The organism is Sinorhizobium americanum, from assembly GCF_001651855.1.
GTDB classification, from domain to species: domain Bacteria; phylum Pseudomonadota; class Alphaproteobacteria; order Rhizobiales; family Rhizobiaceae; genus Sinorhizobium; species Sinorhizobium americanum.
In genome coordinates this window covers 1-55,803 of sequence record NZ_LNQC01000047.1, presented here as the reverse complement: position 1 = coordinate 55,803, position 55,803 = coordinate 1, and the positions used below count along the sequence as shown (strand labels likewise).

Here is a 55,803-nt window from a genome sequence, read left to right as displayed (position 1 = left end):
TGGTCGTCATGGGCTCCGGCGCGATCGGCATCGAATTTGCGAGCTTCTACCTTTCCATGGGCGTCGATGTCACGGTCGTCGAACTCCTGCCGCAGGTGATGCCCGTCGAGGACGCCGAGATTTCCGCGCTCGCGCGCAAGCAGCTCGAGAAGCGCGGCATGAAGATCTTCACCGACGCCAAGGTGTCGAAGGTCGAAAAGGGCGCCAACGACGTCACGGCCCATGTCGAGACCAAGGACGGCAAGGTCACGCCGATCAAGGCGGACCGGCTGATCTCGGCCGTCGGCGTCCAGGGCAATATCGAGAATCTCGGGCTCGAGACGCTCGGCATCAAGACCGACCGCGGCTGCATCGTCACCGACGGCTACGGCAAGACCAATGTCGCCGGCATCTATGCGATCGGCGACGTTGCCGGGCCGCCGATGCTGGCGCACAAGGCCGAGCATGAGGGCGTCATCTGCGTCGAGAAGATTGCCGGCGTGCCGGGCGTCCATGCGCTCGACAAAAGCAAGGTCCCGGGCTGCACCTATTGCGACCCGCAGGTCGCCTCCGTTGGCCTCACCGAGGCGAAGGCGAAGGAACTCGGCCGCGACATTCGCGTCGGCCGCTACAGCTTCGGCGCCAACGGCAAGGCGATTGCGCTCGGCGAGGACCAGGGCATGATCAAGACGATTTTCGACAAGAAGACCGGCGAGCTGCTCGGAGCGCACATGGTCGGTGCGGAAGTCACCGAGCTCATCCAGGGCTTCGTCGTTGCGATGAATCTGGAGACGACCGAGGAAGAGCTGATGCACACGATCTTCCCGCATCCGACGCTCTCCGAAATGATGAAAGAAAGCGTTCTCGATGCTTACGGAAAAGTGCTGAACGCCTGATGACGTGCGACTGTCCGGAACTTGCAGTATGCTCACGCATTGATTGCGTAGCATCTTCAGTGCGCGGAGGTCGTCATGAGCGTCAATGGCGTGGGCATTTTGGCAGCGATCATCATCGGTGGGCTGGCCGGCTGGCTGGCGGAGAAATTCATGAACAGCCAGATGGGCCTGTTCATGAACATCATTCTCGGCATCATCGGCGCGGTCGTCTTGAACTTCATCCTTGCGGCATTCGGCATGGCCTATACCGGCTGGATCGCCTATCTGGTCGTCGGCTTCATCGGCGCCTGCCTGCTGATCGCCGCGGGCCGTGCCGTCCGAGGATAGAAGTCCATACGCCATCCAATCGCGGTCGGGCTGCCATGCAAATGGCGGCCTGACTTTTCATGTCCGCTTGTTTATATAGATCGAAATTGCCAACGGCTTCTTGCCGCATGCTCGATACGACGAAGGAAGAAACATGGTAACGGTTTTCGACGCGGTCTCGGATCGGGCTCAGCGCATCCGCCATCCGGAAAAGGCGCACCGGCCGGATACGGAAGTGCTGCGCAAGCCGGACTGGATCCGCGTGAAGGCGCCGACCTCGAAGGGTTACCAGGAGACCCGCTCGATCGTGAAGAGCAACAAGCTCGTCACCGTCTGCGAGGAAGCCGGCTGCCCGAACATCGGCGAATGTTGGGACAAGAAGCACGCCACCTTCATGATCATGGGCGAGATCTGCACGCGCGCCTGCGCCTTCTGCAACGTGGCGACCGGCAAGCCCAACGCCCTCGATTTCGAAGAGCCCGCCAATGTCGCCAAGGCCGTCAAGCAGATGGGCCTCAGCCACGTCGTCATCACCTCGGTCGACCGTGACGACCTCGAGGACGGCGGCGCCGAGCATTTCGAGAAGGTGATCTTCGCGATCCGCGACGCGTCTCCGACGACGACGATCGAAATCCTGACCCCGGACTTCCTCAAGAAGCCAGGCGCGCTCGAGCGGGTGGTCGCCGCCAAGCCCGACGTCTTCAACCACAACCTCGAGACCGTGCCGGGCAACTATCTCACGGTGCGCCCGGGCGCCCGCTACTTCCATTCGATCCGTCTCCTGCAGCGGGTGAAGGAACTCGATCCGACGATGTTCACCAAGTCCGGCATCATGGTCGGCCTCGGCGAAGAGCGGAACGAGGTGCTGCAACTGATGGACGACCTGCGTACCGCCGACGTCGACTTCCTGACGATCGGCCAGTACCTGCAGCCGACCCGCAAGCACCACAAGGTCGAGAAATTTGTCACCCCCGAGGAATTCAAGTCCTACGAGACGGTCGCCTATACCAAGGGCTTCCTGATGGTCGCGTCGAGCCCGCTGACCCGCTCGTCGCACCATGCCGGCGACGACTTTGCACGGCTGAAGGCGGCGCGGGAGAAGAAGCTGACCGCGGCGGAGTAGCTCTTCGCCGGTCGCCGATACAGGATCAATAGCCGCGGCGTTCCGACGTCGCGGCTTTCCTTGTGTGGAGACGGCATGGCACGCGATCTGACCGATATTGCCGAGGCAGCCGCCCATCTCGCGCAGGCGAGGCGAATTCTGGTGATTGGCTGCTCCGGCGGCGGCAAGACCACTCTGGCGCGGTGGCTTTCCACCCGCTTCGACCTACCCTTCATCTCCATGGACCGCGAATTCTTCTGGCTGCCTGGTTGGCACTCGCGACCACGCGCGGAACAGCGGGCGATGATCGCCGCCAAAGTCGATCAGCCGCGATGGATCATGGACGGGACAAACCCGTCGAGCTTCGATCTGAGGATGCCGCGCACGGACGTCGTCGTTTGGGTGCGTATGTCGCGCCTGCTTTGTCTCTGGGGGGCGGTGCGCCGCTGGCTGAAATGGCGAGGGCAGGCGCGCCCGGAAATGGCCGACGGCTGCCCCGAACGGTTGAGTTCGGAATTCATTCGCTACATCTGGACCTTCGAACGCAAGTTCGCCCCGATGGTCGACGCTGGGCTCCGGGAGCACGCCGTGCCCGTTCTCCAGATAAGAAACCGGGCACAAATGCGCCAACTCCTTGATCTTCTCGCGGCTCGGCCTTAACTCCAAACCATGCCGCACTTTGAAACCAACCATGTCGTCAAGCACTCGGCCGAGCAGATGTACAACCTCGTCGCCGACGTCGAACGCTATCCGGCGTTTCTGCCGCTCTGCGAGGCGCTGAGCGTGCGATCGCGCAAGGAACGCGACGGCAAGGTGTTGCTGCTTGCCGACATGACGGTGGGCTACAAGGCCATCCGCGAGACGTTTACGACGCAGGTTCTGCTGAAGCCGGCCGAGCGGCTGATCGACGTCAACTACATCGAGGGGCCGTTCAAGTATCTCGATAATATCTGGCGCTTCGAACCGGTGAACGAGAACCAGTCGATCGTCCACTTCTACATCGACTATGAGTTCAAGAGCCGCATTCTAGGCGCCCTGATGGGCTCGATGTTCGATCGCGCCTTCCGCATGTTCTCTGAGGCCTTCGAGAAACGCGCCGACGCGATCTACGGCTCCTGAGCGATCTCCCTGAGGAGATCGAGCGCCGTCTTGACCGTTGCCAGCCGCACCGCGTCACGGCCAATATCGCCGTAGCGCATCTCGCGGTGAAGAAGATTGCCCGAGCGTCCCGCCGCAGCGAGGTGGACGAGCCCGACAGGCTTCTCGGCTGAGCCGCCGCTTGGTCCTGCAATGCCCGTGACCGCGACAGCGACGTGGGCGCCGGAGCGGGCGATGGCGCCCCGTACCATTGCCGCAGCCGTTTCGTAAGAGACCGCGCCGTGAACCGCGAGCGTCGCTGCGTCGACGCCGAGCATGTCGATTTTCGCCTCGTTGGAATAGGTGACGAAGCCGCGGTCGACCACGGCGGACGAGCCGGCAATCTCGGTCAGCGCCGCGGCGATCAGGCCGCCGGTGCAGGATTCGGCGGTAGCGATCTTCAGCCCGCGCGCGGTGACGTCAGTGATGATAGCGCGCGCCGCCCGTTCGATGTCGGCCGGCCACATCAGGCCTTGCTCCCCGCCACATAGACGACCGTTGCGGTGGCGATTGCGGCGATGCCCTCCCGGCGCCCGACGAAGCCGAGCTTCTCGTTGGTCGTCGCCTTCACCGAGCAGCGGTCGAGGGCGATGCCGAGCATGGCGGCAAGATTTTCGCGCATCTGCTGGCGGTGCGGACCGACCTTCGGCGCCTCCGCGATCAGCGAAACATCCGCATTTGTGATCACTCCGCCGCGCTCGCGCACGATCCGTGCGGCGTGCTCCAGGAAGATGCGCGAGGCGGCACCCTTCCACTGCGGATCCGAAGGCGGGAAGTGGTCGCCGATGTCGCCGGCGCCGCAGGTGGCGAGCAGCGCGTCGGTTAAGGCGTGCAAGGCGACATCCGCGTCGGAATGACCGGAGAGCTTGCGGTTATGCGGAATGAACACGCCGCAAAGCGTGACGCCGTCGCCCTCGACGAGCTGGTGCACGTCATAGCCATTGCCGGTCCGGACGTCGGGAAGTGCGTGGCGGGTCAGCCGTTCATCGGCCATCGATATATCCCTCTGGAGCGTGAGCTTGATATTGTCCGACGATCCCTCGACGAGGACCACCGGGATGCCCGCCCATTCGGCGATCGATGCGTCGTCGGTAAAGTCGCTGCGGCCGCTGGCGCTTGCGGCGCGGTGGGCGGCGAGGATCGCCTCGAGACGGAAGCATTGCGGCGTCTGGGCCGCGTAGAGGCCGCCCCGCGGTACTGTCTCCTCGACGATACGGCCGTCCGTAGCCCGTTTCAGGGTGTCGGCAACAGCGATCGCCGGCAGCACTGCCTCTGCGCCGCCGTCGAGCGCCGCACGGCAACGGTCGAGCAGGGCATGGTCGATGAACGGGCGCACGGCGTCCTGGATCATTGCGTGTTTGACGCCGGTCCTGGCGAGCGCTTCGAGCCCGGCAAGCACCGAGAGCTGTCGCGTCGCACCCCCGTGAACCACCGACACGGCCAGCGAGTCGCCCATGCGCTCGAGCGCCGCGGCGAGAAGCGCCTCATCGTCGGGGTGCATAACGACGACCACCGGCCCGGTGCCCGGCCATGTCGCGAAAACGTCAAGTGTATGGGCGATAACGGGGCGATTGCCGATCCTGCGGTACTGCTTCGGTCCCTCCGCCGATTGACCGGCGCGCTCGCCGCGGCCGGCGGCGACGAGGACAACACCACAGGAGAACTGTTCTTCCGGCTGCATCTTCTGTATGGGGTCCCGCAATTCGCCAATCTTCGCCGTCATGTACCGCGAAGGTCCTGTGATTGCCAGCCATCTGTGCCTGTCGTCCGAACTGTGCGGCGGTTTTCAGGTGATCGGCATGCCTGAAAACGAGAATTTGAGAGCGTCGACGCACTTCGAGGAATTTTGTCGGGCGCGTGGAAATCGCTTGGCAAGTCGAACAACACTGTCTAAAAATAGTGCAAGATATTCATGTGCCCGAAAGATATGCATTTGCCACTGCCGGCCCTGTCATCGTCACTCCGGATCGGGAAAGTTGAAATCCGCAATCGGGTGGCGCTCGCTCCGATGTCAGGGGTGACGGATCTGCCCTTCCGCATGCTGGCCTGGCGCTTCGGCGCCGGCTTCGTCGTGACGGAAATGGTGGCAAGCCGCGAGCTGGTTGGCAATGCCGCCGAATCCTGGGCGCGACTAAAGAATTCCGGGATTGATCCCCACATCGTGCAGCTTGCCGGGCGCGAGGCCCACTGGATGGCCGAGGCCGCCAAGATCGTCGAAGCCAATGGCGCCGACATCGTCGACATCAATATGGGCTGCCCGGCCAAGAAGGTCACCGGCGGCTATTCCGGCTCGGCACTGATGCGCGATCCGGACCATGCCTTGTCGCTGATCGAGGCGACCGTCAAGGCAGTCCGCGTCCCGGTAACGCTGAAGATGCGGCTCGGCTGGGACGAGAATTCGATCAATGCGCCACTGATCGCCCGCCGCGCCGAGGAGGCGGGCGTGCAGGCGATCACCATCCATGGCCGCACGCGGATGCAATTCTATACCGGCAAGGCGGATTGGGACGCGATCCGTGCGGTTCGCGAGGTGATTTCCGTTCCGCTGATCGCCAATGGCGATGTCGACACGATCGCCGATGCCACGGAGATCCTGAGCCGCTCCGGTGCCGATGCCGTCATGGTCGGCCGCTCGTGCCAGGGCCGGCCGTGGCATGCGGGCGTGCTGGCCGGTGCCGCAGGCGAACCCACTGCAGCGCGAATAGCGGAAACGTTTGTCGAGCACTACGCGATGATGCTCGACTTCTACGGGCCGGAGATCGGTCTTCGTCATGCCCGCAAGCATGTCGGCTGGTATATCGAGCGTTTCGCGCCGGACCTTCCGGCTGCACAAAAGGCAGAAATCCTGACGGCGAAGGACGTGAAACTTGTGAGCGATCGGGTCGCGGCCGCGATTGCTTGCTCCGGCTTGGAGCCGGCGAGGGGAGAGATCGCGGCATGACCGAAAAGGCAATGGAGCCGGCAGAAGCCGCGAACGACCTCTCGATGGCGGTGCTGAACGCCATACAGAACCCGGTCATCCTCGTCGACGAGAACGGCCATGTCGCCTTCGCGAACTGGGAGGCGGAGTCCTTCTTCGGGGCGAGCGCCAACCATCTTGCCCGTCACGATATCAGCGCCTTCATTCCCTTCGGCAGCCCGCTCCTGACGCTGATCGACCAGGTGCGCGAAAGGCGCGCTCCGGTCAACGAATACCGGGTCGATCTGAGCTCGCCGCGGCTTGGCGCCGACAAGCTCGTCGATCTTTACGTGGCGCCGGTGCTGTCGCAGCCGGGATCTGTGGTCATCGTCTTCCAGGAGCGCTCGATGGCCGACAAGATCGATCGGCAGCTCACCCATCGGGCAGCCGCGCGCTCGGTGACAGGACTTGCGTCGATGCTCGCCCACGAGATCAAGAACCCGCTGTCCGGCATAAGGGGGGCAGCACAGCTCCTCGAATCATCGGTCACTGATGAAGACCGGGCACTGACGCGGCTGATCTGCGACGAAACCGACCGCATCGTCTCGCTCGTCGATCGCATGGAAGTGTTTTCGGACGAGCGGCCGGTCGACCGCGTGCCGCTCAATATCCATTCGGTCCTCGACCACGTGAAGGCGATCGCCAAGGCGGGCTTTGCCCGGGGGATCAAGATCTCCGAAAACTATGACCCGTCACTGCCGCCGGTCTATGCCAACCGCGACCAGCTCGTCCAGGTGTTCCTCAACCTGGTCAAGAACGCCGCGGAGGCGATCGGCGACCGCCCCGAGGGCGAAATCATGCTGACGACCGCCTATCGGCCAGGCATCCGGCTCTCGGTGGCGGGAACGCGGGAAAAGATCTCGCTGCCGCTGGAGTTCTGTGTCCACGACAACGGACCGGGCGTGCCCTCGGACCTGCTGCCGCATCTCTTCGATCCGTTCATCACGACGAAGACGAACGGCTCCGGTCTAGGGTTGGCGCTGGTGGCCAAGATCATCGGCGGCCATGGCGGCATCGTCGAATGCGACAGCCAGCACAGCCGCACGACCTTTCGCGTCCTGATGCCGGCCTCCAAAGGACGGGCGGCGGATGACGTAACTCCGATGACAAAAGGAAGCATTGCATGACCGGCGCCACGATCCTCGTCGCGGATGACGACGCAGCCATTCGCACCGTGCTCAACCAGGCGCTCAGCCGTGCCGGATACGACGTGCGCATCACCTCCAACGCCGCGACGCTCTGGCGCTGGATCGCCGCCGGCGACGGCGACCTGGTCGTCACCGACGTGGTGATGCCGGACGAGAATGCCTTCGATCTCCTGCCGCGTATCAAGAAGGCGCGGCCCGATCTGCCGGTTCTGGTGATGAGTGCGCAGAACACCTTCATGACCGCCATCAAGGCGTCGGAGAAGGGCGCCTATGATTACCTGCCAAAACCCTTCGACCTGACCGAGCTGATCGGTATCATCGGACGGGCGCTCGCCGAGCCGAAACGCCGGCCCTCCAAGCTGGACGACGATTCGCAGGACGGGATGCCGCTCGTCGGCCGCTCCGCCGCCATGCAGGAAATCTACCGCGTCCTCGCCCGGCTGATGCAGACCGACCTGACACTGATGATCACCGGGGAATCGGGAACCGGCAAGGAATTGGTCGCGCGCGCCCTGCACGACTACGGCAAGCGCCGGAACGGGCCGTTCGTCGCCATCAACATGGCGGCGATCCCGCGCGACCTTATCGAATCGGAGTTGTTCGGTCACGAAAAGGGAGCGTTCACCGGCGCCCAGACCCGCTCCACCGGCCGCTTCGAACAGGCCGAGGGTGGAACGCTCTTCCTCGACGAAATCGGCGACATGCCGATGGACGCCCAGACGCGGCTGCTGCGCGTGCTGCAGCAGGGCGAATACACGACCGTCGGCGGGCGCACGCCGATCCGCTCCGACGTGCGCATCGTCGCGGCGACGAACAAGGACCTGAAGCAGTCGATCAACCAGGGCCTTTTCCGCGAGGACCTCTACTATCGCCTGAACGTCGTGCCGCTGCGCCTGCCGCCGCTTCGCGACCGCGCCGAGGATATTCCCGATCTCGTTCGCCATTTCGTCCAGCAGGCCGAAAAGGAGGGGCTCGACGTCAAGCGCTTCGACCAGGAAGCACTGGAGCTGATGAAGGCGCATCCCTGGCCCGGTAACGTGCGCGAGCTCGAGAACCTCGTGCGGCGCCTCACTGCACTTTATCCACAGGATGTGATCACCCGCGAGATCATCGAAAACGAGCTGCGATCCGAGGTGCCGGACAGCCCGATCGACAAGGCCGCGGCGCGTCCCGGCTCGATGTCGATTTCGCAGGCGGTCGAGGAGAACATGCGACAGTATTTCGCGAGCTTCGGCGAGGCGTTGCCGCCGACGGGCCTTTACGACCGCGTGCTTGCGGAAATGGAATATCCGCTGATCCTCGCGGCCCTGACGGCGACGCGCGGCAATCAGATCAAGGCAGCCGATCTCCTCGGGCTCAACCGCAACACGCTGCGCAAGAAGATCCGCGAACTGGGCGTTTCGGTCTATCGGAGCTCACGCACCGCTTGACTGCTTTGCAACACCGTTGCATTTTCGCCACAATGCGTTGCTTGAAGGCTCATGAGGCGATCGATTCGATCTGACCTGGGCAATGGCGGCTCGCGTGACGCGGCGTTTGCCGGTGTCCGTCCGGGCTAGGGCACTTTCAATATCTGGTCCGGAATTGCAGGTGGGTGCCGGTGTCTTCGGGGCTCCGGTTTGGGGGACTTTTTATGGTGGATGGGATGGCCTTGCCATTGGGCACGGAGGAGGGTGTTGCGGCTGCGCAGGATCGGCGAGCCTCCTTCGCGTTCCCGGGCCTGATGCTGGCCACCGGGGCTCTGGTCTGTGCCACCCTGTCGCTGCTCGTCCTTCTCGGCCTCACCCCTGTCCGGCCGGAACGGAACATCGTCATTGCCTGCGCCGGCGTCAACGGCGTCTTCGTCGTCGGGCTGATCTATCTGATCGCCCGCGAGATCATCAGGCTGCTTCGCGCCCGCAGCAAGGGCAGGGCGGCAGCGCGGCTGCATGTGCGCATCGTTGCCCTGTTCTCGATCGTCGCGATCACGCCGGCCATCCTCGTCGCGATTTTTGCCAGCATCACCCTCGATGTCGGCCTCGATCGCTGGTTCTCGCTGCGCACCCAGGCGATCGTGCGCTCGTCGCTGAATGTCGCCCAGGCCTATGTCCTGGAGAACGCCAGCTATCTCCAAGGGCAGACGGTCTCGATGGCAAACGACCTCGAGCGCAACCGGCAGCTTTACGCCCTCGACCGCACCGGCTTTACCGAACTGATGACGCGTCAGGCGAGGGGGCGCGGCATGCTCGGCGCCTTCCTCGTTCGCGCCGACGGCAGCGCCATCCTCCAGGCCAATATCTCGACCGAGCGGCCCTTGCCTGCCATCCCGCAGGACGCGTTGAAGAGCACTGTCGCGGGCCAGCCGACGCTTATTCCCCCGGGCGTCACCAACCTCGTCGGGGCAGTCGTTCCGTTGGAGAATTTCCCCGGCATCTACCTCTATACGCTCCGCAACGTCGATCCTGAAGTCATGCGCTCCATGCGGCTGATGGAGGAGAACACCGCCGAATACAAGGCGCTCGAGGCGGGGCGCACCTCGTTGCAGATCGCCTTCGGCGTCCTTTACATCGGCTTCGCGCTGATCGTGCTTCTGGCGGCGATCTGGACGGCAATAGCGGTTGCCGACCGTATCGTCCGCCCTATCCGGCAACTGATCGGCGCGGCCGACAGCGTCGCCTCCGGCAATCTCGACGTGGTCGTGCCGGTGCGCGCCGTCGACGGCGATGTCGGCAACCTGTCGCGCACCTTCAACAAGATGGTGAGCGAGATCCGGACGCAGCAGGACCAGATCCTTGTGGCCAAGGACGAGGTCGATCAGCGCCGCCGCTTCATCGAGGCCGTGCTTTCCGGTGTCACGGCAGCCGTGATCGGCGTCGGCCGGGACCGGCGCATCACGATCGTCAATCCCTCGTCGGAGGAATTCCTGCGGAAATCGGCTCCGGGGCTGCTCGGTGCCAGTCTTCGCGAAGTGGCGCCGGAGATCGAGGAGGTGCTGGTCGAGGCGGAAAGCCGCTATCGCAACGACTATCGCAAGCAGATCAACATCATGCGTGGCGGAACCGAGCGCACGCTGAACGTTCAGGTGACCCGGGAGGAGGGCGAGGGGTCGCTCGGCTCCTACGTCATCACCATCGACGACATCACCGACCTGGTCATCGCCCAGCGGTCGACGGCGTGGGCCGACGTGGCTCGGCGCATCGCGCACGAGATCAAGAACCCGCTGACACCGATCCAGCTTTCCGCCGAGCGTCTAAAACGGCGCTATGGCAAGCAGATCGATCAGCAGGACAAGGCCGTGTTCGACCAATGCACGGATACGATCGTGCGCCAGGTAGAAGACATCGGCCGCATGGTCGACGAATTTTCGGCCTTTGCGCGCATGCCGAAGCCGACAAAGGAAAAGTCGGATCTGCGCTCGATTCTCAAGGACGCCGTCTTCCTGCGCGAAATGGGCAACAACCACATCACCTTCATCCGCGATTTCGGCGAGGAGGCGCTCGAAGGCCAGTTCGACGGGCGCATGCTCGGCCAGGCCTTCGGCAATATCGTCAAGAATGCGGTTGAGGCGATCGAGGCGGTCCCGGCCGAGGCGGTGCGCGGTGCGCCGACGATCTTGGTTCGCTCCCGTCGCGACGATGGCACAGGGCGTTTCGTCGTCGATGTGATCGACAACGGCAAGGGACTCCCCACCGAAAACCGGCACCGGATACTGGAGCCATATATGACGATGCGCGAGAAGGGCACGGGGCTGGGTCTCGCTATCGTCAAGAAGATCATCGAGGACCATGGCGGACAATTGGAGTTGCACGATGCACCGGCGGATTTCGACGGCGGCGTCGGAGCGATGATCCGCGTGATCCTGCCGCCCGCCGGCGAAAGCGGGGGCGACGAGACTGTAAAGGATAAGGGTAATACCAATGGCGGCTGATATTCTGGTTGTGGATGATGAGGAAGACATCCGCGAGATCGTCTCGGGCATCCTGTCGGACGAGGGCCACGAGACACGAACGGCCTTCGACAGCGACAGTGCTCTCGCGGCGATCAACGACCGCGTGCCGCGGCTTATCTTCCTGGACATCTGGATGCAGGGCAGCCGGCTGGATGGTTTGGCGCTGCTCGACGAGATCAAGAGCCGCCACCCGGATCTGCCGGTGGTGATGATTTCCGGCCACGGCAATATCGAGACGGCCGTTTCCGCGATCAAGCGCGGCGCTTACGATTTCATCGAGAAGCCGTTCAAGGCCGACCGGCTGATCCTCATTGCCGAGCGGGCATTGGAGAACTCCAAGCTCAAGCGCGAAGTGTCGGAGCTCAAGAAGAGGTCGGGCGATCCGGTGGAACTCATCGGCACGTCGGTGGCGGTCTCGCAACTGCGCCAGACGATCGAGAAGGTCGCCCCGACCAACAGCCGCATCATGATCCAGGGACCTTCCGGTTCCGGCAAGGAACTGGTGGCGCGCATGATCCATCGCAAGTCGACGCGTTCCACCGGTCCCTTCGTCGCCTTGAATGCGGCTGCGATCACGCCGGACCGCATGGAGATTGCGCTCTTCGGCACTGAGGGCACCGCGGGCCAGCCGCGTCGCACCGGCGCGCTTGAGGAAGCCCATGGCGGCATACTCTATCTCGACGAGGTCGGCGAAATGCCGCGCGAGACGCAGAACAAAATCCTGCGCGTGCTCGTCGACCAGCAGTTCGAACGCGTCGGCGGCTCGAAACGCGTCAAGGTCGACGTCCGCATCATTTCCTCGACCGCCTACAACCTCGAAAACATGATCGCGGAGGGGCTCTTCCGCGAGGACCTCTATCACCGGCTTGCCGTCATCCCGGTGCGCGTTCCGGCACTCGCCGAGCGGCGCGAAGATATTCCCTTCCTGGTCGACATGTTCATGCGCCAGGTGAGCGAGCATGCCGGCATCCGGCCGCGCAAGATCGGCGAGGACGCGCTCGCCGTGCTTCAGGCGCATGACTGGCCGGGAAATATCCGTCAGCTGCGCAACAACATCGAACGCCTGATGATCCTCGCCCGCAGCGATGGTCCGGACACGCCGATCAGCGCCGACATGCTGCCGAACGAGGTGGGCGACACGCTTCCGAAGATTTCCGCCAAGGGTGACCAGCACATCATGACGCTGCCGCTGCGCGAAGCGCGCGAAATGTTTGAACGGGACTATCTGATTGCCCAGATCAATCGCTTCGGCGGAAACATCTCCCGAACGGCGGAATTCGTCGGCATGGAACGCTCCGCGCTCCATCGCAAGCTGAAGTCCCTGGGCGTCTGAGGCGGGCAAAGCACCATGCCAAGAACCGCCTATGTGAACGGCGCCTATGTGCCGCATTCCGACGCTGCGATCCATGTGGAGGACCGCGGCTTCCAGTTCGCTGACGGTGTCTACGAGGTGTGCGAGGTTCGGCACGGCTTCATCGTCGATCTCGGCCGTCACCTCGACCGGCTCGACCGGTCGCTGAGCGAGCTCAGAATGGCGTGGCCGATGAGCCGCGCCGCGTTGATCCAGGTCATTCGCGAGGTGCTGCGGCGCAACCGCGTCCGCAACGGGCTCTTCTATCTCCAGGTGACGCGAGGGGTAGCCCGGCGCGATCATGTGTTTCCGGCCAAGGGCACGCCACCCTCTGTAGTCGTCACGGCCAAGCGCACGGATGCCGCCGCGATCGCCAGGAAGAATGCCGAAGGCATCGCGGCGATTACGGTGCCGGAGAACCGCTGGGACCGGGTGGATATCAAGACGGTCGGCCTCCTTCCGAACGTCCTCGCTCGCCAATGGGCGAAGGAAATGGGAGCTCAGGAGGCGATCTTCGTCGACGCGGACGGCACGGTCAAGGAAGGGGCGGCAACGAATGTCTGGATCGTAGACGGCGAGGGGACGCTGCGCACGCGCCCGGCCGAGCACGGCATCCTGCGCGGCATCACGCGTACGACATTGATGGACGTGGCTAAGCCACTCGGCTTGAAGATCGAGGAGAAGGCCTTCTCTGTCGAGGAAATGCTCGCCGCACGGGAAGTGTTCGTCACCGCTGCCACGAGCATCTGCTTTCCGGTCGTATCAATCGACGGAAAGACGATCGGTAACGGTCACCCAGGAAGCATAGCACAGAATATTCGTGAAGCCTTTTTCGACGTTGCGGAAAAGACGGCGATTTGATACCAAACTTCAAGAGGTGTCGGGGGAAGGCTTCTGTGACACGTCTGATCGCAAATTTGACAAAATGCACCGGCGCCAAAGCCGGCAAATAAGAAAGAAGCGGCGCGATGGCGGAACGTTCTCAAAACTTGCAGGATCTTTTTCTTAATACGGTTCGCAAGCAAAAAATTTCCTTGACCATTTTCCTTATCAATGGCGTGAAACTGACGGGTGTTGTGACATCTTTTGACAATTTCTGTGTCCTGTTGCGCCGTGACGGCCATTCTCAGCTCGTCTACAAGCACGCCATCTCGACCATCATGCCGGGCCAGCCTCTGCAGATGTTCGAGAATGAGGAAGCGGCATCCTGACGGGACCTGAGGACCATTACCAAACGCAATTCGAAATCGCCGTCGTCGATCATACCGGAGCTTGAAAAGCGCCGCGACGACATGCGCGCGGTCGTCGTCGTGCCGGTCTTGAAGAAGACGGGCAAACCGGCCGCGGATGTAGCGGCGTCCAGCACACGTTCGGACGAAAGCCGACTGGAAGAGGCGACCGGGCTTGCACTCGCCATCGATCTCGACGTCGTGCACGGCACGATCGTTCCGGTGGCGCAGCCGAAGCCGGGCACATTGCTCGGCAGCGGCAAGATCGAGGAGATCGGTCATATCCTCAACGAGAAGGATGCGGGCCTGGTTATCGTCGATCACCCGCTGACGCCAGTGCAGCAGCGCAATCTCGAGAAGGAATGGAACGCCAAGGTCATCGACCGGACGGGGCTCATTCTCGAAATTTTCGGCCGGCGCGCCTCCACCAAGGAGGGCACGCTCCAGGTCGATCTCGCCCATCTCAACTATCAGAAGGGCAGGCTGGTTCGAAGCTGGACCCACCTTGAGCGCCAGCGCGGTGGCGCGGGCTTCATGGGCGGTCCCGGCGAAACCCAAATCGAAGCCGACCGTCGACTGCTGCAGGAAAGGATCGTGCGGCTGGAGCGCGAACTGGAGCAGGTGCGCCGGACGCGCCAGTTGCATCGTTCGAAGCGCAAGAAGGTACCGCACCCGATCGTGGCGCTGGTCGGCTACACCAATGCAGGCAAGTCGACGCTGTTCAACCGGATGACCGGTGCTGGCGTGCTGGCCGAAGACATGCTCTTCGCGACGCTCGATCCGACGCTCCGGCGGCTGAAGCTGCCGCATGGCCGAATGGTCATTCTGTCCGACACCGTCGGCTTCATCTCCGACCTGCCGACGCACCTCGTCGCGGCCTTCCGCGCGACGTTGGAAGAGGTGCTCGAAGCCGATCTGATCCTGCATGTGCGGGATTTGTCGGACCCGGACAATCAGGCGCAGGCGAGCGACGTGTTGCGCATCCTTGCCGATCTCGGCATAGACGAGAAGGAGGGCGCCGAGCGCATTGTCGAGGTCTGGAACAAGATCGACAGGCTCGAGCCGGAGGTGCGCGAGGCACTGGTGAACAAAGCGGCGGGCGCCGACAACACCGTCGCCGTTTCGGCGATCACCGGCGAAGGCGTCGACGATCTGCTTGCCGAAATTGGCCAGCGGCTTTCGGGGGTGCTGACCGAGTGCACTGTCGCCCTGGGATTGGACCAGCTGCAGCTCTTGCCCTGGATCTATGAGCACGCGATCGTCGATGGCCGCGACGATCTCGAAGACGGAAGGATCAGCCTCGACCTGCGTTTGACCGAGTCCGAGGCGGCCGAGCTCGAAAGGCGGCTGGGCAACGGGCCTAAGCCTGTTGCGGAGGATTGGTGAGTAGCATGACATAGCGGCATGCCGCTACGTCAATTGCCTCTCGATTGCCTTTGCGGCCTGCCAGAGTTCTTCCATGCGCTCCAGCGACGCAGCATCCAGCGTTTCACCGCCGGCATGCAGTTCCTGCTCGATATGGCTGAACCGGCGCCGGAATTTGGCGTTGGTGCCGCGCAGCGCCATTTCCGGATCGGTGCCGATATGACGGCCGATATTGACCAGCGCGAAGATGAGGTCGCCGAGTTCATCCGCAACCTTTCGCCGGTCGCCATCCTTCAGCGCCTGGCGGAGCTCGCCGATTTCCTCCTCGACCTTGTCGAGAATTGGTGCAGGCTCCGACCAGTCGAAGCCCACCTTGGCGGCGCGCTCCTGAAGCTTGAGCGCCTCGACCAGCGCCGGAAAGCTCCGCTGCACTGAGCCGAGATGGCCGGAATGCTCCTCCAGCGGCAGACCGCGCCGCATTCGGCGCGCGCGCCTATCCGCCTTCTCGGCCTGCTTGATCTCATCCCATTGCAGCTTGACCGCGTCCGGCGTATCGGCGTCGGAGCGGGCAAAGACATGCGGATGGCGGCGGATCATCTTGCGGGTGACGGCTTCCACCACGTCGCCAAAGGAGAATTCTCCGACCTCTTCCGCCATTTGCGCGTGATAGACCACCTGCAGCAGCAGGTCGCCGAGCTCGTCGCAAAGATCGTCCATGTCGCGGCGCTCGATCGCGTCGGCGACCTCGTAGGCTTCCTCGATCGTGTAAGGCTTGATCGTCTCGAAGGTCTGGACGATGTCCCACGGGCAGCCGGTCTTCGGGTCGCGAAGCGCGGCCATGATGTCGATGAGGCGTTGAATATCGCGAGAAGGTTCCATCGGACTCAGTTCAGCGGTATGGCGTTGTTGTCTTTGCCCGCCTGATAGGCGGCCGACAGGCGATCGTAGCGCTCGCGGATCCGGGCATCCTGCGCCGCGAGCCTCTTTGTCGTCTCCGGATCGGCATCCCGCATGAGAGCAGCGATCGAGGCCGACTTCCAGAAGGCATTTTCCCGGACATAGCCGCCAGGTTCAAGCCGGAAGACTTCCTTGAGGATCTTCAGGTCGTGCGGAATCGAGAAGCTGTCGCGCGAATCCTCGTGGCTGAAGAAGTAGTAGAAATTGTCGAAGCCGGCCCAGGTGATTGCCGAAAGGCACATGGAGCAGGGCTCATGCGTCGACAGGAAGATCAGATCGCGCGTGTCGGACTTCTCCGTCAGTTCGTAGAAGCGCTTGAGCGCATGGACTTCGCCATGCCACAGCGGGTTTTCGGTCTCGTTGTTGGTCTCGGCGAGTACGAGCGAGAGATCGGACTTGCGCAGGATCGCAGCGCCGAACACCTTGTTGCCGGCCGCCACACCCTTCTCCGTCAGGGGGAGGATGTCGTTTTCGATAACCGTCAGGAGGCGCCCGGCCAGTTCCGATTGTTTCATTTCTGCAGTCTCCCGCGCATCTGCCGGCATTTAACGGAGGTTCGGCGGTGGGCGCAATGGCGATGCCGCTGCCGTTGGCAATCATCCTCCGGAGATATTTGCTCAAAAAGTTTGGCTGTCGAGCAAAACAATACGTGCCCTTAAAGCCATAGAAATTTCTGTTTCTTCAATTGTCGGCGGCTATGAGGGATATTCGCCGCAGCCTGTAGAAGGAGCCGCCCCCTCGATATGTCGCAGCAACTGTCCGTTTTCCCGGCATTTTTCCGCGTCGCGCAGAAGCGCGTGGCGGTATTCGGCAATGGGGACGAGGCCTTTGCCAAGGTGCGGCTGCTTTTGAACACCCAGGCGCGTATTCTCGCCTACGCGGATCATCCGGAGCCCGCCTTCGCGGCTTTCCTGAAGGACCAGGGAATCGAGACGATTCGCGAAGCCTTTGCCGACGATCAGGTCGAAGGCGCCGCATTGGTCTTTGCCGCGACCGGCGATGCGGCCGCCGATCGGGTGATCGTCGCCGCGGCCCGCGAGCGCAAGATTCCCGCCAACGCCGTCGACCAGCCGGACTATTGCGATTTCCTGACGCCGGCGCTGGTCAACCGAGCCCCCGTCGCCGTCGCCATCGGCACGGAAGGGGCGGGGCCTGTTCTGGCGCAGATGATCCGTGCGCAGATCGACCAGTTGCTCTCGCCTTCGCTCGGAATCGTTGCGATCCTGGCTGCGAGCTACCGCGAGGCTGTCGAGCGTCTCATCCCACGCGGCGTGGCGCGCCGCGTCTTCTGGCGGCGCTTCTTCTCGGGTCGGGTGGCGGATCATGTCGCGCTCGGCGATCTTGCTTCCGCCCGCCGCGAGGCCTCCCTGTTGCTCGACGCGGCCGAGCGCGTTTCCGGCCATGTTTGGCTGGTCGGGGCCGGTCCGGGAGCCGAGGACCTGCTGACGCTGAGGGCACAGCGGGTGATGATGGAAGCGGACGCCATCGTCTATGATGCGCTGGTGCCGCAGGCGATCGTCGACATGGGCCGCCGCGATGCCGAGCGGCTTTCGGTCGGCAAGCGCAAGGGCTGCCACACCAAATCGCAGGACGAGATCAACCATCTACTCGTGAAGCTCGCCAAGGAAGGCAAGCGCGTCGTGCGGCTGAAATCCGGCGATCCGCTGATCTTCGGCCGAGCCGGCGAAGAGATGGCCGCAATGCGCGAGGCCGGCGTCAGCTACGAGATCGTCCCCGGCATCACCTCCGCCTTTGCCGCTGCGGCGGATTTCGAGCTGCCGCTGACGCTTCGCGGCGTCGCGTCGTCGCTGGTCTTCACGACCGGCCATGATCTGGCCGGTGACGTTCTTCCCGACTGGGCGCGGCTTGCCGTTTCCGGTGCGACGATTGCGGTCTATATGGGCCGCTCGGTCGCCGCTTCCGTGGCAGGCCGGTTGATGCAGGCGGGGCTGCCGGCGGAAACGACGGTCGCCGTCATCGAGAATGCCAGCCGCCCCGAGCGGCGCCTGCTGCACGGCATCCTCCGGGAGCTGCCGGATCTCGAGAACCGCACGGAACTCGACGGCCCGGTCATGGTGATCATCGGCGACGCGGTCGCCGGTGCGAATTTCGACCGGTCGGAGCCGCTTGCAGCCGGCCGGCGCAAGGGCGCCGGGCCGAGCGCTTCCGGCGCTGAACGCGCCGAACAGATTTTGAATTGAGGACGACGTGATGGTGAGCAAGGTTTTGACGGCAAATCGCTTGGCTGACGGTATCTCCGTTTGGCTCGACGCCTCCGGCAACTGGGGGGAGTCGCTGCAGGATGCCTTCGTCGCCCGCCACGCGGAGGCTGTCGCGGCTCTCGAGGCGACCGGCAAGACAGCCTTCGCCGACAACAAGGTCGTCGACGTCAATGTCGTTGACGTGGAAGAGGTTGACGGCATACTCCGGCCGCTTCGGATGCGCGAGCGGATCAGGGCGGAGGGACCGTCAATTCCCTATGCCGCCGGTTACCACGGGCTTTCCGGCCCCAAGAATTTTGCTGCCTGAGGACCTGAGCTTCCATGTACCGTTACGACGAATTCGACCACGCCTTCGTTTCCGCACGCGTCGAGCAGTTCCGCGATCAGGTCCAGCGGCGGCTGTCCGGTGAATTGGCCGAGGACGCCTTCAAGCCGCTGCGCCTGATGAACGGCGTCTATCTGCAGCTTCATGCCTATATGCTTCGCGTCGCCATTCCCTATGGGACGCTGTCGAGCCGCCAGATGCGCATGCTCGCCCATATCGCCCGCAAATACGACCGCGGCTACGGGCATTTCACCACGCGCCAGAACATCCAGTACAACTGGCCGCGCCTTTCCGACACACCGGACATCCTCAAGGACCTGGCAAGCGTCGAGATGCATGCGCTGCAGACCTCCGGAAACTGCATTCGCAACGTCACGGCGGACCATTTCGCCGGTGCGGCGGCCGACGAGGTTGCCGATCCGCGCCCTTATGCAGAAATCCTTCGGCAATGGTCGAGCGTCCATCCGGAATTCTCGTTCCTGCCGCGCAAGTTTAAGATCGCCGTTACCGGCGCCGAGCGCGATCGCGCCGCGATCCAGGTCCATGACATTGGCCTGCACCTGAAGAAGGACGAGAACGGCAAGCTCGGCTTTGCCGTCTATGTCGGCGGCGGGCAGGGCCGTACGCCGATGATCGCCAAGAAGATCCGCGACTTCCTGCCGGAAGAGGATCTGCTTTCCTATACGACGGCGATCATGCGCGTTTACAACCTCCATGGCCGCCGCGACAATAAGTACAAGGCGCGCATCAAGATCCTCGTGCACGAGACCGGCGCCGAGGAACTGGCGCGTCAGGTCGAGGTCGAATTCGCGAGCCTCAAGGACACGGAACTGAAGCTTCCCGACGCCGATATCCAGGCGATCGCCTCCTATTTTGCCCCGCCAGCGCTGCCAAACCGGGCGGAGGGCTGGGAAAACCTCGCTCGCTGGAAGAAGGCCGATGAGGCTTTCGCTCAGTGGGTTCATCAGAATGTCCAGCCGCACAAGCATCCGGATTACGGCATGGTGACGATCTCGCTGAAGCCGATCGGCGGCATTCCGGGCGATGCGACCGACAGCCAGATGGAAGTCGTGGCCGATATCGCCGCGGAATACGCTTTCGACGAGATTCGCGTCAGCCACGAGCAGAACCTGATCCTGCCGCATGTGGCGCTCGCCGACCTGGAGCCGGTCTATCGCGCGCTGGTCGCCGCCGGTCTCGCCACCGCCAATGCGGGGCTGATCACCGATATCATTGCCTGTCCCGGCCTCGACTACTGCGCGCTTGCCAATGCGCGCTCGATTCCGGTGGCTCAGGAGATCTCCAGCCGCTTCGGTTCGGCCGAGCGGCAGGCGGAAATCGGCGAATTGAAAATCAAGATTTCCGGCTGCATCAATGCCTGCGGCCACCATCATGTCGGCCATATCGGCCTGCTCGGCGTGGAGAAGAAGGGCGCGGAACTCTATCAGATCACGCTCGGCGGCTCCGGCGACGAGAACACCTCGATCGGTGAAATCATCGGTCGCGGATTCGAGCCGGAGAAGGTGACGGATGCGGTGGAGACGATCGTCGACACCTATCTGGGCCTTCGCCGCGACAAGTCGGAAACCTTCCTCGAAGCCTATCGCCGCGTCGGGCCGCAGCCTTTCAAGGATGCCCTTTACGGCGGCGGCGCCCAGGAAGCCGCGTGAACGAAGCCGCACAAGGATTTGAGAAGATGACGAAAATCTGGAATGAGAGCGGCTTCGTGAACGATGATCCTTGGATCGTCGAAACCGAAGAGACGAAGGCCGGCTCGAACGAGAAGGCAGTCCTCGGCCTCGACGCCTTCTTGGAACAGGCGGCAGCCGGCGCGTCAGGCCTAGGCGTCCTGATCGCTCCTGCGGACGACGTGACGCGCCTGGCACCGCATCTCGGCCAAATCGCCCTTGTGGCGCTGGCCTTCCCGGCGTTCAATGACGGACGCGCGTTCAGCCACGCTTCGCTGCTGCGCAGCCGGTTGGGTTTCGAAGGCGAAGTCCGCGCCGTCGGCGACGTGCTGATCGACCAGATCCCGCTTATGCTGCGTTGTGGCATCGACAGTCTCGCGGTGACCAATGCGACGGCGATCAAGAGGCTTTCGGAAGGGCGCCTGCCGGGCATCGCCAATCACTACCAGCCGACGGCAAAACCATCGGCAGACGCCAAATCCTACAGCTGGCGCCGTGTTTCTTGAAAAAACGCGGCCCGCGACAGTGTGAAGCAAGCCGAAATCCCAGAAAGAGCCTATATTTGGAAGGGAATTCCTTTCAATTTGCCAAGGCTTGGAATATCCGCTCGTAGTTGATAAAAGCCTCACCATTACAGGACCGAAGCCACGATGAATGCGCCGGCAAAAAAGGAAGATTTCGCTGTACAGGTACCGGCGGGTGTATTCGCCGAGACGGTCACCAGCGTCGAGCACTACACGGACCGGCTCTTCCGCTTCCGGATGACGCGTCCGCAGGAGTTTCGCTTCCGCTCTGGCGAGTTCGCGATGATCGGCCTGATGGTCGGCGACAAACCCGTCTATCGCGCCTATTCGATCGCAAGCCCCGCCTGGGACGAGGAACTGGAGTTCTTCTCGATCAAGGTGCCGGATGGTCCGCTGACCTCGCATCTGCAGACGATCAAGCCGGGCGACCAGGTGCTGATGCGCAAGAAGCCGACGGGCACGCTGGTGCTCGACGCGCTCGTGCCCGGCCGCAGGCTCTACATGTTCTCGACCGGTACGGGCATTGCACCCTTCGCGAGCCTGATCCGCGACCCGGAAACCTACGAGAAGTTCGAGGAAGTCATCCTCACCCATACCTGCCGCGACGTGGCCGAACTGAAATACGGCTTCGATCTCGCCGAGGAAATCCGCAAGCACGAATTCCTGAACGAGATCGTCGGCGACAAGCTGCGCCACTATGCGACCGTGACGCGCGAGGATTATCCCTTCAAGGGCCGGATTACCGACCTGATGACGAACGGCAAGTTCTTCGCCGACCTCGGCCTGCCGCCGCTCGACCCGGCAATCGACCGCGGCATGATCTGCGGCTCGACCGCGATGCTCAAGGACACCAAGGAAATCCTCGAGGCGGCCGGCCTGACGGAAGGCGCCAACAACAAGCCTGCCGAATTCGTCATCGAGCGCGCCTTCGTCGGCTGACACGCCGAGCAATAGACCTGATCTGAAGAGGAGGTGCATCCGGCGGTGCGCCTCCTCTTTTGATTTAGGTTGGGCGAGCGCGGAGGCTGCCTAGCCGTCAGCCAGATAGTCCATCAGCTGTGACATGCAAGCGGAAGCACCGGCAGGATCCGCCGTTTCGATCGCGTGCATGACCTCTACGTGGCGCTCCACCGAGCCTTTCATCTTTTCCGGCGATGCGGATGCGAACCAGATGCGGCGCGCATGGGTCTGGAGCGGCGCCAGGGCCGCCGTCAGGAAGCGGTTCGGGCAGGCCTCTTCCATCACCTCGTCGAACATCTTGTCTGCCACCAGAAAGCCTTCGAGGTCGCCGCGAGCGGCGCAGTCCAGCATCTGCTGCCTGCAGTCGCTCATCTCCCGGCGCGCATCGGCGGTTGCATGTGCGGCAACAAGCGCTGCCGCTACCGGTTCGAGCTGTTGACGCGTCTGCATCACGTGGATCCGATCGTCCGGTCGGATGCGGCTGATCTCAAGGCCGACCCGCGGGCGAACCTCGATCAGGCCCTGCCAGGCGAGTTTCTGAATCGCCTCCCGGACCGGTGTGCGGCCGTGATTGGCGAGTTCCAAGAGCTGCCGTTCGGTGACGAGCGTTCCCGGCTTTAGCTTCAAGGTGACGATGAGGCGCTCGAGCGCCAGATAGGCGAGATGGGCCTGCGATTGCGATGGCATGTATGACCTTGCGCTTGTGATATATCAGAGATTGACACAGTTCAGAAATCATGGCAAGTATGCTGATATATCAGAGCGAAGGAGGCTTCTCATGTGGCGCGGCGTATTTCCGGCAGTAACGACGAAATTCACAATTGATGGCGATCTCGACAAGGCCGAGATGGAGCGCTGCTTCGCGTTGCAGTTCGAGGCCGGCGTCGATGGCATGATCGTCTGCGGCTCGCTCGGCGAGAACATGACGCTGGAGGCGGAGGAAAAGATCGAGATCCTCAAGATCGCCAAGTCGGTCGCCGGCGGCAAGCCGGTGCTGATGACGATCTGCGAAAGCGCCACGCGCCGCGGTGAAGCGGCGGCGAGGGCAGCCACCAAGGCCGGCGCCGACGGCTTCATGGTTCTGCCGGGCGTGCCTTATAAATCCGCGCCGGCGGAAACGCTCGCCCATATCCAGGCCGTCGCCACCGCGGGCGGGCTGCCGATCATGGTCTACAACAACCCGGTCGCCTACGGCGTCGACGTGACGCTTTCGATGTTCGACGAGTTGGCGAAGAACGAGTTGGTCGTCGCAATGAAGGAATCGACCGACGACATCCGCCGCGTGACTGACGTTCTGACCCGCTTCGGCGAGCGTTTCGACTGCTTCACCGGGGTCGACAATCTGGCGCTCGAAAGCCTGCTGATGGGCGCCCATGGCTGGGTCGCCGGCCTTGTCGTCGCCTTTCCGAAGGAAACGGTGGCGATCTGGAAACTCGTCCAGGCCGGGCATCTCGAAGAGGCGAGGGCGATCTATCGCTGGTTCCGCCCGCTGCTCGATCTCGACGTCTCCACCAATCTCGTCCAGAACATCAAGCTGGCGGAAGTCTTCGCGATCGATTCCAATGATCGCGTCCGCGCCCCGCGACTGCCGCTCGCCGGTGCCGAGCGTCAGCGGGTTCAGGGGATTATCGAAGCTGCGCTGGCGAAGCGTCCGACGCTGCCGGTTCTTTGATGACCGGCCGGTCGTCGACCGGCCCATTCTCTTCACTGAGCTTCCTGGCCGGGGGCATAAATGAAGACGGCCCGTCAGTAATGACGGGCCGTTTTCGTGCGAACTGGTACCGCGATATCAGTGCAGGATCTGGCTCAGGAACAGCTTGGTGCGCTCATGCTGCGGGTTGTCGAAGAATTCGGCCGGTGAATTCTGCTCGACGATCTGGCCCTGGTCCATGAAGATGACGCGGTTAGCGACCTGGCGGGCAAAGCCCATTTCGTGGGTGACGCAGAGCATGGTCATGCCTTCTTCGGCGAGACTGACCATGGTGTCGAGCACCTCCTTGACCATTTCCGGGTCGAGTGCCGAGGTCGGCTCGTCAAAAAGCAGGATCTTCGGCCGCATGCACAGCGACCGGGCGATCGCGACGCGCTGCTGCTGGCCGCCCGAGAGCTGGCCCGGATATTTCAGCGCCTGCTCGGGAATCTTGACGCGCTTGAGGAAATGCATGGCGATCTCCTCGGCCTCCTTCTTCGGCATCTTGCGAACCCAGATCGGCGCGAGCGTGCAGTTCTCCAGAATCGTCAGATGCGGGAAGAGGTTGAAGTGCTGGAACACCATGCCGACCTCACGGCGCACCTCGTCGATCTTCTTCAGGTCGTTGGTGAGCTCGATGCCGTCGACGACGATCTTGCCCTTCTGGTGTTCCTCGAGCCGATTGATGCAGCGGATCATCGTCGATTTGCCGGAGCCCGACGGGCCGGCAATGACGATGCGCTCGCCGCGCATGACCCGAAGGTTGATGTCGCGCAGCACGTGGAAGTCGCCGTACCACTTGTTCATGTTGGTGATTTCGATTGCGACATCGGTCGTCGATACGGTCATTTTCGGTGCGGTGGCAGTGTTTGCCATATGTTTATTCCCCTTTTTATCGTTGGCTCTTGTCGAGCAGGCGTTCCATGAAGCCTGAATAACGCGACATGCCGAAGCAGAAAAGCCAGAATACGAAGCCCGCGAAGATCAGGCCGGTCAGCGGCGTCACTGCGCTCGCCCAGTTCGTATCGGTGAAGTTCAGGCGGACGATGCCGAGCAGGTCGAACATGCCGATGATCGAAACGAGCGACGTGTCCTTGAACAGGCCGATGAAGGTGTTGACGATCCCGGGGATCACCAGCTTCAGCGCCTGCGGCAGGACGATGAGATTCATCTTCTGCCAATAGCTGAGACCGAGCGAATCGGCGCCCTCATACTGGCCCTTCGGAATGGCCTGCAGACCGCCGCGCACCACTTCCGCCATATAGGCGGAAGCGAAGAGCGACACGCCGATGAGCGCCCGCAGGAACTTGTCGAAGGTGACGCCCTGCGGCAGGAACAGCGGCAGCATCACGCTTGCCATGAACAGCACCGTGATCAGCGGAACGCCGCGCACTATCTCGATGAAGACGGTGCAGAGCATCTTGATCACCGGCATGTCGGAACGCCGGCCAAGCGCAAGCAAGATACCGAGCGGCAAGGAAACCGCGATACCGACGAAGGACAGGGCGAGCGTGACCATGAGACCGCCCCAGAGCGCGGTCTCGACATAGGTGAGGCCGAACCAGCCGCCGGGAAGCAGGATGATGGCGATGATCGGCAATGCGACAAACAGCAGGATTGCGTTGAATCCCTTGTTTGGAATCTTCGGGATCAGCATCGGCACCAGGAACAGGACGAACAGGATGCCGACGAGCGCCGGGCGCCACCGTTCTTCGAGCGGATAGCGCCCGAAGACGAACTGGTCGAATTTCGCATTGACGAAGGCCCAGCAGGCGCCGCTCCAGCCTTCCGGCTGCGAACCGCCCTGTGAGAGCGTGGCGCAGACGCCGCGCCCGCCACCCGTCCAGGCGGCATCAATGAACAGCCACTGAATGGCGGGCGGCACCAGCCACGCCAGGACGAGCAGGCTGATGATCGTCAGGGCGGTGTCCTTCGGTGTTGCGAAGAGATTCTTCCGCAGCCAGAAGACAGCGCCGCTTTCCAGGACCGGGGCGGGCGAGGCTTCGATCATCGAAGCACGAACGAAAGATGCTTGTTGCGTGCTCATGATCTTACCTCTCCACCAGCGCCATGCGGGCGTTGTACCAGTTCATGAACAGCGAGGTCGCGAGGCTCAGGCTGAGATAGACGATCAGCCAGATGCTCACCACTTCGATCGACTGACCGGTCTGGTTGAGGATCGTGCCGCCGACGGCGACGAGGTCCGCATAGCCGACGGCGACCGCAAGCGACGAGTTCTTGGTGAGATTGAGATACTGGCTGGTCAGCGGCGGAATGATGATTCGCATCGCCTGCGGGACGATCACCAGCCGCGTGGTCAGCCGAGGACGGATGCCAAGGGCATGGGCCGCTTCTGATTGTCCTTTTGAAACGCCGCGGATACCGGCCCGGACGATCTCGGCAATGAAGGCTGCCGTGTAGAAAGACAGGGCGAGAAAGAGCGACATGAACTCAGGTCCGACGACCGAGCCGCCGGTCAGGTTGAACTTGCCGGCGACGGGCACGTCGAAGGTGAGCGGTGCGCCGGTGGCGAGGAAGGTGACGAGCGGCAAGCCGATGATCAGCCCGAGCGCGGTCCAAAGGACAGGAAAGCGTTGGCCGGTCGCCATCTGTTTCTGGCGCGCATAGCGGGCGACCAAGAAGCTCGCAGCGACGGCGATGAGGAAGGCGAGGAGCGTGTATAGCGAGCCCTCTCCCGGAATGGGCCTGGGGAAGGCGAGTCCGCGGTTGCTCACATACATATCGAAGGGCAAGGCAAGCGCGTCGCGCGCCTGCGGCAAGATCGACAGAACGCCGCTGTACCAGAAGAAGATGACGAGCAGCGGCGGGATGTTGCGAAACACCTCGACATAGGCGAGTGACAGCTTGGCGATGATCCAGTTGTGCGAGAGCCGTCCGATACCGACAATGAAACCGATCACGGTTGCCGTGATGATGCCCGTGATCGCCACAAGCAGCGTGTTGACGAAGCCGACCACCAAGGCGCGGCCGTAGGTGGAATCGCTGCTGAACGAAATCAGCGATTGCCCGACGTCGAAGCCTGCGCGGCTGCTCAGGAAGCCGTAGCCGGACGCGATGTTCGCGCGCCGCAGATTCTCGATTGTGTTGTCGACGATCCAATAGATCAGGACCGCAAGAATAATGACGGTGATTGCCTGGTAGAAGATCCCGCGCACCTGAGGATCGTTGATGATCGATCCGGAGGATTTGCTTCGTTCAGGCGCATTCGTGACGCCAATGGCCATACAATGCCTCTTTCCCCAATCCGCCCTTGTTGGGCGTTCTTATCGTTGCGACGGAGGAGCGGCGTGCCGCTCCTCCGCTATTTCAAGCCGATCAGCGAACCGGCGGGGCGTACTGGATGCCGCCCTTGCTCCACAGTGCGTTCAATCCGCGTTCGATCTTCAGCGGGCTGCCGGCGCCGATATTACGGTCGAAGACTTCGCCGTAGTTGCCGACGGCCTTGATGACGTTGACCGCCCACTCGTTGGTGAGGCCGAGGTCGGTGCCGATCTTGGTGTCGGCCTCGACGCCGAGGAAGCGCTGAATGTCCGGGTTGGGCGACTTCTTCATCTCTTCGACATTTGCCTGGGTAATGCCGAAATCTTCCGCGTTAATCAGCGCGTAATGAACCCAGCTGACGATATCGAACCACTGGTCGTCACCCTGTCGCACGGCCGGGCCGAGCGGCTCCTTCGAGATGATTTCCGGCAGGATCATGTGTTCGTCCGGCTTGGAGAGGGTGAGGCGCAGCGAGTACAGCCCGGACTGGTCGGTGGTGTATACGTCGCAGCGGCCGGCGTCGTAGGCGGCGTTCACTTCCTCGAGCTTCTCGAAGACCACCGGATTGTACTGCAGGTTGTTGGTCTTGAAGTAGTCGGCCAGGTTCAACTCGGTCGTGGTGCCGGTCTGGACGCAGACGGCAGCGCCGGAGAGTTCGAGCGCCGACTTCACGTTGAGGCCCTTCCGAACCATGAAGCCCTGGCCGTCATAGTAGTTGACCGCGCGGAAGTTGAAGCCGAGCGCCGTGTCGCGGTTGATGGTCCAGGTCGTGTTGCGGGCGAGAACGTCGACTTCGCCGGACTGCAGCGCCGGGAAACGCTCCTTTGCGGAGGTCGGCGTGTACTTGACCTTGGTGGCATCGCCGAAGACTGCAGCAGCGATCGCCTTGCAGTAGTCGACGTCGAAACCGCTCCAGTTGCCGGAAGCGTCAGGGGCTGCGAAACCGGCGAGACCAGTGTTCACGCCGCACTGGACAAAGCCCTTGGCCTTCACGTCGTCAAGGGTCGCGGCCGATGCCGCATGTGCGCCAATCCCCATGACAGCAGCGCCAACAAGAGCTGTCAGAATTCTTCTTGCCATTTTTTTGAACCTTTTCGGTTGTTCCTAAGTTCCCGTCTGCACTGGTGCGCTCTGTCGGCGCGTGCAGCCTCAGCCACCCTCCTGGCATGAGTGCAATCTATCTCATGCTCAAAATCCATGAGGGTCAAGAGATGTTGCCGATTTTCTGATTTTCCATGTGAAAAACTGTAAATTCGTCAGAATTTTAAGCAGATTTTGCGGGAATTCGTCCACTTCTGGATAAAAAACCGTCAGATGCGGTGCATCCGGCGTCAACGCCTCGGTGTTGAATTTTCCCTTGACCCCCACCCGTGCGGCGTTCGATGAGTCTCCATCCAGTTTTCAACGGCGGATTTGTTAAGATGGCAGACAAGATGAGCGCGCGTGAAGAGGTCGGCATCAACACCCGCCTCGCGCACATAGGCAACAATCCCTCCGACTTCCATGGATTCGTCAATCCGCCGGTGGTCCACGCGTCCACCGTGCTTTTCCCGAACGCGAAGACCATGGAAACGCGGGCGCAGAAATATACCTACGGCACGCGGGGCACGCCGACGACCGATGCGCTCTGCGATGCGATCAACGAACTCGAAGGTGCGGCCGGAACGATTCTCGTCCCCTCAGGGCTGGCCGCGGTCACCGTACCCTTCCTCGCCTACCTTTCGTCGGGCGACCACGCGCTGATCGTCGATTCGGTCTATTTCCCGACCCGGCACTTCTGCGACACGATGCTGACCCGGCTCGGCGTCACGGTCGAATATTACGATCCGATGATCGGTGCTGCCATTGAGAGCCTGATCCGGCCGAACACGCGGCTGGTGCATACGGAGGCGCCGGGCTCGAACACATTCGAGATGCAGGATATTCGGGCGATTGCCGACGCCGCCCACCGCCACGGCTGCGTCGTCACCATGGACAACACCTGGGCGACGCCGATTTATTTCCGCCCCCTCGACCATGGCGTCGACGTTTCCATCCATGCGGCCACGAAATATCCGTCCGGGCACTCGGACGTGCTCCTCGGAACCGTTTCCGCGAACGCTGCACATTGGCCGGCCCTGACCGAGGCGATGGTGACGCTCGGCGTCTGCGTGTCGCCGGACGACAGCTACCAGATCCTGCGCGGCCTTCGTACCATGGGCATTCGTCTCGAACGCCATCAGGAAAGTGCGATGGCGATTGCCACCTGGCTCGAAGGGCGGGATGAGGTGGCGCGCGTGCTGCACCCCGCGCTGCCGAGCTTCCCCGGGCACGAGCTCTGGAAGCGCGATTTCGGCGGGGCGAGCGGCATTTTCTCGTTTGTCCTGAAGGCCGAAACCGAAACCAGCAAGGCGAAGGCGCATGCCTTCCTCGATGCGCTGTCGTTCTTCGGTCTCGGCTATTCCTGGGGTGGTTTCGAGAGCCTCGCGCTGCATGCGAATCTTTCCGATCGCAAGATCGCCAAGGCACCATCCGGAGGGCCGGTCATCCGACTGCAGATCGGCCTCGAAGACGTCGCCGACTTGCGCCGCGACATCGAGGCCGGTCTCGCGGCGGCCAATGCCGTCTGAGTGAATCGGGCCGCCCGATTGGCCGGGGCAGGCGGAAAGGATTTGCTGCTGCCGGTCAGGCCTTCTCGCGTTCCGAGGCGCCGTATCCATAGAGCCAGTCGAGATCGGCTGCGAGCCCTTCCGGACCCTTCCGCGCGAGGACCAGGTTGCGCGCGATCCGGACCGGCCCACGGGCGTGATAGGCAAAGCGGTTGAAAGCGGCACGCTTGCGGACCCGGGCGATCCGTGCCCGACGCGTCTGCTCGTAGCGCGCGAAAGCGGCCGGAGCGTCTGGACACTCGGCAAGACAAAGCGCCAATTCACTGGCATCTTCTATCGCCATCGCTGCACCCTGGGCCGCAAAGGGCGTCATCGCATGGGCGGCGTCGCCGATAAGAACGATGTCTTGCTTGTTGTGCCAGGCGCCTTCCTCGACGGTGCACAAGGGCCAGTAGGTGGCCGAGCCGGCATTTTCGATCATCGATTGCAGATCGGGGTGCCACGCTTCGAAAGCGGCGGCAAACTCCCGTTGCCGCTCCTTTGAGTCTTGTCCTACCCAGCATGCCTCGACCGGCTTGCCGCCGATGATCGCGACGAGATTGAAGCTGTCAATTTCGCGGAGCGGGTAGGCGACTAGGTGAGCCTCCGGCCCGAGGAACGCCGTGACGCGATCCGCCGAAAGGCAACCCTTCGCTTCTGTGTTCGGCAGCAACAGCCGCCAGGCGACATTGCCGGAGAACCGGACGGCGCCTACGCCGGGAATAGCGCCTCTCGCCTCCGACCAGATGCCGTCCGCGCCGATGATGACAGATGGGCGGAGTCCCGTCGCCGCGGCAACCGCAGCCAACGGATCGCCCTCGATGCGCTTTGCAAAATGCAGGCGGCAGCCCGGCTCCGACTGCACCGCGTCCAGGAGGATTTTCTGCAGGCTGGCGCGGTGCAGGATCCCGTAGGGCGCGGACCAACGGCTGCGCGCCGCGGCACCCGCCGGTACTTCCGCGAGTGGGCGCAGCGAGTGTCCGTCGACGAGCCCTATCGATTTCGGTTCGCTCCACACCGCCTCAAGGGCAGGGAGCAGACCGAGTTCCACCAGGATGCGCGAGGCGTTTGGCGACAATTGCAGCCCGGCGCCCACCTCGTTCAACGCGTCCGCCTGCTCGAAGATATCCGAAGCAAAGCCCTGCCGCGCAAGGCACAGCGCCATTGTCAATCCGGCGATGCCAGCGCCAATGATCGCGACGGAATCAGTCTTTTGCATCGACGTCGCGCCGGCGGATGCGGCAGGTCAGGCGGCCTTGGTCTCGAAGAGACAGCCCGGCGGAATCGTCTCGGTCGCCTTCAGGCTCTGATTGTAGCGATAGAGCGTCGAGCAATAGGAGCAGACCTTCTCGTTGTCGTCGCCCATGTCGATGAAGATGTGGGGGTGGTCGAACGGAACGGATGCGCCGGTGCACATGAATTCCTTGACGCCGATCTCGATGACCCGGTGCCCGCCGTCATTCTGGAAATGGGGGATGCTGTGGCCGGCCATGTCGTACTCCGCTGAATGCAAGTCTGGTGTCGATTTTGCCGGCACAATAGTGAGCTTTGGCGCAAATGTGTAGCAGCAATCACGACGCGCCTGTGGTTTTTGACCGGTGGGGGTTTTCGACCATTCGGTTACCGCCTAGTTTGCGGCGAAAACAGCTGATGTCTGGGAAAACCATGGATTTGAACCCTCCGCCTTTCTCGCGCTTCGCCCACGATGGGCTGGAAATTGCCTATTTCGACGAGGGCGACCCATCGGGGGATCCGGTGCTGCTCATTCACGGGTTCGCCTCGAGCGCCAACGTCAACTGGGTCTACCCCGGCTGGCTGAAGACGCTCGGCGACGCCGGTTACCGGGTGGTCGCACTCGACAACCGCGGTCACGGTGCGAGCAGCAAGCCCTATGATGCCTCGGTGTACCACCCGCACCAGATGGCTGGCGACGCGGCCGCGCTTCTCGGCCATCTCGGTATCGCCGAGGCGCATGTCATGGGCTATTCGATGGGCGCGCGCATCTCTGCATTCCTCGCATTGCATCACCCGCATCGCGTCCGCTCGCTCGTGTTCGGCGGCTTGGGAATAGGCATGGTGACCGGCGTGGGAGACTGGGACCCGATCGCCGACGCGCTGCTTGCGCCATCGCTCGAAGATGTCACACATGCGCGCGGCCGCATGTTCCGCGCCTTTGCCGACCAGACGAAGAGCGACCGCCAGGCACTCGCCGCCTGCATATCGACTTCGCGCGATCTGCTTTCCGCCGAGGATGTCGGGCGCATCGATGTGCCCGTTCTGATCGGGGTCGGCACGAAGGACGACGTGGCGGGCTCCGCCCAGGAGCTTGCCGCTCTGATGCCGCATGCGAGCGCCTTGGACATTCCGGGCCGCGACCATATGCTGGCCGTCGGCGACCGCGTCTTCAAGAAGGCGGTCCTGGAGTTTCTCGCTGAGGTCGGCCGCGCATAGTCACGATGACGGGCGATTGAAACGGTGCGAGCCCATTTATGTCGGTCGGGAATTGCCCTATATATGTCGCAGCGCAGGCCAGCAGATAGACCCAGGAAGGAGCGACCATGGTCGCCAAGAGCGAACTTCGCCATACGGAACCGCTGAAGGCAGTCGACCCAATCTGGGATAGTCTGCGCGAAGAAGCGCGCCTCGCCGCCGAGCGGGATCCGATGCTTGCGGCCTTTCTCTATTCGACTGTGGTCAACCAGCATTCGCTGGAAGAGAGCGTGATCTACCGGATCTGCGAGCGGCTCGATCACCCCGACCTGCAGGCAAATCTTCTCCACCAGACGTTTCTGGAGATGCTCGAGGACTGGCCTGAATGGAGTGCGATCCTACGGGTCGATATCCAGGCGGTCTACGACCGCGATCCGGCCTGCACGCGGTTCCTCGAGCCCGTGCTCTATTTCAAGGGCTTCCATGCTATCCAGACGCACCGGCTCGCCCATTGGCTGTGGAACCAGGGGCGGAAGGATTTTGCTCTCTACCTTCAGAGCCGCTCCTCGAGTGTGTTCCAGACCGATATCAATCCGGCCGCGCGCGTTGGGCGCGGCATCTTCCTCGACCACGCGACGGGGCTTGTCGTCGGCGAAACGGCAGTGATCGGCGACAATGTGTCGATCCTGCACGGGGTCACCCTTGGCGGCACCGGCAAGGAGGGCAGCGACCGTCACCCGAAGATCGGCGACGGCGTGCTGATCGGCGCCGGGGCGAAGATCCTCGGCAATATCCATATCGGCCATTGCTCGCGGGTGGCGGCCGGATCGGTCGTACTGAAGGCAGTTCCACCGAAGACGACGGTCGCTGGCGTTCCAGCCAAGGTCGTCGGCGAGGCCGGATGCTCCGAGCCCTCGCGGCAGATGGACCAGATCTTGGCGAGCTTCGATATCTGACGCGCAGAAAAGGTCGCCTGATCGCTGCTGAGCGGAAAAATCCGGGCGATATTCTAATGCGTTAAGGCTGTCGTTGGTCATCTTGTTGAGCCGCTCGGCGTCGTGGTGGGTTTACACCTGGCAACGCCGCATGCGAGAAGCGCGGCAAATCAATCGGCTACGGAGAATAGATTTGAAGCCCGAAGAAATCCGCAAGCTTGAGGCCTATTTCAAGCGCACCTTGAATCCGGCTATGGTCGTCAAGGCCCGTCCCAGGAAGGACGAATCCGCCGAGGTCTATCTTGGCGACGAATTCCTCGGCGTCATATTCCGTGACGAGGAAGACGGCGAGCTCTCCTACAGTTTCTCGATGGCGATCCTCGAAGTCGATCTCTAAGCTGGATGGTCACATGGCCGGCCGACGGCCGCGTGCTTCACAAATGTGCCGGCCCTGAGCAATCGGGGCCGGTTTTTTCTTGTTAAGTCATATTTTTGGAGAATGTATCCGCAGGTCGCCGGATCTTCATCAAGTCGTTGCAAGGATTGTGTTTTACTGCATTGCACACTGAACTTGACTTTTTGTGCAGTGCACCTAGACTGACGCTTGCCCACCGCCCACAAGGAGAAACTTGATGTTCAACTTCGACGATGCAAACAAGAAGAGCAAGGAAGCACTCGACGTGGCTGTAAAGAGCTACTCTACGCTGACCAAGGGCTTCCAGGCCATTGCAACCGAAGCAGCAGACTACTCGAAGAAGTCCTTCGAAGATGGCATTGCCCATATCGAAAAGCTCTCCGGCGCCAAGAGCCTCGAAGCTGCCTTCGAACTCCAGACGAACTATCTGAAGTCGAGCTATGAATCATTCGTCGCCGAAGCATCGAAGATCGGTGAGATGTATGCCGATCTCGCCAAGGACGCGTACAAGCCCTATGAGGCACCGGTCGCCAAGGCAACGGCATCCGTGAAGTCCGCAGCTGCTGCCGCCTGACGATTAAGAATATCGCCATTGCTAAAAAGGCCGGTCGCGGTTGCCGCGGCCGGCCTTGTCGTTCTTGGGTGTCGCGTTTCCGAGGCGTTTCGCGCAGCCTGCCGGAGTTGCAGCCTCGAGAGTAGCGGCCAAAGAAATTTGATCAATCTTGTGCTTGGCCGTGCGAATATGATTGCAGTGCGTTGGTTCGGTCTTAAAATCCAAGAACGAACCATTAGATAAGGGCAAGCAGGCCGCAGCCACGTTCGTGGATTGCGGCTGCCAAGGGAATGAAACAGAATGATCGCCATGCCGGTCCGGATGCAGCAGGGAAGCGATGGAGACGGAGGCGGCCCCACTCGTGGCACGTCCGTCATCACACGCACCAAGCCGAAGACCAAGAAGCCGAGTTTGTACCGCGTTCTGCTTTTGAATGACGATTACACGCCGATGGAATTCGTCGTCCATATTCTGGAGCGTTTTTTTCAGAAGGACAGGGAACAAGCGACGATCATCATGCTTCATGTCCACAACCACGGCGTTGGAGAATGCGGCGTCTTTACCTACGAAGTCGCCGAAACCAAAGTGACGCAGGTGATGGATTTCGCCAGGCAGCATCAGCATCCCTTGCAATGCGTCATGGAAAAGAAATGAGGACCTAACGTGCCAACTTTTTCGCCCAGCCTCGAAAAGGCGCTGCATCAGGCACTGACTTTTGCCAACGAGCGCCATCATGAATATGCGACGCTCGAGCACCTGCTGCTGGCATTGATCGATGATGCCGATGCGGCGGCCGTGATGGGCGCGTGCAATGTAAATCTAGAAACACTTCGCAAGACCGTGACGGACTATGTCGACAACGAATTGTCCAATCTGATCACCGGCTATGACGAGGATTCCAAGCCCACCGCCGGTTTCCAGCGCGTGATCCAGCGGGCCGTCATCCATGTGCAATCCTCCGGCCGCGAAGAGGTGACGGGAGCCAATGTGCTCGTAGCAATCTTCGCCGAGCGCGAGAGCCATGCAGCCTATTTCCTGCAGGAGCAGGAGATGACCCGCTACGATGCGGTGAACTTCATCTCGCATGGCATCGGCAAGCGACCGGGCAGCTCGGAATCGCGGCCGGTGCGCGGCGCGGAGGACCAGGACTCGGAGCAGAAGCCATCGCGCGAGAGCGAGGAGACGGGGCCGAAAAAGCAGCAGGATGCGCTGACGGCCTATTGCGTCAACTTGAACGAAAAGGCCAAGTCCGGAAAGATCGATCCGCTGATCGGCCGGCACGCCGAGGTGAACCGGACCATCCAGGTGCTTTGCCGCCGGTCCAAGAACAATCCGCTCTATGTCGGCGATCCCGGCGTCGGCAAAACGGCGATCGCCGAGGGGCTGGCCAAGCGCATCGTCGAGAAGCAGGTGCCGGAGGCGCTTCAGGACGCCACGATCTTTGCCCTCGACATGGGAACGCTGCTCGCCGGCACGCGCTATCGCGGCGATTTCGAAGAGCGCCTGAAGCAGGTCGTCAAGGAGCTCGAGGAATATCACGGCGCGGTCCTCTTCATCGACGAGATCCATACCGTGATCGGCGCGGGTGCGACATCAGGCGGTGCGATGGACGCATCCAATCTTCTGAAACCGGCGCTTTCTTCCGGCTCGATCCGCTGCATCGGCTCGACGACCTACAAGGAGTATCGCCAGTTCTTCGAGAAGGACCGGGCGCTTGTCCGCCGTTTTCAGAAGATCGACGTCAACGAGCCCACGGTCGCCGACGCGATCGAGATCATGCGGGGGCTGAAGCCCTATTTCGAGGAGTATCACCACCTCAAATATTCGAACGAGGCGATCAGGGCGGCGGTCGAGCTTTCGGCCCGCTACATCAATGACCGCAAGCTGCCCGACAAGGCCATCGATGTCATCGATGAATCGGGTGCGGCCCAAATGCTGCTGCCGGTCAGCAAACGCCGCAAGCTGATCACCGAAAGGGAAATCGAGGCGACAGTGGCCACTATGGCGCGCATCCCGCCGAAGTCGGTTTCGAAGGACGACGAAGCCGTTCTCGCTAATCTTGAGAAGGAACTTCGTTCCGTCGTCTACGGCCAGGATTTGGCGATCGAGGCGCTCGCCTCGTCGATCAAGCTCGCCCGTGCCGGCCTGCGCGAACCGAACAAGCCGATCGGCTGCTATGTGTTCTCCGGCCCGACCGGCGTCGGCAAGACGGAAGTGGCGAAACAGCTGGCGACGTCGCTCGGCGTCGAGCTGCTGCGTTTCGACATGTCGGAATATATGGAGCGGCACACGGTTTCCCGTCTGCTCGGCGCACCTCCCGGCTATGTCGGCTTCGACCAGGGCGGCCTGTTGACCGACGGCGTCGACCAGCATCCGCACTGCGTGCTGCTGCTCGACGAAATCGAGAAGGCCCATCCGGACCTGTTCAACATCCTGCTGCAGGTGATGGATCACGGCTCATTGACGGACCATAACGGCAAGAAGATCGACTTCCGCAACGTTATCCTGATCATGACGACCAATGCGGGTGCCTCCGATATGGCGCGGCCGGCAATCGGCTTCGGCTCGTCGAAGCGCGAGGGCGAGGACATCGAGGCGCTGAACCGCCTGTTCACGCCGGAGTTCCGCAACCGCCTGGATGCGGTCATTCCGTTCAACTCGCTGCCGACGCCTGTCATTCACCAGGTCGTGCAGAAGTTCGTCATGCAACTCGAGACGCAGCTGGCCGAGCGCAACGTCACCTTCGACCTCGCGCCGGAGGCGATAGCCTGGCTCGCGGACAAGGGGTACGACGAAAAGATGGGCGCGCGGCCGCTGGCGCGCGTCATCCAGGAAAACATCAAGAAGCCGCTTGCCGACGAGATTCTCTTCGGCAAGCTCAAGAAGGGCGGCGTCGTCAAGGTGACGATCGGCACGAAGGAAGACGGCACCAAGGGGCTGATCCTCGATGCTGTGCCGGAGACGGCACCGATCAAGCCGAAGGCGGAAGTGTCGCGGCCTGGCGGCAAGAAGCCAAAGAAGTCGGAAGAGAAGGAAACCGTCGCCGCCGAGGCAGCTCCGAAGTCGAAGCCGAAGAGGGCCGCCAAAGCCGCTTCCGATGCGGCTCCGCTGAAGGGGAGAACGGTTCCCAAGGTCCCGCGCAAGAAATAGCGCCATCGCGATTTTTCGCCTGACGGTGCCGGGTCGTTCACCCGGCACCGTCTTGTTGAGAGGCGCTCTTATTCCGCGTGATTTTCAATGGATGATCTCGAAGACGAACGGTCGACGCTGGCCTGGTTTCTGACCGGGGCGCGCGGGATTTTCAGCCTTCCGGCCGTCATCCTGATGCTCTCCTTCATCGGTTTCTGCTCCTTGACCGCTCAGGCAGGCATCCCGCCGGAGCAGGTCGTCTTCATGACCGGCATCGTCTGGGCGCTGCCGGCGAAGGTCATTCTCGTCAGTTCGATCATGAGTGGCGCGAGCCTCGCGACGGCGTTCCTGGCGGTCACACTCTCATCGGTCCGCCTGATGCCGATGGTTGCGGCGCTAGTTCCCGAACTGCGTGGCTCCAGAACGCCCATCTGGCTGCTTCTCTTCCTCTCGCATTTTGTCGCCATCACCGCATGGGTTTTTGCGATGGAGCGCGTGCCAAAGGTTCCGCGCGAGCATCGCGTCGCCTTCTTTGCCGGCTTTGGGATGACGCTGGTCGCGGCAAACATGGTGCTGGTCGGCGTCGTCTACCACCTTGTCGCCGAGTTCCCGCCGCTCGTCGCAGGCTGCCTCTTCTTCCTGACGCCGGTCTATTTCCTTGCCTCGATCTGGCATTCGGCCCGCCACCCGGTCATCTACGTGGCGCTTGCGGTGGGTCTCGTTGCAGGTCCGCTGTTCTACTGGATCGCACCGGAGTTCGACATCCTCTTGGCGGGCGTCGGCGGCGGAACGCTTGCCTGGGGCGCAGAGCGTCTCTGGCGTTCCAGGCGGGAGGCGCGCCCGTGACCTGGACGGACGGATGGTGGGCCTATGCCTTCATAGCGATAGCCGGCTGGCTGGCGACCGATCTCTGGCGCTGGCTGGGCGTGCTTGCCGGCAAGCGGCTTCGCGATGAATCGGAGGCTTTGAACTGGGTGAGGGCGGTCGCGACCGCCCTGGTTGCCGCGGTGATCGCGAAGCTCATTCTCTACCCGACCGGCGTCCTGGCCCAATCGCCGCTGTGGCTGCGGCTCGGCGCCGTCGTGGTCGGCGCCGTTGCCTTCTTTCTCGCCCGGCAGAGGCCGGCAGTTGGCATCGCAGCCGCAATTTTCACGCTCGCCAGCGGCTTATGGTGGCTGGGATTCTGATGAGACAGGCGGTGCCTACAGCGCGCGGCGGATCTTCTCCGCATTCGCTGCCAGCACGCCGCCATCCTCCATCTTACCGGAATGTGGCTTCAGCGGAATGCCCTCGCGGCGCGGGATCACGTGGAAATGCAGGTGGAAGACAGACTGCCCGGCCGGCGCCTCGTTGAACTGCATGATCGTTACGCCGTCCGCGTCGAACGCCTCCTTGGCGGCGATCGCGACCTTCTGGACCGTGGCGATCAGTGCCGGCAGGGTAGCAGGGTCGGCGTCGAGGATGTTGCGCGACGACGCCTTCGGCAGGACGAGCACGTGCCCCTCCGCCTGCGGCATGACGTCCATGAACGCCACCGTCGCCTCGTCCTCGTAGACCCGGTGCGAGGGAATATCGCCGCGCAGTATCTTGGCGAAGATGTTGTCCTTATCATAGCCGCTCATGTCGTTTCCTCTTGCTGGTTCACAGCGGCAAGTCCCGCTGCCTGTCAATCCTGTTGGCGCACACCTCTGCGGAAGGGCCCGTGCTCCGTAAGGAACTCGCCGGTTTCCTCAACATCGAGGCGCTCCTGCTCCAGATAGTCGGCAACGGCCCTTGCCAGCCCCGGATGCGCAATGAAGTGCGCCGAATGGGTCGTCACCGGCATGTAGCCGCGCGCCAGCTTGTGCTCGCCTTGCGCACCCGCTTCGACGCGCCGCAGCCCCATTTCAATCGCGAAGTCGATCGCCTGGTGGTAGCAGACCTCGAAATGCAGGAAGGGATGGTCTTCGATGCAGCCCCAATGCCGACCGTAGAGCGCATCGCCGCCGATGAAATTAATCGCCCCGGCGATATACCGGCCGCCGCGCTTGGCCATGACCAACAGAATGTCGTCCGCCATCCGCTCGCCGATCAGCGAGTAGAAGGCGCGCGTCAGGTATGGCCGGCCCCATTTGCGCCCGCCGGTATCCATGTAAAAGGCGAAGAACTGGTCCCAGATTGCTTCTGTGAGGTCGCTGCCGGTCAGCCAGTCGATGGTGATGCCGTTCTCGACAGCGACGCGACGCTCACGTTTCAGCGCCTTGCGCTTTCGCGACGCGAGCGTTGCAAGGAAGTCGTCGTGCGAGCCGTAGCCTTCATTGATGAAATGGAACTGCTGATCGGTCCGGTGCAGAAATCCCGAGCGCTCGAAGATCGGCATCTCGTCGGGCGGCACGAAGGTGACGTGGGCGGAGGAGACGCTGTGCCGGCGCGAAAGCTCCTTGAGACCGGCGGCAAGCCCTTCCCGCACCGGTTTTGGATCGCCGTCCGGCGCCCAGAGCAGGCGCGGCCCGGTGACTGGCGTGAACGGTATGGAACATTGCAGCTTCGGATAATAGCGGCCGCCAGCGTGCTCGAAGGCGTTCGCCCATCCATGATCGAAGACATATTCTCCCTGGCTGTGGTTCTTCATGTAGCAGACGAGCGCGCCGCGCAGCAAGCCGTCCGCATCCTCCAGCAGCAGGTGCTGACCGAGCCAGCCCGTCTCCGCCGTCGCCGAACCGGACTCTTCGAGCGCCGACAGATAGGCATGCGACAGGAAGGGATTATAGGGCGTGCCGGGAAAGGTCTTTGAGGCGCCGGCAAGCCTGTCCCAGCTCGCCGGCGGTATTGACGAGAACGAATGCTCTATGCGGATGTTGATCGTGTCTGACATGCGCCTAGGAAATCATGGTCTCCCTTGGATCGAAACCCTCGAACGTCATCTGATCGGCATGGGCGAAGCTGTGCTCCTGTGCCCGGCCATCGCGCACCGTCCAGGTGATGACGGTACGGCCCATGGCGCGCTCCTTAGTTATGAAGGGATTCGGCAGGTCGCCGTAGAAATAGGAGATGAAGTCAAGCCCGAGCTGCATGGCTTCTTCGTGCACGAAGAATTTTTCGGGATTTATGCCATCAGCGGTAAGGCCGAGGGGGTAGGGGGCGTCGAGCGTCTTCAAGTCCTTGAGCAGCCAATGGTCGAAGCTCATCAGCGCCACCGACCCCTGGTAATCCTCGAGCGTGTCGAGCACGGCCGCCGCGAATCCTTCGTCGTCATCCTTGCGGCCCTTGAGCTCGATAACGAGGGGTACTCGCCCGTCGACTAGGCGAAGCATCTGCTTCAGAGTCGGAATCCTGTCCTTCGTGCCGCCGATCGACAGCAGGCCGAGTTCGCCGGCGGTCTTCGCCCGCACGTCTCCCCGGATGCCGCAGAGACGCTGCAGATCGTGGTCGTGGAAGACGACCGGAACGCTATCGGCGGTAAACTGCAGATCGCATTCGATCGCAAAGCCCGCCTCCGCAGCGCGGGAAAAGGCCGAAAGGGTGTTTTCCCAGACCTCTCGGTTCATGTCATGATAGCCGCGATGGGCGATCGGCTGGGCTTTGAGCCAGGAAATGTCCTTCATGAAGCGACCCGGTCAGGCGATTTCGAGGATGGCGTCGATCTCGACGGCCGCGTTGAAGGGCAGGGAAGCCATGCCGACGGCGGCGCGCGCATGCTTGCCGGCCTCGCCGAGCACATTGGCAAGGAGGTTCGAGGCGCCGTTGATGACGAGATGCTGTTCGGTGAATTCCGGTACCGAAGCGACGAAGCCATTGATCTTCACGAGGCGGCGGATGCGTCCGAGGTCGCCGCCGAGCGCCGCTTTGGCCTGGGCCAGGATGTTGATCGCGCAGAGTTCGGCAGCACGCGCCGCCGCGGCGACGTCGACATTCTTGGCGACATGGCCGGTGACCGCGACCTTGCCGCTTTCCATCGGCAGTTGACCGGAGATGTAGAGCGTCGAGCCGGTGATGACGTAAGGCACGTAGTTGGCGACCGGCGCGACTGCCTCTGGAATGACGATCCCAAGTTCCTTGAGACGCGTTTCGATCTCTGCGGACATGGAGGGCTCCCTTGTTGTCTTTTGTGATAAAATCCTGCATGCGAAGCAGGATCGCGGCAGGCACGGACGGATCTGCCTCGCTTCTGCCGAATGTTTGTTTATCCCATTGCCGGCGAGTCCAACAGGAGGAAACGAATGTTTCGTAAAGGCTTTGGTCTTCTCGCTCTGGGGAGCGTCTGCCTCGCCGCCATGACCGTCGGCGGCGCTGCCTATGCAGGCGCATTGGCGCCGCACCGCGCCGTCTACGATCTCGAACTGAAGAATGCCTCCGATCGCTCCGGCATCACCGGCATGTATGGACGCATGGTCTATGAGTTCAATGGGTCGGCATGCGAGGGGTATACGGTGAGCTTCCGCTTCGTTACCCAGGTCGACACCGGCGAGGAAGTTCGCCTGACCGACCAGCAGACCACCACCTACGAGGACTTGAAGAACAGGAGCTTCCGCTTTCTCACCCGCTCCTTCACTGATGAGAAATTGGACAAGGAGGTGCGCGGCAATGCTCACGACGACAAGTCTGGCGTCAAGGTGGAACTGACGGCGCCTGATAAGCGCGAGGTGGCGCTTGCCCAAAGCCGGTTTCCGACCGAGCACATGCTGGAAGTGATCGAGCGGGCCAAGCGCGGCGACGGCCTGTTCGAATCCCGTATCTTCGACGGGTCCGATTCGGGTGACAAGACGCTGATCACCTCGACCTTCGTCGGCAAGCCGCGCAAGCCCGCTCCCGACGATGCGGACGTCGGCAAGGCGGGCAAGCTCGCCGGTGAGAGCTATTGGCCGGTGACGATCTCCTATTTCAACGACGAGGCGAGCGGCGATGCCCTGCCGATCTACCGCATGTCCTTCAAGCTCTACGAAAATGGTGTCACCCGCGACCTGACGATGGACTATGGAGACTTCGTGCTCAGCGGTAAGCTTGCCGATCTCGAAGTCTTCAACGCGGAAGAGTGCAAGTAGCGGCTATCGCCGGAGCTGTGCCGCGCGGTCGCGGCAAAAAACTGACTTGCCGACTTGATTTATCGGGCAGTTGCAGCTAATGGGCTGCCCATTCCACACGTGAGGCATGGGATTTTCCGGGAGAAATCCGGATTGTTCCGCCGGTGGACGCATCTAGATGCGTTCGACGCCTTGCGGAGGTTCAACCGGAAAAGGAGAAAAAGGCATGGCATTGCCTGACTTTACCATGCGCCAGCTTCTCGAAGCAGGCGTGCACTTCGGTCACCAGACGCACCGCTGGAACCCGAAGATGAAGCCGTACATCTTCGGCGATCGTAACAACGTTCACATCATCGACCTCGCCCAGACCGTTCCGATGCTGTCGCGCGCCCTGCAGGTCGTCAGCGACACCGTTGCCAACGGCGGCCGCGTGCTCTTCGTCGGCACCAAGCGCCAGGCGTCAGAAATCATCGCCGACGCTGCCAAGCGCTCCGCCCAGTACTACGTCAATGCCCGCTGGCTCGGCGGCATGATGACCAACTGGAAGACGATCTCGAACTCGATCCAGCGCCTGCGCAAGCTCGACGAAATCCTCGCTTCCGAGGCTTCCGGCTTCACCAAGAAGGAGCGCCTGAACCTCGAGCGTGAGCGCGAGAAGCTGAACCGCGCCCTCGGTGGTATTCGCGACATGGGCGGCACGCCGGACCTGATGTTCATCATCGACACCAACAAGGAATCGATTGCGATTGAAGAAGCCAAGCGCCTTGGTATTCCGGTCGTCGCCGTCATCGACTCCAATTGCGATCCGGACCAGATCGACTACCCGATCCCCGGCAATGACGATGCATCGCGTGCGGTCGCTCTCTATTGCGATCTCATCGCCCGTGCCGCCATCGACGGCATTGCCCGTCAGCAGGGCGCTGCCGGCCGTGATCTCGGCGCAGCCGAAGAAGCTCCGGTCGAGCCGGCTCTCGACGAATCGTCCGAAGCCTGATCGGGCAGCGGCAGCTTAGGCTGCCGTACCCACGAAATATCGGGATGAGGCCGTTTGTGATGAAAATCTGAACGGCCTTGTTCTTTTTCAGCGAGGAATGGTGCGGTCGGGCAGACACTTTTTGCCCGCGCAAGCATCGCGGCGATGGCGTCATAACGATGTCACACTGAAGGGCCATTCCCTCTGCCAAACCTGCTGGCACGGCGCCACCCGCGATTGGCGCGCCAGCGAAACAGATAAAGAGGCAAGAAGATGACTGTTACTGCCGCAATGGTGAAGGATCTGCGCGAAAAGACCGGCGCAGGCATGATGGATTGTAAGAAGGCTCTGGCCGAGACTAACGGCGATATGGAAGCCGCCATCGACTGGCTGCGCGCCAAGGGCATTGCCAAGGCCGACAAGAAGTCCGGCCGCACGGCTGCCGAAGGCCTCATCGGCATCGCCAGCGCCGGCAACACGGCCGTTGTCGTCGAAATCAACTCCGAGACCGACTTCGTGGCCCGCAACGATGCCTTCCAGGACCTCGTCCGCGGCGTCGCCAACGTAGCCCTCGGGACCGAAGGCACGGTTGAGGCTGTCGCCAAGGCAACCTATCCGGCAACCGGCAAGTCCGTCGAGGATACGATCAAGGACGCCATCGCGACGATCGGCGAAAACATGACGCTGCGCCGCGCTGCCCTGCTCAAGGTCGAGGACGGCGTGGTTGCGACATACATTCACAACGCCGCCGGCGACGGCATCGGCAAGCTCGGCGTACTGGTTGCCCTGAAGTCGACCGGCGACAAGGAAGCGCTCAATGCGATCGGCCGTCAGGTTGCGATGCACGTCGCCGCGACCAACCCGCTCGCCGTCCGCCCGAGCGAGATCGACCCGGCCGTCGCCGAGCGTGAGCGCAACGTCTTCATCGAACAGTCGCGCGCTTCCGGCAAGCCGGACAACATCATCGAAAAGATGGTCGATGGCCGCATGCGCAAGTTCTTCGAGGAAGTCGCGCTCCTGTCGCAGGCATTCGTCATGAACCCCGACCAGACGGTCGAGGCAGCGATCAAGGAAGCCGAGAAGACCGTCGGCGCGCCGATCGAAGTTGCCGGTATCGCTCGCCTGCTGCTCGGCGAAGGCGTTCAGAAGGAAGAATCCGATTTCGCGGCGGAAGTTGCAGCAGCCGCAAAGGGTTGATTTCTTCTTTCCAATTGGGAAAAGCTGGGGGCATCGCGTGACAACGCGGTGCCCTTCGTGTATCCGGCATGCGTTATTGCGGCGGACCCGCCGGGCTGTGCCAAGGGCGGTCGATACCACGCAAGACGAATTGTCCTCATGCCGCTGTGTGCGTCTGTCGCCCATGCGTGCCGATCTGCTCAGGAGTGATGATGTCGGCCAAGCCAATCTACAAGCGCGTTCTTCTCAAAGCCTCCGGTGAAGCCTTGATGGGAAGCCAGGGTTTCGGCATCGATGTCGCCGTGGCCGATCGGATCGCCTCGGACATTGCCGAGGCGCGCGCCATGGGCGTCGAAGTGGGTGTCGTCGTCGGCGGCGGCAACATCTTCCGCGGTGTCGCCGTTGCCTCGAAGGGCGGCGACCGGGTGACCGGCGATCACATGGGCATGCTGGCGACCGTCATCAATGCGCTGGCGCTGGCGACCTCGCTACGCAAGCTCGATATCGATACGGTCGTCCTGTCGGCGATCGCCATGCCGGAGATTTGCGAGAGCTTCTCGCAGCGCGCCACGCTCTATCACCTGTCGCTCGGCCGCGTCGTGATCTTCGCCGGGGGAACGGGCAATCCCTTCTTCACGACGGATTCTGCAGCCGCACTCCGCGCAGCCGAGATGGGCGCAGAGGCGATCCTCAAGGGAACCCAGGTCGACGGTATCTATTCCGCCGATCCGAAGAAGGACCCGTCCGCCACGCGCTTCGACCGCCTGACCCACAGTGAAGTCCTTGAGAAGGGGCTCGCCGTCATGGACATTGCCGCCGTGGCGCTGGCGCGGGAAAATGCCATTCCGATCGTCGTGTTCTCGATCCATGAGAAGGGCGGCTTCGCGGACATATTGACCGGTGGCGGTCGTGCCACCATCGTGTCGGATAACTGATAATCTGCAGAGGCCTGGACGGCCGTCGAGATGAAGAAATGGGAGTCTGAACCATGAGTGAAGGTGTGGATCTGAAGGAATTGAAGCGCCGCATGGACGGAGCGATCGCCGCTTTCAAGCACGACATCGCATCGCTGCGGACCGGCCGCGCATCCGCAAACGTTCTCGATCCGGTGACCGTCGAAGCTTACGGTTCGCGCATGCCGCTGAACCAGGTCGCCAACATCACCGTTCCGGAGTCGCGGATGCTTTCGGTTTCCGTCTGGGACAAGTCGATGGTCGGTGCCGTGGATCGGGCGATCCGGGAGTCCAATCTTGGCCTCAACCCGATCATCGATGGGCAGAACCTGCGCATCCCATTGCCGGAGCTGAACGAGGAACGCCGCAAGTCCCTCGTCAAGGTCGCCCACGACTATGCCGAGAAGAGCAAAGTGGCGGTGCGCCATGTCCGCCGCGACGGCATGGACGGCCTGAAAAAAGCCGAAAAGGATGGTGACATCGGCCAGGACGAGAGCCGTGCTCAGTCCGAGCGGGTGCAAAAGATGACCGACGAGGTGATTTCCGAAATCGACCGCTTGCTCGCGGAGAAGGAAAAGGAAATCATGCAGGTCTGACCGCGGAAAAATCGAGTCTCTAGTTTCGGACAGCCCATGCAAGATTTCGCTCCTACAAACGTGCCGGCTCACGTCGCCATCATCATGGACGGCAACGGTCGTTGGGCGAACGCGCGTGGACTGCCCCGCACGATGGGACACCGCAAGGGCGTCGAGGCGGTGCGCGGTGCGGTCAAGACGGCGGCCGAGCTCGGCATCGGCTATCTGACGCTTTTCGCATTCTCCTCGGAGAACTGGAGCAGGCCGGAGGACGAGGTCAGCGACCTCATGGGCTTGCTCAAGGCCTTCATCCGGCGCGATCTCGCGGACCTTCACCGCGAGAACGTCCGTATCCGCGTCATCGGCGACCGGGCCAACTTGAGCGGCGACATCCTGCCGCTGCTGATCGAGGCCGAGGAGACGACGATCGCCAACACCGGGATCACATTGGTGATCGCGTTCAACTACGGCGCACGCGACGAATTGGCGAGAGCGATGCGGCGTCTCGGAGAAGAGATAGCGGCTGGCCGCCTCTGCCCGGAGGATATCACGGCCGATCGGATCACCGCGGTGCTCGACACCGCGGGCATTCCGGACCCGGATCTCATCCTTCGAACGAGCGGCGAGGAGCGTCTTTCCAACTTTCTGCTTTGGCAGGGGGCCTATTCCGAATTGCTGTTCGTTCCCGAACTCTGGCCGGACTTCACGCGCGAGACATTCGTCGCCGCCATCGAGAAATATGCGTCGCGCGAACGCCGGTTCGGCGGGCTGCTGCAACGGACTCTGGCGGTCGGGTCCTGATGCAGAGAGAGCTCAAACTCCGCATCGCATCGGGCATTGTGCTTGCTGCGGTAACCCTCGGTGCCACCTGGGCCGGCGGCTTCGCCTTCCAGCTTCTGTCCGTCGCGATCGGCCTGCTCGTCTACTATGAATGGGCGACGATCACCAAGCTTGCCGAGCGGGATTTCCAGGGCAATGCCCTCGGCTGGCTTTCGCAGGTCGTCATCGCCGCCTTGGTGCTCATGGACTATATGCCCTATAGCCTGCCGGTGCTTGCCGGCAGCATCGTCCTTTCCGCTCTCTGGGTGCTGGTCAAGGGGACGAGTTGGTGGCTGCCGGCCGGCGTCGCCTATGCCGGATTGACGAGCATATCGCTTGCCGCGATCCGTGGCGCGGATTACCTGGGCCTCATTGCCATGCTCTTCGTGTTCGCGGTGGTCTGGGGCACCGACATCTTCGCCTATTTCGTCGGGCGGGCGGTCGGGGGACCGAAGCTGGCTCCGGCGATTTCGCCCGGCAAGACCTGGTCGGGGGCGATCGGCGGCGCCGTCTGCGGCGTTCTCGCGGGGGTCGCCGTCTTCATGGCCCATTTTTCGCTCGACGATGCGCGTATGCCGGTCGCGGCGCTGTTGCTCTCCATCGCGAGCCAGATCGGTGACCTGTTCGAATCCTTCGTGAAGCGGCGCTTCGGCGTGAAGGATTCGAGCCGGCTCATCCCTGGGCACGGCGGCGTCATGGACCGCGTCGACGGGTTGATCTTCGCCAGTGTCGCGGCGCTGCTTCTGGTCCTTGTTCAACTCCTGCTCGGCGGTGGACGGAGCGATAACTTCGCCTCCGTCCTGTTGGGCCTCTAGCCCGGAAATCACCTCACACGTCCGTCATTGCATCCGGCGCTGCTGCATACTTCCTTAAACACCGGTAGAAATAAGGGTAAGATCGCGCGGCATCCAAAGTCTGACGGCGGCGAAAACGCGGATGCGATAGGAATCGACATGAGCCTTCTGCTAGACAATCTGCAATACACCATCCCCACTTTCCTGTTCCTTCTCACCTTGCTGGTCTTCGTCCATGAGATGGGGCACTACCTCGTCGGCCGCTGGTCCGGCATTCGCATCGTTGCCTTCTCCGTCGGCTTTGGCCCGGAGCTCTTCGGCCGGACGGACCGCCACGGAACGAGGTGGAAGTTCTGCGCGATCCCGCTTGGCGGCTATGTGAAATTCTTCGGCGACGAGGATGCCGCAAGCACGCCCGACTACCGTCGGCTGGAAGCGATCAGGCCGGAAGAGCGCGCCCGCACGTTCCTCGGCGCCAAGCTTTGGAAACGGGCGGCAACCGTCGCGGCCGGACCGATCGCCAATTTCCTCCTGGCGATCGCCATCTTTGCCGTTCTCTTCTCGATCTATGGCCGTGCCGTGGCCGATCCGGTGGTCGCCTTCGTCGCACCCGGCAGTGCGGCTGAAAAGGCCGGGGTCCTGCCGGGCGACAAATTGATTTCGATCGACGGCAAGCCAATCGCCACCTTCGACGACGTGCGCCGTTACGTCAGTGTTCGCCCGGAACTCCCGATCAAGGTTCGCATCGATCGCGCCGGCTCCGTCGTCGACCTCGACATGGTGCCGCAACGCACCGAATCCGTCGACCCGCTCGGCAACAAGGTCGAGGAGGGAAAGATCGGCATCGGCACGAATCAGGAGGCCGGCAACTTCCGCGTCGAGACCTACGGCCCGCTCGAAGCGGTCGGGCAGGGCGCATTGCAGAGCTGGCGGATCGTCACCGGTACGTTCGACTATCTGTCGAATCTCTTCGTCGGCCGCATGAATGCCGATCAGGTGGGAGGGCCGATCCGCATCGCGCAGATGTCCGGCCAGATGGCAAAGCTCGGCATCGCCGAAGTGCTCAATTTCGCTGCCGTCCTCTCGGTTTCGATAGGATTGCTTAACCTCATGCCGGTTCCGGTCCTTGATGGCGGCCACCTCATGTTCTATGCGGTGGAGGCATTGCGCGGCAAACCGGTCGGCCCGGCCGCCCAGGAACTCGCGTTCCGGATCGGTTTCGCCATGGTGCTGATGCTCACGGTCTTTGCCGCCTGGAACGACATCAACTGGCTGTTCGGCTAGCACTTGTGGGCGGCAACGAGGGGATCTGAACTTTTGGGAAAGCTGTGACGAGCGAGTTTCACACGCTTGCTTTGCAACGATTTGTTTACGATAACGCAACGCTGTAGTGGCTGTTAAGCCACGGTTCGAATTGAAGTAAACAGAAATTAACGAGCTGACTTGCTTGTATGGGAAAAGCGGGTAAAACGGCAACCGTGACCGGAGTCGGTACGAAATTGCCGCGGGACGTTGGAAAAAGGTAAGAATTGCAATGAAAGCTGGTTCAAGGTTTTTGAACGCGGTGTCGGCGTTTGCGCTGTCGGCAAGCATGGTTGCCACAGGAACCGGTGCGGCACTGGTTGCGAGTGCGTCGGTCGCCCAGGCTGCGGTCATCAATCGTGTTGAAGTTCGTGGTGCCACGCGCGTCAGCCCGGAAACTGTTCGCTCGAACATAACGATCGTCCCCGGCAAGAGCTTCAGCAATGCGGATATCGATGCTTCGGTGAAGCGCCTTTACGCAACCGGCTATTTCTCCGACGTCAGCATCAGCATCTCCGGCGGCACGCTCGTCGTGAACGTCAGCGAGAATCAGCTCGTCAACCAGGTCGTCTTCAACGGCAACCGCAAGATCAAGGACGACAAGCTGCAGGGCCTGGTTCGCACGCAGCCGCTCGGCCCCTACAGCGAGGCGACGGTCGAGACCGATATCCAGGCCATCAAGGATGCCTATGCCGCCATCGGCCGCAGCGACGTCACCGTGACGACGCAGGTCGTGCCGATCGCCGAAGGCCGCGTCAACCTTGCCTTCGTCATCAACGAGGGCGAGCGCACGAAGATCACGCAGATCAATTTCGTCGGCAACGAAGCCTATAGCGATGGCCGCCTGCAGTCGGTAATTGCCACCAAGGAATCCGGAATCTTCTCGTTCCTGACGCGCAAGGACGTCTACAACCCCGACAAGCTGCGCGCCGACGAAGAGCTGCTGCGGCAGTTCTACTACAATCGCGGCTACGCCGACTTCAACATCATCTCGTCCGAGGCGGCGCTCAATGAGGCGACCAACGAATACACCGTGACGATTACGGTCGAGGAAGGGCCGCGCTACGACTTCGGCGCGATCAACGTCGAGTCGACCGTCGAGGGCGTCAATGCCGAGGAACTGAAGGGGCTCGTGCAGAGCCACGAAGGCTCCGTCTACAAGGCCAAGGACATCCAGGACACGATGAGCGCGATCTCCAAGCGTGTCGCCTCGGCCGGCTATCCTTTCGCCCGCGTGACGCCGCGCGGCAATCGCGATCTCGCCAATCACACGATTGCCGTCGACTATCTCGTTGACCAGGGCGAGCGTGCCTATGTCGAGCGCATCGAGATCCGTGGCAATACGCGTACGCGTGACTACGTCATCCGCCGTGAATTCGATGTCGGCGAAGGCGACGCCTTCAACCAGGAAATGATCGCTCGCGCCAAGCGCCGGCTCGAGGCTCTCGGTTATTTTTCGTCGGTCAACATCACCACCCAGCCGGGAAGTGCGGCTGACCGCGTCGTCGTCGTCGTCGACGTGCAGGACCAGTCGACGGGTTCGTTCGGCATCGGCGCCGGCTATTCGGCCGGCAGCGGCGGCGGCTTCCTCGTCGAAGCCTCGATCGAAGAGAAGAACTTCCTCGGACGTGGTCAATATATCCGTCTGGCCGCCGGTAAGGGCGAAGACAGCCAGACCTACAATGTCTCGTTCACGGAGCCGTACTTCCTGGGCTATCGTCTGGCCGCGGGCTTTGACCTCTTCAAGAACGAGAACGACTTCGACGACGATAACTATAGCTACAACGACCAGGGCTTCAGCCTGCGCGTCACCGCGCCGATCACTGAGAACCTGTCGACGACGCTGCGCTACAACTATACGGAACTCGAATATTTCGGCGACGAGGACGAGCTTTCGTCGCCCTATGATCGCGTGATCGATGGCAGCCCGTGGACGCGTTCGTCGGTATCGCAGTCGGTCACCTATAACACGCTCGACGACGCGCAACTGCCGCATGAGGGTATCCTCGCATCGGTAACGCAGGAGTTTGCTGGCCTCGGTGGCACGTCCGACTTCTACAAGCTCACGGGTAAGGCTAAGTGGTACTACACGGTGAACGACGAGGCGGACATCATCGCCTCGCTCGCCGGTAGCGCCGGGCACCTCTTCAAGACCTCCGGCTCAATGGAAGTGTTCGACCAGTTCCAACTGGGCAGCAACGACATCCGCGGTTTCGAGCGCAATGGCATCGGTCCGCGCGTCAACAATGGCGACGCGCTTGGCGGTACGACCTATTTCACCGCCTCGGCCGAAGCCTCGTTCCCGCTGCCGGGCATTCCACGTGACAGCGGCTTTCGTGGTGCCTTCTTCGTCGATGCAGGTACGCTCTATGGCAACGACGTGGAACTGACCGGAGCGGGCGAGTTCGCCCGCGGTACGGACGCCTCGCTGCGCGCTTCCGTCGGCGTCAGCCTGATCTGGGCTTCGCCTTTCGGACCGCTGCGCGTCGACTACGCGGTGCCGGTTGCGAAGGAAGACTTCGACGAGATCCAGAACTTCAAGTTTGGTATCAACTCGTCGTTCTGATAAGTGCAGTCCAGAACTGCCACGAAATCGTTCTGGAGTGTCCATGGAACAGAACTGGTTTTTTCCGCCCCATGAAGGGATTCGCCTGGGTGACCTCGCGGATCGGCTTGGGGCGGAACTCTCTGATGCCGGCGCGGCCGATCGTACGATCCATACGGTGGCGCCGGTCTATCGCGCCAGGTCCGGCGACATATGCTACATGCTGTCGCGCAAGAGCCGGGATGAATTGGAGAGCTGCCAGGCTTCCGCGATCATCTGCGACAAGGCCGTGGCCTCGATCGTTCCCAACCATATTCCGGTTCTACTGACTCAGAAGCCGCATACCGCCTTCGCGCTCGCCGGCGCGTTGCTGCACGGGGAGGCACTGCGTCCGTCGTTCAACACCAGCGGGCGGGGTGTTGCGCCCGGAGCCTTTGTCGATCCGACGGCGCGCCTCGAGCCCGGAGTCGAGGTAGAGCCGATGGCGGCCATCGGTGCCGGCGCGGAGATTGGCAGCGGCACGCGGATCGCCGCCGGTGCAGTCATTGGCCCTCATGTCCGGATCGGCAGGGATTGCACGATCTCGGCTGGCGCCAGCATCCTCTGTGCGCTCGTGGGCAACAATGTCATTGTTCATCCCGGCGCGCGCATCGGTCAGGACGGCTTCGGATATGCACCTGGTCCGAAGGGCGGGATGATCAAGATCGTTCAGGTCGGCCGCGTGATCATCCAGGACCACGTGGAGATCGGTGCCAATACCACGGTCGATCGCGGTACGATGGATGACACGGTGATCGGCGAGGGCACGAAGATCGATAATCTCGTGCAGATCGGTCACAACGTCCGCATCGGCCGCTATTGCGGCATCGTCAGCCAGGTCGGCATCGCCGGCAGCACGCGCATCGGCGACGGGGTGATGATCGGCGGCAATGCCGGCGTCAACGGACATATCACGATCGGAGATGGAGCGCAGATCGCCGCGATGAGCGGTGTGGCGAGCGACGTTCCGGCGGGTGAGCGATACGGCGGCATTCCGGCGCGGCCGATGCGAGACTTCCTGCGGGAAATCGCGGAAATCGCCATGCGCTCGAGCGAAAGGCATAAGAAAAAGGGTGGCAAGGATGAATGACGCTGCGACAGTTCTCGGCACGGCAGACCTTCAGGAGATCCTCAGACTTCTTCCCCACCGCTATCCGTTCCTGCTCGTCGACCGCATCATCGAGATTGATGACGACAATTCGGCAATCGGCATCAAGAACGTGACGGCGAACGAGCCGCATTTCACCGGCCATTTCCCGGAAAAGCCGATCATGCCGGGTGTGCTGCTGATCGAGGGCATGGCCCAGACGGCGGGTGCCATTTGCGCGCGCAAGACGGGCATCGGCAGCAATCTCGTCTACTTCATGACGATCGACAACGCGCGCTTCCGCAAGCCCGTGGTGCCGGGCGACCGCGTCGAGTTCCACGTCACGAAGCAGAAACAGCGGGGCAATATCTGGAAGTTTCACTGCGACGCAAAAGTTGACGGGCAACTTGTCGCGGAAGCTGATATCGGCGCGATGATTGTCAGCAAGGAAGACGCCTGAACATGATTGCATCAAGTGCCAAGATCCACCCGGCGTCGGTCGTCGAAGACGGCGCGGCGATCGGCGAGAACGTCAAAGTCGGCCCGTTTTGCCATATCGGGCCGAACGTCGTTCTAGGCGACGATGTTGAACTTTTGAGCCATGTGGTCGTGATCGGGCGCACGACGATCGGCAAGGGCACCAAGATCTTCCCTGGGGCGGTCATAGGCGGCGATTCCCAGAGCGTGCATCACAGCGCCGTGGATACGACACTCGTAATTGGCGAGAACTGCACGATCCGCGAAGGCGTGACGATGAACACCGGCACCGTCGAACATGGCGGGACGACCGTCGTCGGCAACAACAACCTGTTCCTCGCCTATTCGCATGTGGCGCATGATTGCCGGCTCGGGAACAACATTATCCTGTCGAACAACGTGATGCTTGCCGGCCATGTGACCGTTGAGGATCGCGCCATTCTCGGCGGCGGCTCGGCCGTTCATCAATTCACCCGGGTCGGCAAGCAGGCCTTCATCGGAGGGCTGTCGGCCGTCAGCTACGACGTCATTCCCTATGGCATGCTCAATGGCAATCCAGGTGTGCTGAGTGGCCTCAACGTTGTGGGCATGACGCGCGCCGGCATCGACCGCCCGGTCATCCACGCGGTGCGTCGCTGCTACAAGCAGATCTTTGAGGGATCGGAATCGATACGCGCCAACGCGGCTGCGATTCGCGACGAATATCTCGACTGCCCGCCGGCGCTGGAGATTCTGGATTTCATCGCCGCGGAAAGCGACCGCGCACTGTCGTCGCCCAATCGTGGCGGTAAGGGTTGAAGGCCATGCCCGCTTCGCCCCTGCCGAATAGCAGCGGCAGGCTTGCCATCATCGCCGGCGCCGGTGCGCTTCCCCACCATGTTGCAGAGGCGGCCCGCAGGCAGGGAGAAGATCCATTCATCATTGCGCTTTCGCGAGAGGCGGATGGCGACTGGAGTGGCTTTGACCACGCAACGCTTGCCATTGGCGATTTCGCCGCGATCAGCAAAGCCTTTGCATCGGAGGGGATAGATCGGGTCGTTCTGTCCGGCTCGGTCCGAAGGCGGCCCGATTGGCGCGACATTCGTCCAACGCTGAAAACGCTCGCAAAAGTACCGAGCGTCCTTAGGACGCTGGTTTCCGGCGGCGATGATGCCGTGCTGCGCATGGCGATGGAGCTTATCGAAGCAAGCGGCGCCCGAGTGATCGGCGCGCACGAGGTGGTTCCCGGCCTGCTCGCGAATGCCGGTCCGATTGGCGAAAACGCGCCGAACGACGAGGATCGGCGCGACATCGAGGCGGGGATTGCTGCCGCCAATGCGCTCGGGGCGCTCGACGTCGGGCAAGGGGCCGTCGCCGTCGGGGGCAGGGTGGTGGCACTGGAGGGCGCTGAGGGAACGGACGCAATGCTGGCACGGGTCGCCGAACTGAAGGCGGATGGCCGCCTGTCGAACCGCCGTCGCGGCGTTCTCGTCAAGCTCTGCAAACCGCAGCAGGACGAGCGGGCCGATCTGCCCTCGATCGGGCCCTCTACCGTGGCAGGCGCCGCGGCCGCGGGGCTCGCCGGCATAGCGGTTGAGGCCGGGCGTGCACTCGTCCTCGAACGGTCGACCGTTATCGAGACGGCGAACCGGCGCGGCCTCTTCGTTCTTGGAATCGAACGTGACGCCCGGGAGCGGGCGCGATGACGGGGCGGGCGTACCGGCTGGCGATCATAGCCGGTGAGGTTTCCGGAGATCTGCTCGGCGCCGATCTGGTGAGGGCGCTCAAGGGGCGGGTAGACGCGCCGCTTGAACTCGTCGGCGTCGGCGGCGATGCGCTGGAGGCCGAGGGGCTTACTTCGCTGTTCGACTATAGCGAACTGTCGATCATGGGCTTCTCGCAGGTCCTAGCGCGTCTGCCGAAGCTCCTCTTGCGCATCAGACAGACGGCCCGCGCCATCGTGGCGGCGCGACCGGATGCGCTCGTCATCATCGACAGCCCCGATTTTACCCATCGCGTCGCGCGGCAGGTACGCGCCGCGCTGCCGGATATGCCGATCATCGATTATGTCTGTCCGAGCGTCTGGGCCTGGAAGCCCGAGCGGGCGCCGCGGATGCGCGCCTATGTCGATCATGTGCTTGCCGTGCTTCCCTTCGAGCCGGCGGTGATGGCGAAGCTCGGTGGGCCGCCGACCACCTATGTCGGCCACCGGTTGGCGTCGGACGCCAATCTGCTCGCGGCCCGGGAACACCGGCGTCGGCGGTTGCAGGCGGAGCAGGGGGAAGGCATCAAGACTTGCCTGCTGCTTCCCGGCTCGCGCGCCAGCGAAATCAGCCGCCTGCTGCCGGTTTTCGAGGAAGCCGTTGCGGAGATTGCGGCACGCAACCCGGACACGCGGTTCCTGCTGCCGACCGTAGCGCGCCAGGAACGACGCGTGCGGGAATTGACCGCATCCTGGGAAATCCAGCCGGAAATAACCGTTGATTCGGAAACGAAGTGGCGGGCCTTCAGCGAGGCGGACGCGGCGATCGCGGCATCAGGCACGGTCATCCTCGAATTGGCGCTGGCGGGCGTCCCGGTGGTTTCGACCTATCGCGCGGACTGGCTCGTCACGCTCCTTCATGAAAAGATCCGCATCTGGACGGCGGCACTGCCGAACCTCATCGCCGATTTTCCGATCGTTCCCGAATATTTCAACAAGGCCATTCGGTCGGGGACACTCACCCGCTGGTTCGAGCGGCTTTCGAACGACACGCCGCAGCGCGCTGCGATGCTCGATGGCTTTGCCGTCGTGCAACAGCGCATGAGGACCGACAACCCGCCCAGCGAGAAGGCGGCAGAAATCGTCCTCGGCTATCTCCAAAGCAAAAAGATCGGATGATTGGGGCTCCGGCGGCCTCCCTTGATGGGAGTAGCGGGAGATCGGTCTTCCGGGCAGGCTCCAATG

General features: G+C 62.3%; 57 protein-coding genes (1 of these 57 only partly in view). 42 read left to right on the top strand and 15 right to left on the bottom strand.

Annotated features, from left to right (window positions below; all coding sequences use genetic code 11):
- From lpdA to ATC00_RS10225, 5 genes are all read left to right on the top strand, one after another.
- Positions 1-875, top strand: the 3' portion of a protein-coding gene (gene lpdA, locus ATC00_RS10245) for a dihydrolipoyl dehydrogenase (protein ID WP_064252689.1). The gene continues 571 nt to the left of window position 1, outside the view; only the last 875 of its 1,446 coding nucleotides appear in the window; its start codon lies beyond the left edge, outside the window; it ends in the stop codon at positions 873-875.
- Positions 876-950: 75 nt separating this feature from the next.
- Positions 951-1,202, top strand: coding sequence for a GlsB/YeaQ/YmgE family stress response membrane protein (locus ATC00_RS10240; RefSeq protein WP_037383196.1), 252 nt, complete (start codon positions 951-953; stop codon positions 1,200-1,202).
- Positions 1,203-1,335: 133 nt separating this feature from the next.
- A complete protein-coding gene (gene lipA / locus ATC00_RS10235) occupies positions 1,336-2,304 on the top strand; it encodes a lipoyl synthase (protein ID WP_064252688.1) in 969 nt (322 codons plus the stop codon).
- Between the two features lie 75 nt (positions 2,305-2,379).
- Entirely contained in the window at positions 2,380-2,943 is a 564-nt protein-coding gene (locus ATC00_RS10230; RefSeq protein WP_037383204.1) for a P-loop NTPase family protein, read from the top strand.
- Between the two features lie 9 nt (positions 2,944-2,952).
- Positions 2,953-3,402, top strand: coding sequence for a type II toxin-antitoxin system RatA family toxin (locus tag ATC00_RS10225; protein WP_037383207.1), 450 nt, complete (start codon positions 2,953-2,955; stop codon positions 3,400-3,402).
- Here ATC00_RS10225 and ATC00_RS10220 read toward each other — a convergent pair.
- Positions 3,390-3,887 carry a CinA family protein gene (locus tag ATC00_RS10220; RefSeq protein WP_064252687.1) on the bottom strand — a complete coding sequence of 166 codons (498 nt, stop codon included), beginning with the start codon at positions 3,885-3,887 and terminating at the stop codon, positions 3,390-3,392. The genes ATC00_RS10225 and ATC00_RS10220 overlap by 13 nt on opposite strands.
- Positions 3,887-5,101, bottom strand: coding sequence for a bifunctional 2-C-methyl-D-erythritol 4-phosphate cytidylyltransferase/2-C-methyl-D-erythritol 2,4-cyclodiphosphate synthase (locus tag ATC00_RS10215; RefSeq protein WP_037383352.1), 1,215 nt, complete (start codon positions 5,099-5,101; stop codon positions 3,887-3,889). The genes ATC00_RS10220 and ATC00_RS10215 overlap by 1 nt, the downstream gene beginning before the upstream one ends.
- A gap of 231 nt (positions 5,102-5,332) precedes the next feature.
- Between ATC00_RS10215 and dusB the strand changes: the two genes are divergently transcribed.
- The 8 genes from dusB (at position 5,333) to hflX (ending at position 15,421) form a co-directional block, all read left to right on the top strand.
- The gene (gene dusB / locus ATC00_RS10210) at positions 5,333-6,361 is read left to right on the top strand and encodes a tRNA dihydrouridine synthase DusB (protein ID WP_037383211.1); all 1,029 of its coding nucleotides are present in this window, start codon (positions 5,333-5,335) and stop codon (positions 6,359-6,361) included.
- Positions 6,358-7,506, top strand: a complete 1,149-nt coding sequence (locus ATC00_RS10205; protein ID WP_037383213.1) for a two-component system sensor histidine kinase NtrB — start codon at positions 6,358-6,360, stop codon at positions 7,504-7,506. Before dusB ends, ATC00_RS10205 begins: the two co-directional genes overlap by 4 nt.
- Positions 7,503-8,957 carry a nitrogen regulation protein NR(I) gene (gene ntrC, locus ATC00_RS10200; protein ID WP_012707855.1) on the top strand — a complete coding sequence of 485 codons (1,455 nt, stop codon included), beginning with the start codon at positions 7,503-7,505 and terminating at the stop codon, positions 8,955-8,957. The genes ATC00_RS10205 and ntrC overlap by 4 nt, the downstream gene beginning before the upstream one ends.
- Before the next feature lie 164 nt (positions 8,958-9,121).
- Entirely contained in the window at positions 9,122-11,434 is a 2,313-nt protein-coding gene (locus ATC00_RS10195) for a sensor histidine kinase NtrY-like (RefSeq protein WP_234782275.1), read from the top strand.
- A complete protein-coding gene (ntrX, locus tag ATC00_RS10190) occupies positions 11,424-12,788 on the top strand; it encodes a two-component system response regulator NtrX (protein WP_037383220.1) in 1,365 nt (454 codons plus the stop codon). Before ATC00_RS10195 ends, ntrX begins: the two co-directional genes overlap by 11 nt.
- A gap of 15 nt (positions 12,789-12,803) precedes the next feature.
- A complete protein-coding gene (locus tag ATC00_RS10185) occupies positions 12,804-13,667 on the top strand; it encodes a D-amino-acid transaminase (protein WP_037383222.1) in 864 nt (287 codons plus the stop codon).
- A gap of 107 nt (positions 13,668-13,774) precedes the next feature.
- Positions 13,775-14,017, top strand: a complete 243-nt coding sequence (hfq, locus tag ATC00_RS10180; protein ID WP_003535434.1) for an RNA chaperone Hfq — start codon at positions 13,775-13,777, stop codon at positions 14,015-14,017.
- 81 nt (positions 14,018-14,098) lie between these two features.
- The gene (gene hflX, locus ATC00_RS10175) at positions 14,099-15,421 is read left to right on the top strand and encodes a GTPase HflX (protein WP_037383228.1); all 1,323 of its coding nucleotides are present in this window, start codon (positions 14,099-14,101) and stop codon (positions 15,419-15,421) included.
- A 24-nt stretch (positions 15,422-15,445) separates the two neighbouring features.
- Here the strand turns inward: hflX and mazG are convergent, their stop codons facing one another.
- Positions 15,446-16,279: a nucleoside triphosphate pyrophosphohydrolase gene (gene mazG / locus ATC00_RS10170; RefSeq protein ID WP_037383231.1), complete on the bottom strand. Its 834-nt coding sequence runs from the start codon at positions 16,277-16,279 to the stop codon at positions 15,446-15,448.
- 5 nt (positions 16,280-16,284) lie between these two features.
- Positions 16,285-16,872, bottom strand: a complete 588-nt coding sequence (locus tag ATC00_RS10165; RefSeq protein WP_064252685.1) for a deaminase — start codon at positions 16,870-16,872, stop codon at positions 16,285-16,287.
- 228 nt (positions 16,873-17,100) lie between these two features.
- Between ATC00_RS10165 and cysG the strand changes: the two genes are divergently transcribed.
- The 5 genes from cysG (at position 17,101) to ATC00_RS10140 (ending at position 22,055) form a co-directional block, all read left to right on the top strand.
- Positions 17,101-18,558, top strand: coding sequence for a siroheme synthase CysG (cysG, locus tag ATC00_RS10160; RefSeq protein WP_037383233.1), 1,458 nt, complete (start codon positions 17,101-17,103; stop codon positions 18,556-18,558).
- A gap of 10 nt (positions 18,559-18,568) precedes the next feature.
- A complete protein-coding gene (locus ATC00_RS10155; RefSeq protein ID WP_037383234.1) occupies positions 18,569-18,886 on the top strand; it encodes a DUF2849 domain-containing protein in 318 nt (105 codons plus the stop codon).
- A 14-nt stretch (positions 18,887-18,900) separates the two neighbouring features.
- Positions 18,901-20,574: a nitrite/sulfite reductase gene (locus tag ATC00_RS10150; RefSeq protein ID WP_037383235.1), complete on the top strand. Its 1,674-nt coding sequence runs from the start codon at positions 18,901-18,903 to the stop codon at positions 20,572-20,574.
- Positions 20,575-20,600: 26 nt separating this feature from the next.
- Positions 20,601-21,098 carry a DUF934 domain-containing protein gene (locus ATC00_RS10145; RefSeq protein ID WP_037383354.1) on the top strand — a complete coding sequence of 166 codons (498 nt, stop codon included), beginning with the start codon at positions 20,601-20,603 and terminating at the stop codon, positions 21,096-21,098.
- Between the two features lie 144 nt (positions 21,099-21,242).
- Positions 21,243-22,055, top strand: a complete 813-nt coding sequence (locus tag ATC00_RS10140; protein WP_037383237.1) for a ferredoxin--NADP reductase — start codon at positions 21,243-21,245, stop codon at positions 22,053-22,055.
- Positions 22,056-22,145: 90 nt separating this feature from the next.
- Here ATC00_RS10140 and ATC00_RS10135 read toward each other — a convergent pair whose 3' ends face one another.
- Complete coding sequence (locus ATC00_RS10135; protein ID WP_037383239.1) at positions 22,146-22,763, bottom strand: GntR family transcriptional regulator; 618 nt, start codon at positions 22,761-22,763, stop codon at positions 22,146-22,148.
- A gap of 91 nt (positions 22,764-22,854) precedes the next feature.
- Here ATC00_RS10135 and ATC00_RS10130 point away from each other — a divergent pair, with 91 nt between their 5' ends.
- The gene (locus ATC00_RS10130; RefSeq protein ID WP_037383242.1) at positions 22,855-23,748 is read left to right on the top strand and encodes a dihydrodipicolinate synthase family protein; all 894 of its coding nucleotides are present in this window, start codon (positions 22,855-22,857) and stop codon (positions 23,746-23,748) included.
- A gap of 117 nt (positions 23,749-23,865) precedes the next feature.
- On the opposite strand, the gene ATC00_RS10125 is transcribed toward ATC00_RS10130, so the two are convergent.
- The 4 genes from ATC00_RS10125 to ATC00_RS10110 form a co-directional block, all read right to left on the bottom strand.
- Positions 23,866-24,642, bottom strand: coding sequence for an amino acid ABC transporter ATP-binding protein (locus tag ATC00_RS10125; protein ID WP_018239597.1), 777 nt, complete (start codon positions 24,640-24,642; stop codon positions 23,866-23,868).
- Positions 24,643-24,658: 16 nt separating this feature from the next.
- Entirely contained in the window at positions 24,659-25,813 is a 1,155-nt protein-coding gene (locus ATC00_RS10120) for an amino acid ABC transporter permease (protein WP_037383245.1), read from the bottom strand.
- Positions 25,814-25,817: 4 nt separating this feature from the next.
- Positions 25,818-27,011: an amino acid ABC transporter permease gene (locus ATC00_RS10115; protein ID WP_037383247.1), complete on the bottom strand. Its 1,194-nt coding sequence runs from the start codon at positions 27,009-27,011 to the stop codon at positions 25,818-25,820.
- A 91-nt stretch (positions 27,012-27,102) separates the two neighbouring features.
- Entirely contained in the window at positions 27,103-28,128 is a 1,026-nt protein-coding gene (locus ATC00_RS10110) for an amino acid ABC transporter substrate-binding protein (RefSeq protein WP_037383249.1), read from the bottom strand.
- A 341-nt stretch (positions 28,129-28,469) separates the two neighbouring features.
- Between ATC00_RS10110 and ATC00_RS10105 the strand changes: the two genes are divergently transcribed.
- Positions 28,470-29,657, top strand: a complete 1,188-nt coding sequence (locus ATC00_RS10105; RefSeq protein ID WP_037383251.1) for a cystathionine beta-lyase — start codon at positions 28,470-28,472, stop codon at positions 29,655-29,657.
- A gap of 55 nt (positions 29,658-29,712) precedes the next feature.
- Here the strand turns inward: ATC00_RS10105 and ATC00_RS10100 are convergent, their stop codons facing one another.
- Both ATC00_RS10100 and ATC00_RS10095 read right to left on the bottom strand, forming a co-directional pair.
- Positions 29,713-30,894, bottom strand: coding sequence for an FAD-dependent monooxygenase (locus ATC00_RS10100; RefSeq protein ID WP_064252684.1), 1,182 nt, complete (start codon positions 30,892-30,894; stop codon positions 29,713-29,715).
- Between the two features lie 27 nt (positions 30,895-30,921).
- A complete protein-coding gene (locus tag ATC00_RS10095) occupies positions 30,922-31,167 on the bottom strand; it encodes a zinc-finger domain-containing protein (RefSeq protein ID WP_037383257.1) in 246 nt (81 codons plus the stop codon).
- Between the two features lie 173 nt (positions 31,168-31,340).
- On the opposite strand from ATC00_RS10095, the gene ATC00_RS10090 reads away from it, so the two are divergent.
- The 8 genes from ATC00_RS10090 (at position 31,341) to ATC00_RS10055 (ending at position 38,324) form a co-directional block, all read left to right on the top strand.
- Complete coding sequence (locus ATC00_RS10090; protein WP_037383259.1) at positions 31,341-32,126, top strand: alpha/beta fold hydrolase; 786 nt, start codon at positions 31,341-31,343, stop codon at positions 32,124-32,126.
- 107 nt (positions 32,127-32,233) lie between these two features.
- Positions 32,234-33,061, top strand: coding sequence for a serine O-acetyltransferase (gene cysE, locus ATC00_RS10085; protein WP_037383261.1), 828 nt, complete (start codon positions 32,234-32,236; stop codon positions 33,059-33,061).
- A 172-nt stretch (positions 33,062-33,233) separates the two neighbouring features.
- Positions 33,234-33,437, top strand: coding sequence for a DUF3126 family protein (locus ATC00_RS10080; protein WP_037383263.1), 204 nt, complete (start codon positions 33,234-33,236; stop codon positions 33,435-33,437).
- A gap of 235 nt (positions 33,438-33,672) precedes the next feature.
- The gene (locus ATC00_RS10075) at positions 33,673-34,029 is read left to right on the top strand and encodes a phasin family protein (protein WP_037383264.1); all 357 of its coding nucleotides are present in this window, start codon (positions 33,673-33,675) and stop codon (positions 34,027-34,029) included.
- Between the two features lie 279 nt (positions 34,030-34,308).
- Complete coding sequence (clpS, locus tag ATC00_RS10070; RefSeq protein WP_037383267.1) at positions 34,309-34,662, top strand: ATP-dependent Clp protease adapter ClpS; 354 nt, start codon at positions 34,309-34,311, stop codon at positions 34,660-34,662.
- A gap of 9 nt (positions 34,663-34,671) precedes the next feature.
- A complete protein-coding gene (gene clpA / locus ATC00_RS10065) occupies positions 34,672-37,158 on the top strand; it encodes an ATP-dependent Clp protease ATP-binding subunit ClpA (protein WP_037383269.1) in 2,487 nt (828 codons plus the stop codon).
- An 87-nt stretch (positions 37,159-37,245) separates the two neighbouring features.
- A complete protein-coding gene (locus ATC00_RS10060) occupies positions 37,246-37,983 on the top strand; it encodes an AzlC family ABC transporter permease (protein ID WP_037383270.1) in 738 nt (245 codons plus the stop codon).
- A complete protein-coding gene (locus ATC00_RS10055) occupies positions 37,980-38,324 on the top strand; it encodes an AzlD domain-containing protein (protein ID WP_037383272.1) in 345 nt (114 codons plus the stop codon). The genes ATC00_RS10060 and ATC00_RS10055 overlap by 4 nt, the downstream gene beginning before the upstream one ends.
- A gap of 15 nt (positions 38,325-38,339) precedes the next feature.
- Here ATC00_RS10055 and ATC00_RS10050 read toward each other — a convergent pair whose 3' ends face one another.
- From ATC00_RS10050 to ATC00_RS10035, 4 genes are read right to left on the bottom strand one after another with little or no spacing between them, the layout of a single operon-like run.
- Positions 38,340-38,759 carry an HIT family protein gene (locus tag ATC00_RS10050; RefSeq protein WP_037383275.1) on the bottom strand — a complete coding sequence of 140 codons (420 nt, stop codon included), beginning with the start codon at positions 38,757-38,759 and terminating at the stop codon, positions 38,340-38,342.
- Between the two features lie 44 nt (positions 38,760-38,803).
- Positions 38,804-39,991: a GNAT family N-acetyltransferase gene (locus ATC00_RS10045; protein WP_037383276.1), complete on the bottom strand. Its 1,188-nt coding sequence runs from the start codon at positions 39,989-39,991 to the stop codon at positions 38,804-38,806.
- A 4-nt stretch (positions 39,992-39,995) separates the two neighbouring features.
- Entirely contained in the window at positions 39,996-40,721 is a 726-nt protein-coding gene (locus ATC00_RS10040) for a glycerophosphodiester phosphodiesterase (RefSeq protein ID WP_037383280.1), read from the bottom strand.
- A 12-nt stretch (positions 40,722-40,733) separates the two neighbouring features.
- Positions 40,734-41,201 carry a RidA family protein gene (locus tag ATC00_RS10035; protein WP_064252683.1) on the bottom strand — a complete coding sequence of 156 codons (468 nt, stop codon included), beginning with the start codon at positions 41,199-41,201 and terminating at the stop codon, positions 40,734-40,736.
- Positions 41,202-41,336: 135 nt separating this feature from the next.
- Here ATC00_RS10035 and ATC00_RS10030 point away from each other — a divergent pair, with 135 nt between their 5' ends.
- The 14 genes from ATC00_RS10030 (at position 41,337) to lpxB (ending at position 55,737) form a co-directional block, all read left to right on the top strand.
- Positions 41,337-42,158 carry a cell envelope integrity EipB family protein gene (locus ATC00_RS10030; protein ID WP_037383284.1) on the top strand — a complete coding sequence of 274 codons (822 nt, stop codon included), beginning with the start codon at positions 41,337-41,339 and terminating at the stop codon, positions 42,156-42,158.
- 205 nt (positions 42,159-42,363) lie between these two features.
- On the top strand, positions 42,364-43,131 hold the full coding sequence (rpsB, locus tag ATC00_RS10025; RefSeq protein ID WP_014328193.1) for a 30S ribosomal protein S2: 768 nt from the start codon (positions 42,364-42,366) through the stop codon (positions 43,129-43,131).
- 252 nt (positions 43,132-43,383) lie between these two features.
- Positions 43,384-44,307: a translation elongation factor Ts gene (gene tsf / locus ATC00_RS10020; RefSeq protein WP_037383287.1), complete on the top strand. Its 924-nt coding sequence runs from the start codon at positions 43,384-43,386 to the stop codon at positions 44,305-44,307.
- A 191-nt stretch (positions 44,308-44,498) separates the two neighbouring features.
- Entirely contained in the window at positions 44,499-45,221 is a 723-nt protein-coding gene (gene pyrH / locus ATC00_RS10015) for a UMP kinase (RefSeq protein WP_037383359.1), read from the top strand.
- Positions 45,222-45,274: 53 nt separating this feature from the next.
- Positions 45,275-45,835, top strand: a complete 561-nt coding sequence (gene frr, locus ATC00_RS10010; RefSeq protein WP_037383290.1) for a ribosome recycling factor — start codon at positions 45,275-45,277, stop codon at positions 45,833-45,835.
- A gap of 36 nt (positions 45,836-45,871) precedes the next feature.
- The gene (locus ATC00_RS10005) at positions 45,872-46,615 is read left to right on the top strand and encodes an isoprenyl transferase (protein ID WP_064252682.1); all 744 of its coding nucleotides are present in this window, start codon (positions 45,872-45,874) and stop codon (positions 46,613-46,615) included.
- Complete coding sequence (locus tag ATC00_RS10000; protein WP_037383294.1) at positions 46,615-47,448, top strand: phosphatidate cytidylyltransferase; 834 nt, start codon at positions 46,615-46,617, stop codon at positions 47,446-47,448. Before ATC00_RS10005 ends, ATC00_RS10000 begins: the two co-directional genes overlap by 1 nt.
- A gap of 138 nt (positions 47,449-47,586) precedes the next feature.
- Complete coding sequence (gene rseP / locus ATC00_RS09995; RefSeq protein WP_037383297.1) at positions 47,587-48,711, top strand: RIP metalloprotease RseP; 1,125 nt, start codon at positions 47,587-47,589, stop codon at positions 48,709-48,711.
- Between the two features lie 250 nt (positions 48,712-48,961).
- Positions 48,962-51,295 (top strand): outer membrane protein assembly factor BamA, encoded by a 2,334-nt coding sequence (gene bamA / locus ATC00_RS09990; RefSeq protein WP_064252681.1) that lies wholly within the window; start codon positions 48,962-48,964, stop codon positions 51,293-51,295.
- 43 nt (positions 51,296-51,338) lie between these two features.
- A complete protein-coding gene (gene lpxD, locus ATC00_RS09985; RefSeq protein WP_064252680.1) occupies positions 51,339-52,403 on the top strand; it encodes a UDP-3-O-(3-hydroxymyristoyl)glucosamine N-acyltransferase in 1,065 nt (354 codons plus the stop codon).
- The gene (fabZ, locus tag ATC00_RS09980) at positions 52,396-52,860 is read left to right on the top strand and encodes a 3-hydroxyacyl-ACP dehydratase FabZ (protein ID WP_012707899.1); all 465 of its coding nucleotides are present in this window, start codon (positions 52,396-52,398) and stop codon (positions 52,858-52,860) included. Before lpxD ends, fabZ begins: the two co-directional genes overlap by 8 nt.
- Positions 52,857-53,675: an acyl-ACP--UDP-N-acetylglucosamine O-acyltransferase gene (gene lpxA / locus ATC00_RS09975; protein ID WP_064252679.1), complete on the top strand. Its 819-nt coding sequence runs from the start codon at positions 52,857-52,859 to the stop codon at positions 53,673-53,675. The genes fabZ and lpxA overlap by 4 nt, the downstream gene beginning before the upstream one ends.
- Positions 53,676-53,680: 5 nt before the next feature.
- On the top strand, positions 53,681-54,562 hold the full coding sequence (locus tag ATC00_RS09970; protein WP_064252678.1) for an LpxI family protein: 882 nt from the start codon (positions 53,681-53,683) through the stop codon (positions 54,560-54,562).
- Complete coding sequence (gene lpxB, locus ATC00_RS09965) at positions 54,559-55,737, top strand: lipid-A-disaccharide synthase (protein ID WP_064252677.1); 1,179 nt, start codon at positions 54,559-54,561, stop codon at positions 55,735-55,737. Before ATC00_RS09970 ends, lpxB begins: the two co-directional genes overlap by 4 nt.
- Positions 55,738-55,803 lie beyond the last annotated feature (66 nt).

What these genes read in the sequence shown, in the direction of transcription:
- bamA (WP_064252681.1), top strand. Translation starts at nt 48,962, where the DNA reads ATGAAAGCTGGTTCAAGGTTTTTGAACGCGGTGTCGGCGTTTGCGCTG.
- rseP (WP_037383297.1), top strand. Translation starts at nt 47,587, where the DNA reads ATGAGCCTTCTGCTAGACAATCTGCAATACACCATCCCCACTTTCCTG.
- ATC00_RS10035 (WP_064252683.1), bottom strand. Translation starts at nt 41,201, where the DNA reads ATGTCCGCAGAGATCGAAACGCGTCTCAAGGAACTTGGGATCGTCATT.
- pyrH (WP_037383359.1), top strand. Translation starts at nt 44,499, where the DNA reads ATGTCGGCCAAGCCAATCTACAAGCGCGTTCTTCTCAAAGCCTCCGGT.
- ATC00_RS10090 (WP_037383259.1), top strand. Translation starts at nt 31,341, where the DNA reads ATGGATTTGAACCCTCCGCCTTTCTCGCGCTTCGCCCACGATGGGCTG.
- cysE (WP_037383261.1), top strand. Translation starts at nt 32,234, where the DNA reads ATGGTCGCCAAGAGCGAACTTCGCCATACGGAACCGCTGAAGGCAGTC.
- rpsB (WP_014328193.1), top strand. Translation starts at nt 42,364, where the DNA reads ATGGCATTGCCTGACTTTACCATGCGCCAGCTTCTCGAAGCAGGCGTG.
- ATC00_RS10150 (WP_037383235.1), top strand. Translation starts at nt 18,901, where the DNA reads ATGTACCGTTACGACGAATTCGACCACGCCTTCGTTTCCGCACGCGTC.
- cysG (WP_037383233.1), top strand. Translation starts at nt 17,101, where the DNA reads ATGTCGCAGCAACTGTCCGTTTTCCCGGCATTTTTCCGCGTCGCGCAG.
- ATC00_RS10105 (WP_037383251.1), top strand. Translation starts at nt 28,470, where the DNA reads ATGGCAGACAAGATGAGCGCGCGTGAAGAGGTCGGCATCAACACCCGC.
- ATC00_RS10120 (WP_037383245.1), bottom strand. Translation starts at nt 25,813, where the DNA reads ATGAGCACGCAACAAGCATCTTTCGTTCGTGCTTCGATGATCGAAGCC.
- ATC00_RS10185 (WP_037383222.1), top strand. Translation starts at nt 12,804, where the DNA reads ATGCCAAGAACCGCCTATGTGAACGGCGCCTATGTGCCGCATTCCGAC.
- mazG (WP_037383231.1), bottom strand. Translation starts at nt 16,279, where the DNA reads ATGGAACCTTCTCGCGATATTCAACGCCTCATCGACATCATGGCCGCG.
- lpxD (WP_064252680.1), top strand. Translation starts at nt 51,339, where the DNA reads ATGGAACAGAACTGGTTTTTTCCGCCCCATGAAGGGATTCGCCTGGGT.
- ATC00_RS10215 (WP_037383352.1), bottom strand. Translation starts at nt 5,101, where the DNA reads ATGCAGCCGGAAGAACAGTTCTCCTGTGGTGTTGTCCTCGTCGCCGCC.
- hfq (WP_003535434.1), top strand. Translation starts at nt 13,775, where the DNA reads ATGGCGGAACGTTCTCAAAACTTGCAGGATCTTTTTCTTAATACGGTT.
- ATC00_RS10060 (WP_037383270.1), top strand. Translation starts at nt 37,246, where the DNA reads ATGGATGATCTCGAAGACGAACGGTCGACGCTGGCCTGGTTTCTGACC.
- ATC00_RS10115 (WP_037383247.1), bottom strand. Translation starts at nt 27,011, where the DNA reads ATGGCCATTGGCGTCACGAATGCGCCTGAACGAAGCAAATCCTCCGGA.
- ATC00_RS10045 (WP_037383276.1), bottom strand. Translation starts at nt 39,991, where the DNA reads ATGTCAGACACGATCAACATCCGCATAGAGCATTCGTTCTCGTCAATA.
- ATC00_RS10135 (WP_037383239.1), bottom strand. Translation starts at nt 22,763, where the DNA reads ATGCCATCGCAATCGCAGGCCCATCTCGCCTATCTGGCGCTCGAGCGC.
- ATC00_RS10225 (WP_037383207.1), top strand. Translation starts at nt 2,953, where the DNA reads ATGCCGCACTTTGAAACCAACCATGTCGTCAAGCACTCGGCCGAGCAG.
- frr (WP_037383290.1), top strand. Translation starts at nt 45,275, where the DNA reads ATGAGTGAAGGTGTGGATCTGAAGGAATTGAAGCGCCGCATGGACGGA.
- ATC00_RS10110 (WP_037383249.1), bottom strand. Translation starts at nt 28,128, where the DNA reads ATGGCAAGAAGAATTCTGACAGCTCTTGTTGGCGCTGCTGTCATGGGG.
- clpS (WP_037383267.1), top strand. Translation starts at nt 34,309, where the DNA reads ATGATCGCCATGCCGGTCCGGATGCAGCAGGGAAGCGATGGAGACGGA.
- ATC00_RS10145 (WP_037383354.1), top strand. Translation starts at nt 20,601, where the DNA reads ATGACGAAAATCTGGAATGAGAGCGGCTTCGTGAACGATGATCCTTGG.
- ATC00_RS10165 (WP_064252685.1), bottom strand. Translation starts at nt 16,872, where the DNA reads ATGAAACAATCGGAACTGGCCGGGCGCCTCCTGACGGTTATCGAAAAC.
- tsf (WP_037383287.1), top strand. Translation starts at nt 43,384, where the DNA reads ATGACTGTTACTGCCGCAATGGTGAAGGATCTGCGCGAAAAGACCGGC.
- ATC00_RS10095 (WP_037383257.1), bottom strand. Translation starts at nt 31,167, where the DNA reads ATGGCCGGCCACAGCATCCCCCATTTCCAGAATGACGGCGGGCACCGG.
- ATC00_RS10030 (WP_037383284.1), top strand. Translation starts at nt 41,337, where the DNA reads ATGTTTCGTAAAGGCTTTGGTCTTCTCGCTCTGGGGAGCGTCTGCCTC.
- ATC00_RS10130 (WP_037383242.1), top strand. Translation starts at nt 22,855, where the DNA reads ATGTGGCGCGGCGTATTTCCGGCAGTAACGACGAAATTCACAATTGAT.
- ATC00_RS10155 (WP_037383234.1), top strand. Translation starts at nt 18,569, where the DNA reads ATGGTGAGCAAGGTTTTGACGGCAAATCGCTTGGCTGACGGTATCTCC.
- ATC00_RS09970 (WP_064252678.1), top strand. Translation starts at nt 53,681, where the DNA reads ATGCCCGCTTCGCCCCTGCCGAATAGCAGCGGCAGGCTTGCCATCATC.
- ATC00_RS10230 (WP_037383204.1), top strand. Translation starts at nt 2,380, where the DNA reads ATGGCACGCGATCTGACCGATATTGCCGAGGCAGCCGCCCATCTCGCG.
- ntrC (WP_012707855.1), top strand. Translation starts at nt 7,503, where the DNA reads ATGACCGGCGCCACGATCCTCGTCGCGGATGACGACGCAGCCATTCGC.
- dusB (WP_037383211.1), top strand. Translation starts at nt 5,333, where the DNA reads ATGTGCCCGAAAGATATGCATTTGCCACTGCCGGCCCTGTCATCGTCA.
- ATC00_RS10075 (WP_037383264.1), top strand. Translation starts at nt 33,673, where the DNA reads ATGTTCAACTTCGACGATGCAAACAAGAAGAGCAAGGAAGCACTCGAC.
- lpxB (WP_064252677.1), top strand. Translation starts at nt 54,559, where the DNA reads ATGACGGGGCGGGCGTACCGGCTGGCGATCATAGCCGGTGAGGTTTCC.
- ATC00_RS10050 (WP_037383275.1), bottom strand. Translation starts at nt 38,759, where the DNA reads ATGAGCGGCTATGATAAGGACAACATCTTCGCCAAGATACTGCGCGGC.
- ATC00_RS10220 (WP_064252687.1), bottom strand. Translation starts at nt 3,887, where the DNA reads ATGTGGCCGGCCGACATCGAACGGGCGGCGCGCGCTATCATCACTGAC.
- ATC00_RS10240 (WP_037383196.1), top strand. Translation starts at nt 951, where the DNA reads ATGAGCGTCAATGGCGTGGGCATTTTGGCAGCGATCATCATCGGTGGG.
- ATC00_RS10125 (WP_018239597.1), bottom strand. Translation starts at nt 24,642, where the DNA reads ATGGCAAACACTGCCACCGCACCGAAAATGACCGTATCGACGACCGAT.
- ATC00_RS10040 (WP_037383280.1), bottom strand. Translation starts at nt 40,721, where the DNA reads ATGAAGGACATTTCCTGGCTCAAAGCCCAGCCGATCGCCCATCGCGGC.
- ATC00_RS10205 (WP_037383213.1), top strand. Translation starts at nt 6,358, where the DNA reads ATGACCGAAAAGGCAATGGAGCCGGCAGAAGCCGCGAACGACCTCTCG.
- ntrX (WP_037383220.1), top strand. Translation starts at nt 11,424, where the DNA reads ATGGCGGCTGATATTCTGGTTGTGGATGATGAGGAAGACATCCGCGAG.
- hflX (WP_037383228.1), top strand. Translation starts at nt 14,099, where the DNA reads ATGCGCGCGGTCGTCGTCGTGCCGGTCTTGAAGAAGACGGGCAAACCG.
- fabZ (WP_012707899.1), top strand. Translation starts at nt 52,396, where the DNA reads ATGAATGACGCTGCGACAGTTCTCGGCACGGCAGACCTTCAGGAGATC.
- ATC00_RS10005 (WP_064252682.1), top strand. Translation starts at nt 45,872, where the DNA reads ATGCAAGATTTCGCTCCTACAAACGTGCCGGCTCACGTCGCCATCATC.
- ATC00_RS10000 (WP_037383294.1), top strand. Translation starts at nt 46,615, where the DNA reads ATGCAGAGAGAGCTCAAACTCCGCATCGCATCGGGCATTGTGCTTGCT.
- ATC00_RS10100 (WP_064252684.1), bottom strand. Translation starts at nt 30,894, where the DNA reads ATGCAAAAGACTGATTCCGTCGCGATCATTGGCGCTGGCATCGCCGGA.
- lipA (WP_064252688.1), top strand. Translation starts at nt 1,336, where the DNA reads ATGGTAACGGTTTTCGACGCGGTCTCGGATCGGGCTCAGCGCATCCGC.
- ATC00_RS10140 (WP_037383237.1), top strand. Translation starts at nt 21,243, where the DNA reads ATGAATGCGCCGGCAAAAAAGGAAGATTTCGCTGTACAGGTACCGGCG.